This is a genomic window from Streptomyces sp. NPDC037013, from assembly GCF_055607265.1.
In genome coordinates this window covers 1-56840 of sequence record NZ_JBVJRV010000003.1, presented here as the reverse complement: position 1 = coordinate 56840, position 56840 = coordinate 1, and the positions used below count along the sequence as shown (strand labels likewise).

Sequence of the window (56840 nt, the reverse complement as noted above, 5' to 3'; positions counted from 1 at the left end):
GTGACGCGGGCACCGTGCCGGGTGGCGAGGTGGGCGGCGTTGTGGCCGGGGCCGCAGCCGAGTTCGAGCATCCGCCTCCCGTGTAGGTCGGGGCCGAGGATCTCTGCACTTGGGCCGTTGCCGGGCCTGGTGGTCCATTCCATGCGGGCTCGTACAGGTAGCGCTGTGGCGGGCCCGGCGGTGGTGCGTTGGAGTGCGTGTGCGTGCCAGGGGGATGCCTGAGCGAGCGGCATCTATACCTCCAGGAGGCGGAGGGCATCGGTGAGGTGGCGACGGACGACCTTGATGTACGCGGGGTCGGTGGCCGGGGCGTTGATCCATCGGATGGCCTGCTCCATGAACCACTCCACCGCCCACATCCGGTGCCAGCCCAGCGCCCACTGCTCGGCGGCGAGACCGCCCCGCACGGCGAGGGCGTCGGGGGTGCCGCCCTCGGTGACGTACTGCTCGAGGAAGACCCGAAGTCGGTACGGTTCCGGCTCGTCGAGGGTGCCGTGCCAGCTGGCGAGGTCGAGCAGGCCGGGGCCCGTGAAGGCACGGGCGAAGTCCAGTAGGCGCCAGCCGCGTTGGCCGATGTGCAGGCTGGTGGGGTGGAACTCGGAGTGCACCCAGCCGAACGGCGCCATCGTCGTTCCGGCCGAGCGTGCTTCGGCGGCCTGGGCGAGCCGGTCGAGTGCGGTCCCGATGTCGTCAGCATCCTGCCATCGCTCGGCCTTGCGAAGCTGATCGAGGTGATCCAGTGCCCGGCCGGGCAAGGAGCGCAGGGCTTCTCTGTCGAGGACGGGCAGAGCGGCGGCGGTGCGCATGTGGTGCAGGACCACCGCTGCGGCAGCACCGTCGAGGTCATCGGCATCCCGGGTAGGGGTGCCGAGATCCTCCAGCAGCATTCCGAGCCAGCCGTCGAGTACTGCAGAGGCCCGGACCTTGGGGACCGGGACGCCGAGGGTGTGAGCCAGGCGGAGGGCCTGATCTTCGCTGTCGAAGGGCTTCTTGGCGTACTTGAAGATGGTGGTGGCGCCGTCGGGGAACGTCAGGCGTTCGACGCCGGACATGGACCAGACGCGTACCTCCGCGCGCTTCGCGGCGGCAGGCTGCCCGGCGGCGGTCAGTACGTTGTCCAAGAGTTCGGCGTTGAGGGCCGCATCCATGGGGGGACTCCTGTGGTTGAGGGCGTCCGGGGCGGGCGAAGGTGCCGGCCCGCCCCGGAGCCAAGTCGGGTGCGGGCTATGCGGCGGTGATCACGCGATGGGCGTAGACCTGCTCGATCCATCCGGCCTTGAACTGAGCAAGGTCGTCACGGAAGTTGGCCATCGACGCACCGTAGGGGGCGACCACCCCACCGGACTGGTCCGGCACGGACTGGCAGCCGTGCACCAGCCGCCCGCCGAGCGCGGCGTGGGCCTTGATGGACTCGATGCGACGGTGTTCGTTGAACCAGCCACCGTGGTAGACCTCGTCGTGCATGCCGCCGGTCTCGTCGTCCAGGTCGAAGACGACGGAGGTGGCGGCGGGGAAGAACCAGCACGGGCCGACGTTCGAGATGTGCCCGTCCAGCTCGACCTTGTTCAGCGCCATCAGCGTGGCCGCCTCGCGGAGCATCCGCAGGTGTGCCGGGGTGATCTGCGGAAGGCCGAGGCCGGCGAGGTGCTCCTCGCGGAACAGGTACGCATACACCTCGTACGCGGTGGCCAACACGCGGGCCGCGTCCGAAGTGGACTGGCTGTGCTGCTTGATGAAGCCAAGCGCGAGCTGCTCGACCGCACTCTCGGTCGTCTCGTTCACGTTCAGGAGCTGCTCCTTGACCAGCTCCCAGTCGGCGACGAGCCAGGTGCTGGACTCGAATCGGAAGAAGTAGTCGGCCGGATCGATGGTGATGTGTCGGCCGTCGACCTGGATGCCGGGCAGGCGGCTCCAGCGCGCGTCGAACGCCTCAGGCAGCTCGACCGTGATGGCCGCGGTATCGATGGTGGTCACTGTGTCGCCGTCTCTCTTCGGCCGGGTTCGGGCATAGGAATGCCCGAACCTGAAGTAGCTGTACGGAACTTGGGGCCGCCCGGCCAAGTGGGGAGCCTGGATTCACGGTTGGTCCTGGAACCGTTCCGGGCGGCTGATGATTAGTGAACCGGTCGTCACGCTCAGTGGGTACGGTGAGAGCGGGGCGAAGCGGTATACGCGGTTTACAGGCCCGGAGCGGAGGCGGTCGTGGCAGTCCAACGAGCACCCAACTCCCGCCTGCGCGAAGCCATCGACGCGACCGGTTGCACGTACGAGGCGCTTGCGAAGGACGTACGGCGCATCGCCGCCGAGAACGGCGAGATCATCCAGACCAACAAGTCGGCTATCTCCCACTGGGTCAACGGCACCCGGCGGCCCAGCGGCCGGGCCGCCCAGTACCTCGCCGAAGCGCTGTCCCGCCGATCACGCCGCATCATCACCAGGGCTGAAATTGGCTTGGGCACACGTGACAACAGTGACCAGGACGAAGCCGATCCGGTCCTGGCGGTGACCAATCTGGGCCGCGCCGACGTCGAGCACCACCATTTCCTCGCGATCGCCGCCTTCACCACCGCCGGTGTCGCCATGCCGCTCGCCCACGACCACGAGGCCACCGCCCGCATGCTCCGCGCCCGCACCGGCACCATGCTGGTCGGCGAGGAGGACGTGGACGTCGTACGCCAGATCACCGCCGCGTTCAGCGCCGCCGATGAACGCCTCGGCGGCGGCCACGGGCTGACCACCGTCACCGCCTACCTCGCCGACACCGCAGCCCCGATGCTCCGCGGACGGTTCACCACCGAGCCCTTACGTCGAGCGGCTTTCGGCGCGGTTGCCGAACTCGCCTATCTCGCAGGCTGGAAGCACCACGACCTCGGCCAGGAAGGCGCAGCCCAGCGCTACTACCAAGTCGGCTACCAACTCGCCTGCGAGGCCGACCCGCACGGACACGCTGCCTGGATGATGCGCACCCTCGCCCACCAGGCGCTCAGCCTCAAGCAGCCCCACCACTGCATCGACCTCGCCGAAGCGGCCCTCGCCCAGGGCGTCGGCCGTATCGGCGGCCAGACCGAGGCTCTGCTCCACATCACTCACGCTCGCGCCTACGCAGCCACAGGCGAGAAGCCCGCCGCGGCGCGTGCCCTACTCGCCGCCGAGGACGCCCTCCTGCGCGAGGACGGCCCGCAGCCCAGCTACTCCCGCGTCAGCGGCCCAGCTGCCGGCACCGTGGCCAGCCACACCGCCCGCACACTCACGGACCTCGCTGACCACACCGGCACGGAACAACAGCACCGCGATGCCCTGGTCCGCTGGGACCCCGTGAAGTACAAGCGCGTCCACGCCCTCACCTACGCCGACCTGGGCGATAGCCTCGCTGCTCAGGCCCGAGCCGACGAGGCGGTCGCTGCCTGGTCGCAGGCTCTGACGCTCATGGAGGGCATGACCTCCGACCGTACTCGTAAAGCGATCACGTCGCTGCGGTCCACCCTCGCGGTCTATCAGCGGCGCAAAGTACCCGGCGCCGCCGAACTCGCACGCCGCGCACGTGAAGTGCTCGCCTAACATGCCCACCAACCGGCCGACGAAGGGACGCACAGTGGCTCAACAGACCACCGACGACCAGCCCAAAGCCCTCAAGCCCGCACTCGAATCCATGACCCTGCTGGTCGCTGCCGTCATCGTCCACGACCAGGCCACCAACCGCGTCGTCCTCCTGCAGCGCAGCGAGAACGCCAAGTTCGCCCAGGGCATGTGGGACCTGCCTGTCGGCAAGAGCGAGCCCGGCGAGCCGATCACCGACACTGCCGTGCGTGAGCTCTACGAAGAGACCGGCCTGACGGTGAAGCCGGAGTCCCTCAAGGTCGCCCACATCATCCACGGGGCGTGGGGAGTTGAAGCGCCCAATGGCTTCCTGACCGTCGTCTTCGCAGCCCACGATTGGATCGGCGAGCCCGAGAACCGCGAGCCACGTAAGCACGCCCAGGTCCGCTGGGTCGACACCGATGCCATCCCGGAAGAGTTCGTCGACACCACTGCTAGCGCGCTGCGGCGGTACCTTGCCGACGGGCCCCAGGTGTCCTTGGACGGGTGGCGCTGAGAGCCTTCCTCCGGCCACGGCAGCAAAGCCGAAGACCCGCGTGATTGCGCCTACTCAGAACCCACTACGGCAAGCGCAGCTGATCATCCAGTGGCACGGTCGCTGGAGGAAGTGTTGTGATCAACAATTCCTCGGCAGAACGCTTTCCAGAACGTCCAGCTGCGGAGTAGCGCGTAGCGACCAGTCGTTTGGTGATTCGCCACTGTCGCACGCCTAGAGTCTCGCGATCGATTTCTGACGGAGTCATTCTGGCTTGCGCATAAAGCCACTTGCTCTGCAAGAGCATGGGGTGGTTGTCGTAGCTGAGTAGCCAGCGGAACTGTGCTCTTGTTCGCAGGTAGCTTGCGAGGCTGAGATGAAGTGGATCGGCGGACGTATCGGCGGATGAACTGCGACCGTCACCACCGTAGCCCCCACGGGGATCGAATGATGTTCGATACAGGAGGGATGACTTTTCAATGTACGGAGGGTCGAGATAGGCGACTACGCGGGAGGGCAAGAGCTGCGGGTATTGTTCGGGCACGTCATCAAGAGTTCGACGCCAGTCCTTGCACCATACGTCTACTAGCCGTCCGATATCGTAGAGATGGCCCACATACCTAAGTCGTTCGGCGAGTGCATCGGGATTCCAGCGGCAGCCAATAGGGTAATTGCTGGATTGGGTGCGGCCGCCAATGGGTCCAGCCTTTCCGTGCAAAATTCCGGAAAAGGTAGTTCGGTTAAGGAACAGACATTGTGTCGCCATGCCCAAACGGCGGTCGCGCGATGACATCTCGGGACGCGGGGTCCATGCACGCCAGTAATCCCATCGATCTACTGCCGAGATGCCGCCAGCGCGAACATAATTCTTCCATTCCTCATGCATTCGGTCGATAAGCTGCTCGGTGTCGGCGGCGGCCGCCTGCCAAAATGCTGTGACAAGTGGGTCGGCGTCTGCGAGGAGGATGCGATCTGCGATTCCCTCACCGATAGAGCGCAGTGAGGCAGACGCGCCGCCGGCGAAGGGCTCGACTAGAAGGTTTACCTCGGGAACCTCTCGAGACTGCTTCGCTGATGTAATCACTCGTGAAATTACGGGAGCTAGTGAGGACTTGGCTCCTGGGTAGCGCAAGGGGGACTGGTAACGCCCGTGAGAGAGGGCATGGGAGATTGGCTCAAGCTGCTGGGGTAGCGCGCGTGTCTGGGTATGGATCGCCTCGTCGGCGCCAAGGGGGGCGGCAACCCGGACAAGGCCGCTTGCGGCGGTGGTAGTCGCTGGCGAGGTCACAGAGGTCACTCGCCCATCTTGCCGGACGTGCGGGTGATCCGGAACACGATCGGGCCTACCTCTTGAAGTACGTGGGTGGTTGGACCGCCTGGAGATGGGGTGTCAGTCCGGGGATGTTCTGCTGCGCCATCATCGTCAAGACTGAGCGCCCCACGCCGAGAGGCAGTGCCGCTGCCGAGTGCGCTAGGGCGATGGGCACGACGGCATGCCTGTACATGCGGGTCCTCAAGGAGTCGAGAACCTCGCATATCAGACGGAGCGTCGGATATGCCTCCCAGCCTTCGACCTCGGGGCTGTCGCCATTGTATGGCGACAGCCCTCCTCTAGGTAGAACCGTGATGACTAGGGGGTCACCAGTCCGAGTCCGGTATATGAAACGGCGTCCATAGAATTCGTCCACGCCGTACTCGTTATCTTCGGGGCGCCCCGAAATCCTATTGATATATGCATTGGTGAGCCGCATGACGTGGCCTGGTGGAATTAGATCCTTGATCAATTCGGCATGCTCAACAAAAGCACCCGATTTCTCAATTCCGACAACAAGCGGTGCGACGAGGCCCTGCTTTGTGCACCAGTTACTCAAATTGCCCAGGTGTTCCTCGAACCTTCGCTTGAGCGGCGCAAGCGGTCCGAACAATGCCAGAGGACCATCGGTGATGAAGAGGGTGTGCCGGAGAACTTCTGGTGCAGTGTCGGCGAAGAAGTTCAGGTAGCACACCGACATCAATCGCTCGGCAACGGTCATGACACGCCCGAGCGGAGTGAAATTGGAACCCTCTACGTTGTATTCCTCGTGGGTCCGCAGAACGTCTGCGAGGTAGAGATGCGCGTTACACGAGGGGCAGGACCCGCCCTTCTTTCCGGCTATTAGTGCGAGGCTGCTGTCCGCCTTCTTGCCGCACCCGGGGCAGACGCGTAGACCGATAGTGGTTGCCGGTTTGCCGCGAGTGCCATGCAGAGCGAGAAGTCCATCTGCGAGGGTCATCTCAGTATTAGAGTCGAAACGCGAACTGTTAAGAAAGTCCTCGAGCTCTATGCGCCAGGTCTCCACGCCGCTCATGCCTGGCCGGGTCAATTGAGATCCAGGCAGAGCGACGTCGAAGGCATATTCAGAATGAGACTTGCGAACCTCGCGCGGATCGATGTGCCTTACTCGTGAAAGGCTGCGAAAGACATCGAGTCTAACCACGGACCCGGCGACTCGGAGATAGCCAACTTTCACCGTTGGATGGTCGCGAGTTGTGTCCACCTCTGTGTCCGAGCCGTCCACGGTGATGGAGAAATCTACTTCATCAAGCTTGCCGACGAGAGGCAAATCTTCGAGAGCTGAACAGAGTTCAGCGATGCCCCCCTCCCCATCGGGGCGAGCGCTGGTGATGGTCCAGCGTTGGAGTGCCGCCTTGACCGCTTCGTTCCTGACCGTTTCTACATGGCCAAGCCTAGAAGCCTTCTCGCCGTCGTAGGGCACGAGCTACTCGCTTTCAATCGAGACGTCGATGCTTGCCAAGCCGGCCGCATTGCGGGCGGCATTTACCATGGCATGGTCGAACTTGGAGACCTGTATTGGAACGATGTATTTTCCCGAGTAGGTCTTCATTCGAACAAATCCGACGTCCTCTGCTCGGATGATGCTCGGCGCCCAAACCTTGAAATCGTAGTAGTGCGCCAACTCGCGTGTCTCGTGGTCAGAGTTGAGATGGGCTATCAGCCAATTTGACGTATTCGACAGCATGCGCTTGTCGACGGATGTGACTTCTTGCGTGGCGTAGATCAGGCCCATCCGGTACTTTGCTGCCTCTTTCGACAGGCGAACCCAGGGGTCATCCGCTACGTCTCGCCCGCTGCGTTCAAAGAGATTGTGCGCTTCTTCGACGATGATCTGCATTTCTACGGGATCGTGGTCAGCGCGGAATCGTTCGCCTGCTCGGTTCAACAGGTGGGTGACGATACGCTCGGACATGACTTTGGCGACCTGATCGTTTCCGCTGGAGAGATCGACAATAGCAAGTCGGCCTGCCTGCATGTCTTGCCACAAGTGCTCTCCGACGTCGCCTGCCGATTGTGGACCATGAAATGGTCGAATGGTTCGAATGGCGGAGGTCACGCCGGTGTACTTATAGACGCCCCAAATTGCACTGAAGTGACAATCCTGAGTATCGTGCCACTTGGGGAATTCGCTTTCCCGTTCGCCAACCCATTCGGCGAGCGCCAACGCTCCTGCGGGGTTGGACACTCGGTAGAACCCCGCTCGACGAGCCTGCACAACGGCGTCAGGATGGGCGGCTACGAAGTCCTGCATCGGAGTCGATGGAGCGACAACCACGAGGTCTTGAGGTAGTTGTGCTGCCTCGAAGCCGCACTTGGCCAAGAGCCCGTAGAAGGCAACCATGGCCCACCCCCAGCGGGCGTGCTTGCTGCGATCATTTTGATCGGGCTCGGATAGGACTGCTGATCGGAAGCTTTTTCCGTAGTTGGTGTTGACCGGCATAGTTGCTTCGCTTACCAGGCTCCAAGCTGCTTCCAGAACCTCGCGGTCATAGAAGTTGATACGCAGGGGCTTTTCTCGGCCGTCCGCGGAGCTCGGGTGCACCTTGTAGATCCGCACCGTGCTCTCGTCGTCACCGAGGAGGCGAAGGCCCGTTTGGTCTTGCTTGTTGACGTTCGCGTACTCGCCTTGAGGGTCGAAGATCAGCTGACCGATTGAGCGCTTATGTTCCGACCCGTACCGGTGGACAGCGGTGACTAGCGTCTTGATGGTGTTGGATTTCCCGGTTCGCGTCATGCCGAACACGGCCGTCTTTCGTCCCACGAAGTCGGAGACGTTGATGCGAGCTTCTGCCCTATCGGTGCCGGCGATCAGAGCCTTGCGCCGCGTAGCAGCGAAGCGGACTCTTCCGAGGGCGAGGGCGTCTTTCTTGTCGGCAGGCTCAGGGTAGGACGCCAGCCACGACAATACTTGGGTCGAGGGTAGGAAGACTTGGTAGCGTGCGGAGACGACTACGTTGTCGATGTCGGCCCCGAACTCGATCGCCGCTTCGCGGCCCTCGGTCTCGGTGTAGAAGGTGCCCAGAACTTCGCAGTCGAAGGCCGACTGCTGGAGTTCGTTGCGTGTCAGCACATCGGTGACATCGTCGAAACCGACTCCCGATGCGCCTGCGTCGCGGACAACCGCCAGCCGAGTCTGAATCAGCTCAGACTCGTTGGGTAGTGGCGCAGTCCCGCGGACACGAAGCAAGATGATCTCTTGATCTTCGAGTATGAACCCGGATTCTGTGTTGTCCCCCGCGACGGCGAGAAGGAAGCCGCCCCTCGGAACTCCCCCGGCCTTCTCCTTCTTGAAGTCATCGGTCAGTACCACAGCCGAGTCGTAGTCGAGACGGTAGATGCCGCCGACGGGTACGCAGCCCCCGTTGATCAGTGCGGTCAGTGGCTTCTTGAGTTCGACGGACTGGGACAGCCCCTGAGTGATGCTCAACTCGTCTCGCTCCTCTGCCAGTCGGGCCAGGCAAGGCGCGACCGCTGTGTGGTTGTGGTCCAGAGTCGTTCTGGACGGTACACGCGGGCACTGACAAAAGTGTGCCGTACGAAGGATGCTGAGGGTAAGTCAGTCAGACACCTGTGAGTGCTTGGCTTCGCTGCGACGCACCGCCTGGCGGCGGCACTCGTTCGGGCTCGACAGGTTGCTGCGACAGTGCGGCGTTATGGAGCCGCGATCTGCTTGCTGGGCGGCACGGCCAGAACCTCAGGCGGGAGGACGGGCGTGAATGCCACCTTGATGCGCGAGCGAGTGGGTTCGGCACCCGCTCGTATGGAACGTCACGCCGCCGAGTCCGACAAGCTTCTGATCAGGGATAACGGACGGGGTGGTGATCGTGAAACGCTACTCGTCACGGTTTTGCGGATGCGGGGGTCCTGGAGGGTGTGTATATGCGAGTGAGGCCGTTACCCCCGCGGGGGCAACGGCCTCACTGTTACTGACGTTACGTCAGTGAATCGACCAGGCGGTGCACACGCGGTGCACAAGAGGGTGGAAAACAAGCGGCAACAGCGAGCACTGCCGAGCAGTGTCTTCGCAGGTCAACGCATATTTCCAGGAACCCTCCCAGGTCACCCGGACCTGATCTTTAGATGTCGAAGTACAGCTCGAACTCGTGCGGGTGCGGGCGGAGTTGGATCGGGGCGATTTCGTTCGTGCGCTTGTAGTCGATCCACGTCTCGATCAGGTCGGACGTGAAGACGCCGCCCGCCTGCAGGTACTCGTTGTCCGCCTCCAGGGCGTCGAGGACCGCGGGGAGGGAGGTCGGGACCTGGGGGACGCTCGCGTGCTCCTCGGGGGCGAGCTCGTAGAGGTCCTTGTCGATCGGCTCGGCCGGCTCGATCTTGTTCTTCACGCCGTCGAGGCCCGCGAGGAGGAGCGCGGAGAAGGCGAGGTACGGGTTCGAGGACGGGTCCGGCGCGCGGAACTCGACGCGCTTGGCCTTCGGGTTCGAGCCCGTGATCGGGATACGCATGGCCGCGGAGCGGTTGCGCTGCGAGTAGACCAGGTTGACCGGGGCCTCGAAGCCGGGGACCAGGCGGTGGTAGGAGTTCACCGTCGGGTTGGTGAACGCCAGCAGCGACGGGGCGTGCTTGAGGATGCCGCCGATGTAGTAGCGGGCGGTGTCCGAGAGGCCCGCGTAACCCTGCTCGTCGTAGAAGAGCGGGTTGCCGCCGGACCACAGCGACTGGTGCACGTGCATGCCCGAGCCGTTGTCGCCGAAGATCGGCTTCGGCATGAAGGTCGCGGTCTTCTCGTTGCGCCAGGCGACGTTCTTCACGATGTACTTGAAGAGCATCAGGTCGTCGGCCGCGGCGAGCAGCGTGTTGAACTTGTAGTTGATCTCGGCCTGGCCGGCCGTGCCGACCTCGTGGTGCTGGCGCTCGACCTGGAGGCCGTTCTTGTCCAGCTCCAGGGAGATCTCGGCGCGCAGGTCGGCGAAGTGGTCGACCGGCGGGGCCGGGAAGTAACCGCCCTTGTAGCGGACCTTGTAGCCGCGGTTGTTCTCGACCGCACCGGTGTTCCAGGCGCCGGCCTCGGAGTCGATGTGGTAGAAGCTCTCGTTCGCCGACGTCTGGAAGCGGACGTTGTCGAAGACGTAGAACTCGGCCTCGGGGCCGAAGTACGCGGTGTCGGCGATGCCGGTCGAGGCGAGGTAGGCCTCGGCCTTCTTCGCCACGTTCCGCGGGTCACGGCTGTACTGCTCGCCCGTGATCGGGTCGTGGATGAAGAAGTTGATGTTGACGGTCTTGTCGCGGCGGAACGGGTCGACCCGCGCGGTCGACAGGTCCGCGCGCAGCGCCATGTCGGACTCGTGGATGGCCTGGAACCCGCGGATCGACGAACCGTCGAAGGCCAGCTCCTCCTCCGGGTCGAACGCCGCCGCCGGGATCGTGAAGTGCTGCATGACACCGGGCAGGTCGCAGAATCGGACGTCGATGAACTTGACGTCCTCGTCCGCGATGAACTTCTTCGCGTCGTCGGCGTTCTGGAACAACATCCAACTCCTCCTACTCCCGTCCGGGGCGGGACGGGGTTACGGCTCGTTGTGCGGCCAGTGCGGTGGCACACGCTGGGACCCGACCATAGGGACGGGGGATTTCTCAAGCGTGACCCATTTGTTTCGCTGAAGTTAACCGCCCCGGCCGCGCCGAGGGCCACGACGCGGCTGCCGAGCACCCCGCCCGCCCGGGTGGGGCGGGCGGCGCAGTACCTTTGACGGGTGGACAAGAGGCAAGCAATCGGATCGTGGCTGTCCGGCCCGCGCGCGGCCGCGGAGGACGCCGGCGTCGACTTCGGGTACCGGGGCGAGCAGCTCGGCCTGCCGGAGGAGGGGCCCGGATCGATCGCCCGCCCCGGCCGCCGGATCGGCGCCATCGCCGTGGACTGGGGCCTGTGCATGCTGATTGCATACGGCCTGTTCGCGCGCGGTGACCAGCAGGCGATGGGCAACTGGGCCCTCGCGATCTTCTTCGTCATGAGCGTGCTGACCGTCGGCACGGTCGGCTGCACCCCGGGCAAGGCCCTCTTCCGGCTGCGCGTCATCTCCGAGAGCGGCGGCCGTCTCGCCCCCGTATGGGCCTTCCTCCGCGGTGTGCTGCTCTGCCTCGTCATCCCGGCCCTCATCTGGGACCGCGACGGGCGCGGCCTGCACGACCGCCTCTCCCGCGCGGTGCAGGTCCGGATCTAGGTGTATTGACCTGAAGCGGCTGCCGTGCCGTGATGGGGCCGGCAGCCGCCCGTCATCGCCTGGGGCCGCAGGTCACCTGGGGGTGCCCACGGCCTGGCTGCCGCACCAGGCCCACTCGACCATGCCGTTGCCGTTGTCGTCGTGGTAGTTCCAGTTGTCGTACGCCTCCGGGGGTATCCAGCCGTAGGTCTCCTGGCCGTCCACGCGCCCGTACATCCAGGTCTCGCCCCACCCGGTCGAGTAGAAGCACGAGGCCCAGACCTTCGTTCCCGCGGTCAGGGACTTGACGGTGCCGCAGGTGGCGGACGGCCCGGTCTTCATGTCGGCGTTCTTGGTGAGCAGGATGTAATCCTCACCGTCTCTGACTTCGACCACCGGGCATGATTTTGTGCCGGCGGCCGGTGCGGTGGCTGATGCGCCGGCCGATGCGGTGGCCGTGTTCATGAATCCGATGCCGGTGAGAAGCAGCGTGGCGGCGGCAGCGGTCGCGATTTTCCCGCGAATTGCCATGGGGGCGTCCTCCTTCTTGAGGGGCGGCAAGCGAAATCGGGCGCGCGTTTGCCCTGTTCATGCCGGTGAGGAAGCTAGCCCGCACGTTCGAGAACCGTCCAGAAGACATAAGTGCCCTTGCAGCCGAATTCCAGTGGACTTCCACCGGCCCGGCACCCGACTGAATGCCGGGGCAGGGGCAGGGCTCTCCTGCCCGCAGCAACAAGGAGTACGACCATGGGCATCTCAGAGGCCGCCGACCGCGCCGACAGTTTCGTCCCGCACCGGTTCACCGAGAAGCTGGTGGATCTGGGCGAGATCCGCATGAACTCCGTCGTCGAGGGCGCCCCGAGCTCCCGGCGCTGCTACTCGTTCCCGCGCAGGGCGAATCCTGGTGGGGCAGGGCCGTTCCACCTGGACGCCGGGGCATTACACAACCTCGGCACGTGGGGCGCGGACGTGGAGCGGTTCATCGACCTCGGTCCCGGCATGATGCAGACCCTCGGGCCGATGGGCGACCGGACCGGTACGGTCGAGGCGGCCCCAGTGAGCTGCTACTGCGGTCGGCGGGCTACCAGAACGCCCCCGCAGGCGCCTTGTCAAGGCGTCTGCGGGGGCGTTCCAGTGACTCCGCCGGTGAGGTCCGGGCTCAGCCTCGCGGCATCTTGGGCGGGCGGCCGCCCTTCACGCCCTTCGGCATCGGTCCCTTGGGCAGCGGCATGTTCGACATGAGGTCGCCCATCGCGCGCAGCCGGTCGTTGGTCGCGGTGACCTGCGGGCCGGTGAGGACGCGGGGGAGCTTGAGGAGCGTCGTGCGCAGCTTCTTCAGCGACACCGTGTCGTCGGTCGTTCCGACGATGACGTCGTGCACCGGGACGTCCGCCACGATGCGCGCCATCTTCCGCTTCTCGGCGGCCAGCAGGCCCTTCACGCGGTTCGGGTTGCCCTCGGCGACCAGGACGATGCCGGCCTTGCCGACGGTGCGGTGCACCACGTCCTGGTTGCGGTTCATCGCGACCGCGGGGGTCGTCGTCCAGCCGCGGCCGATCTTGTCGAGCACCGCGGCCGCCGCTCCGGGCTGGCCCTCCATCTGCCCGAAGGCGGCGCGCTCGGCCCTGCGTCCGAAGACGATCGCCATCGCGAGGAAGGCGAGCAGGAAGCCGAGAATGCCCAGGTAGATCGGGTGGCCGATCAAGAAGCCGAACGCGAGGAGGACGCCAAAGGTGACGATTCCCACAGCCGCGATGATCAGGCCGATCTTGGAGTCGGCCCGACGGGTCATCTTGTAGGTCAGAGCGATCTGCTTGAGTCGCCCTGGCTCCGCGGCCGCATCCGCCACGGTGGATTCCTTCCTCGCCATGTCGTGAAGTCTACGTGCCCCGAGGGGCGACTACGACGTGCGGGTCGTCGTCACGGCCTCTTCGAGTACGCGCAGTGCTTCGACCCTGTCCTTGGCGCGGCGGCGGTCCTCGAGGACGGAGGTCCACGCGTTGCGCCGTGCGGTGCGCTGACCGCCGCTCATCAGCAGCGACTCGACGGCGCGCAGGGCGTCGGCGACGGACGGGATGGCGGTGGCGCGAACGGGCGCGGCCTGCATGATGGGGCCCTCCTGGAGAGCGGCTCGGGTGGGGGGAGCGGCTATGGGTAAGGCTGCACGTGCGGTAGTACCAGGGTCACTGATTGGTGTTACCAGGGCGTGACCGGCCGGTCAAACGCCGATGAAACCTTGATACGGGGGCCCAAAACGTTGACGCGGCCCATACGATCCCCTTCACCTGCGGGGATCGTATGGGCCGCGTCAGCACGGCCGGTACCGGGCGGTAGGCGCTTGTGCGCCGATTCACACAGTCGTCGCGCGCCCGGCACGTGCCGGTGTCACACCGCCTGCGAGGCGACGTACGCGCCGCGCTTCTCGATCGCCATCTGGTACAGCCGGCCGGCGCGGTACGAGGAGCGGACCAGCGGGCCCGACATGACGCCGGAGAAGCCGATCTGCTCGGCCTCGTCCTTCAGCTCCACGAACTCGGCCGGCTTCACCCAGCGCTCCACGGGGTGGTGGCGCGGCGTCGGGCGCAGGTACTGGGTGATCGTGATGAGCTCCGTGCCCGCCTCGTGCAGCTGGCGCAGCGCCTCGCTGACCTCTTCGCGGGTCTCGCCCATGCCCAGGATCAGGTTGGACTTGGTGACCAGGCCGGCCTCGCGGGCCTTGGTGATGACCTCGAGGGAGCGCTCGTAACGGAAGCCGGGGCGGATGCGCTTGAAGATGCGCGGCACCGTCTCCACGTTGTGCCCGAGGACCTCGGGGCGGGAGGAGAAGACCTCGGCGAGCTGGTCCGGGTCGGCGTTGAAGTCGGGGATGAGCAGCTCGACCTTGGTGTAGCCCTCGGCGCGCTCCGCCGTCATGGCGTGGATCTGGCGCACGGTCTCGGCGTACAGCCAGGCGCCGCCGTCCTCCAGGTCGTCGCGGGCGACGCCGGTGATGGTGGCGTAGTTGAGGTCCATCGTGACGACGGACTCGCCGACGCGGCGCGGCTCGTCGCGGTCGAGGGCCTGCGGCTTGCCGGTGTCGATCTGGCAGAAGTCACAGCGCCGCGTGCACTGGTCACCGCCGATGAGGAACGTGGCCTCGCGGTCTTCCCAGCACTCGTAGATGTTCGGACAGCCCGCCTCCTGGCAGACCGTGTGCAGTCCCTCGCTCTTCACGAGTTTCTGGAGGGCGTTGTACTCGGGGCCCATCTTCGCCCGGGTCTTGATCCACTCGGGCTTGCGCTCGATGGGGGTCTGGGCGTTCCGGACCTCCAGGCGCAGCATCTTGCGTCCGTCGGGTGCGACTGCGGACACATCGGCTCCCTGTAGCTTCGATTCTTCGGCGTCCACCAGGGTACGCCCGTGATGTCATGGGGCTTACTTCCGGCCAACCTCTGGCCAACGGGGTGCATTCCCCGCGCCCGGGGTCTCCCTATGCGGGGGCGGAGGCGGTCTCCACGACGCGCGGCTTGAGCTCCGCGTTCTCCAGGACGTCGCGCAGGTGCCGCTCGGCGACGGGCAGCACGTCGGCGATGGTGACCTCGCGGCCCAGTTCGTACGAGAGGGACGTCACGCCCGCGTCGCGGATGCCGCAGGGGATGATCCGGTCGAACCAGGTGTTGTCCGGGTTCACGTTGAGCGCGAAGCCGTGCATCGTCACGCCCTTGGCGACCCGGATGCCGATCGCGGCGATCTTGCGGTCCTCGCGGCGCTGGCCCGCGTTGGACGGGGCGTACTCCGGACCGTTGAAGCGGGCGTCGAACTCGTCGTCCCGCAGGCGCGGGTCGAAGTCCAGGGAGAGTCCGCCGAGCGCGGGGCGCTGCTCCACCGGGTCGCCGAGGACCCATACGCCGCTGCGGCCCTCGACCCGGGTGGTCTCCAGACCGAACTCCGCGCACGTACGGATAAGTGCCTCTTCCAGGCGGCGTACGTGTGCTACGACGTCCACCGGGCGGGGCAGCTTCTGGATCGGGTAGCCCACCAGCTGACCGGGCCCGTGCCAGGTGATCTTGCCGCCGCGGTCCACGTCGACGACGGGGGTGCCGTCCAGCGGGCGCTCGCTGTCCTCGGTGCGGCGGCCCGCCGTGTAGACCGGCGGGTGCTCCAGGAGGAGGCAGGTGTCCGGGACCTCGTCGGCGAAGCGGGCGGCGTGCACGCGGCGCTGCTCGTCCCACGCTTCCTGGTACTCGACGGCGTCCGGGCCGAAGCCCAGCCGGACGAACCGAAACTCACTCACGGCAGGTGCCTCCCTGAACGTTCACCGTGCACATATCGCGCCCCTGCCACTGTACGGGCCCCCTCCGTCGGCAACCTCGGCCCGGGTTCCTCACACGATCGGATGAATGCGGCGGGAAGGTGCATCCACAGGCTGTGATGGCCGTTACATTCACGCCGTTCACGAGGCCATAAGGGCTGCTCAAGGCAGGCCCGGAAGGCAGGAGACCGCACAGCCGATGACGGAACGACCCCCGCAGCGAACCCCCAACCGCCAGCTAGCCGCGCTCATCTCGGAAGCCGGGTTCTCCAATGCGGGCCTTGCGCGCCGCGTCGACCAGCTGGGCCTCGAGCACGGCCTGGACCTGCGCTACGACAAGACATCCGTGACCCGGTGGCTGCGCGGTCAACAGCCCAGAGGCACCACACCCGCGCTCATCGCCGAGGTCTTCACCAGAAGGCTCGGCCGGCGCCTGTCCGCACAGGACCTCGGACTCGACGCCTGCGCGCCGGTCTACGCGGGCCTGGAGTTCGCGGCCACCCCCGAGGAGGCCGTCGACATCGTCGGCGGCCTGTGGCGCAAGGACTCCGGCAGCCACGCCGAGCTGCGGAAGATCGCCTTCACCCCGGCCGGGCTCGTGGTGCCGAGCCGCGACTGGCTGATCGGCCGCGCCGACGAACGCGTGGGGCGCGGCGAGATCGACCCCACCCACGCCCGCGTGCCGGCCCAGGGGCGCCCCGCCGTGCCCCGGCAGCGGCAGGGCCCCGAGCGCGGCCCCGGCCAGCGGGTCAGCAACGGGGACATCGCGGCGCTGCGCTCCGTGGGCGAGCTGTTCCGCGCGCTCGACCACGCGTACGGCGGCGGCCACGCGCGCCAGGCGCTGGTCCGCTATCTGGAGCACGAGGCCGAGCCGATGCTCCGCGGCGTCTACGGCGAGCAGGCCGGCCGGCGGCTCTTCGCGGCCGTCGCCGACCTCACCCGCCTCGCGGGCTGGACGTCGTACGACATCGCGGCGCACGGCCTCGCCCAGCGGTACTACGTCCAGGCGCTGCGCCTCTCACAGGCGGCGGGCGACCGGGCGTACGGCTCGTACGTCCTGGTCACGATGAGCCGGCAGGCCGTCTACCTGGGGCACGGACGCGAGGCCGTGCAGCTCGCGCGCGTCGCCCAGCAGGGCGTCGGCTCCGCCGCGCCGCACATCGTGCAGTCCCTGCTGTACGCCGCCGAGGCGCGCGGCCACGGAGTGCTCGGCGAGGTGCGGGCCTGCACGGCGGCCCTGGTGCGCGCCGAGCGCTCGCTGGAGGCGGCGCGGCCCGGCGACGACGTGCCCCACTGGGCGCGGTTCTTCGACGAGGCGCAGCTCGCGGACGAGTTCGGGCACAGCTACCGCGACCTGCAGCAGTACCGCGCCGCCGCGCAGTACGCGGAGCGCTCGCTCCAGCTGCGTGCCCCCGCATTCGCCCGCTCCCGCCTCTTCTGCCGGGTGGTCCTCGCCACCGCGCGGCTGGGCCTCGGCGAGCTGGAGCAGGCGTGCCAGCTGGGCGCGGAGGCCGCGCAGGCGGCGGGGGAGATGAGATCGGCACGGGCCCACGAGTACGTGCGCGACTTCGAGCGGCGCCTGGAGCCCTACCGGGACGCGGGACCGGTGCGCACCTACCGCGACAAGGTCGCGGCGCTCTGAGGACCGTCCGCCGGGCGAAGCCCCCGCGTGGGGGGCGCGGGGGCTTCGGGGGGGAGCGGGACGGAAGGCCGAAGGGGTCAGGCCGCGGCGGGCAGTGACTCCCGGGTGTACGAGGAGGAGATGCCGAAGTCCGCGAGGACGGCGTGGGCGGCGCGCCGGCCCGAGTGCAGGGCGCCCTGGACCGTGCTGGTGTCCCGGTGGTCCCCGCAGACGTAGAGCCCCGCGAGCAGCCGCACCGGCCGTCGCGCGTCGTGCGGCGGCGGCATCGCGGGCACGGCCTCGCGGGTGTGGTGGACGGCGAGCAGCTCCCAGCGCTGGGTCGGGACGCCGTACAGCGCCGCCAGGTGGGCGCGGACGTCGAGCTCGTCGGGCGGCGGGCCGAGGACCGTGGAGGAGACGAGGACGCGGCCGGCGGGCGCGCGGGACGGGTCGACCTGGCTGATGACCGCGGTGTGGGCGACCGGCCCCGCCCGGTCGGCGTCCAGGAGCAGCGCGGGCCCGTCGAGCGGCGGCTCGGGCACGGCGTGGTGCACCACGGTGACCTCGTGGAACGGCGGCACGCGCAGCCCCGGGAGCAGTTCGGCGGCGGCGCGCGCGTCGGTGGCGAGCAGGACGGCGCGGCAGGTGAACTCCCCGTGCTCGGCGGTCCCGACCGTACGCGTGGAGACCGAGGTGACGCGGACGCCGGTGCGGACCGTGCCGGGCGGCAGCGCGGCGGCGAGGAGTTCGGGCAGGGCGTCGGCGCCGCCCTCGGGCACGCAGAGGCGGCCGCGCGCGAAGGCGTGCAGGGCGAGGTCGGCGCACCGGCTCGACGTGGTCAGGCCCGGGTCGCAGAGCAGCGCGGAGAGCAGCGGCCGCAGGAAGCCGTCGATGGTGCGGGAGGGCAGCCCGCGGGCGAAGAGGGCGTCGCGGGCCGGGAGTTCGGGCCGGGCGAGGAGGCGTTCGACGGGCGTGGCGGCGAGCCGGGCCAGGGCGGCGCCGAGCCGGGCCTGGTCCAGGGGGCCGCCGAGGGGCGCGGGGCGGGGCGCCTTCGGGGCGGTCCTCGCGGGGGTCAGCGCTGCCCGCGCCGGCCCGAGGGGGGCGCTCGCGAGGGCGCGCGCCGTGGTGAGTGCGCCCCTTGCGCTCCGTCCGGGCTGCGGCTCGGCGGCGCGATGGTGCCGGCCGTCGCTGTGGACCAGCAGGCCGGGGGCGAAGGGGCGCAGCACGAGGGAGTCGAGCCCCGGGGTGCGGCGCAGCTCCGGGTACGAGGTGGTCAGGAGCTGCCCGATCCGGTCGAGCCGGAATCCGTCGACCTTCTCGGTCGACATCCGGCCGCCGACACAGGGCGCCGCTTCCAGGACCAGGGTCGTGACACCGGCACTGGTCAGCCGATGCGCTGCCGAGAGGCCCGCGGCCCCGGCTCCCACGATGACGACATCCGCATGGTGCGCAGGCTCTGGCACGTGCCCCTCCCGAGGTCGCGCGGCTTGTGGGGTGCTCATGCCCCCAACAGGGCTCTGGAATACCGGAGTTCGGCACGAGGGTAGGAGCGGTTCCGGTCGGCGGCAGTCGCGCATGGACCGGGCACGGTCGCACACGGGTCGCACGGGGCGACGGGCGGCGGAAGAGGAGAGGCCGCTTCCCGCCGGGGGCGTACGCCGGGGTCTTCCCCGTCAGACCCGCCCGGCGCGGCCCGTCCCACGCCGCCCGCACCCCACCCGGGCCCCGGACACGCGCCCCCGCCCCCGTGCCCGCCCCGCGGCGGGCCGGAAGTCCACGCGGCCGGTCACCGCAGCGCCGCCCGGATCGCCTCCTCGATGCCGGGGAACGCGAACGTGAAACCGGACTCCAGGAGCCGGGCCGGCCGCACCCGCTGGCTGCCGAGGACGTCCCCGGCCATCTCGCCGAGCACCAGCCGCAGCGCGGGCGCGGGCGCCGGGAAGAGGGTCGGGCGGCGCAGCACCCGGCCCATCGCGGCGGTCACCTCGCGGTTGGTGACCGGCTCGGGCGCCGTGAGGTTGACCGGCCCCGACAGCGTCGGCGTGTCGATCAGATGGCGCAGCGCGGCCACCGCGTCGTGCAGGGCGATGTGGCTCCAGTACTGCCTGCCGTCGCCGAGGCGGCCGCCGAGCCCCGCCCTGAAGAGCGGGAAGAGGCGGCCCCAGGCCCCGCCCTCGCGGCCGACGACCAGGCCGTTGCGGGCGAGGACCGTGCGGATCCCCGCGTCCTGCGCGGGCGCCGCGGCCGCCTCCCACTCCCGGCACAGCGACGGCAGGAACCCCCGGCCCGCGGGGGCGCTCTCGTCCACCGCCCGCGAACCGGTGTCCCCGTAGTAGCCGATCGCACTGGCGTTCACGAAGACCCGCGGCGGTTCGTCCAGGGCGGTCATGGCGGTGACGAGCGCGGCCGTGCCAAGCACCCTGCTGTCCCGCAGCTCCCGCTTGTACGCGGCCGTCCAGCGGTGGTCACCGATGCCCGCGCCCGCGAGGTTGACGACCGCGGAGCAGCCGGCGAGCCCCGCCCGGTCGACGTACCCCGACCCGGGATCCCAGCGCACCTCGTCCGCGGCCCGGGGCGTCCTGCGCACCAGGCGCACCACGTCGTGCCCATCGGCCGTGAGGGAGCGCGTGAGCGCCGTGCCGATGAGGCCGGAGGAGCCCGCCACGGCGACGCGTGACTGTGTGGTTTCCATGGGGTCCATCCTGCCCCGGAGAAGCGCCGCGCCGCCCGCCGGACGAAGCCCCGCCGGGCACCCGCCCCGCCGCCGTACAGTGGCGCCATGTCGGACATGCACATACGCACCGCGCGGCCCGAGGACGACGACGAGCTCGCCCGGCTCGACCGGGCCGCCTGGTCGACCCTGCACGCGGTCCAGCCCCGCCCGGAGCCGCCCTACGAGCCCTTCTTCGACGACCGCTTCGGGCCCCACGACCACCTGGTCGCCGAGGTGGCCGGGCGGATCGTCGGCTATGTGAAGCTCGGCTTCCCCACCCCGCTCCTGGTCAACGCGCACGTGCGTCAGATCCAGGGCTTCGTCGTCGCCCAGGAGGCGCGCGGCCGGGGCGTCGGCAAGCGGCTGATGCGGGCGGCGATGGACGAGGCCCGCCGCCAGGGAGCCGTACGCATCACCCTGCGGGTCCTGGGGCACAACACACCTGCCCGAAAACTGTACGAATCGGAGGGATTCGTCGTCGAGGGCGTGCTGCCGGGCGAATTCCTGCTGGACGGCGTGTACGTCGACGACGTCCTCATGGGGCGTTCCCTGTGACCGGGGCCCGCCCCTGACCCTCCACGACCTCGACCTCCCTCGGGTGCGCACGTTCTCCCGGCGTTCCGCACCCGACGGACCGGCCCGGAGTGCGGGGTTCCCGTGAGCGTAGGAGCGTGAAGAGATGATCAGGGCTGCGGCCAGACGGCGCGACGCGGACCAGCGCGACTGGCTGCTGCGCGGGACGCCACCCCCGCCCTGGGTGCGCTGGCCCCCGCCCCTGCTCCTGCTCGCGATCTTCCTCCTCCAGCTGGTCACCCCGAAGACGATGGACCTCAGCTTCCTCGTCGCCGCCGTCCCGCCGCTGGCCGCCCTCTCGTACGGGCCCGCCGCCACCGCGCTGCTCGGCGGCGGCGTGGTCATGCTGCTCTCCCTGCCGACGTTCGGCCTCGGCCACCCGGGCAACAGCGACGAGCTGACGATCGGCTTCGTCTCCGTGCTCAGCGTCCTCTTCGCCTGGGTGCGCAGCCGGCGCGAGGCCCAGCTCGTGACGGTCCGCACGGTCGCGGAGGCGGCCCAGTTCGCGGTCCTTCCGCCGCTCCAGGAGTGGGTCGGCCGGGTGCGGTGCGCGGGCCTGTACGAGGCGGCGCAGCACGAGTCGCTGGTCGGCGGCGACTTCTTCGACGTACGCAGAGGACCGCACGGGGTCCGCGCCCTCATCGGCGACGTGCAGGGCCACGGCCTCGCGGCGGTCGGCACGGTCGCCGCGCTGCTCGGCGCGTTCCGCGAGGCGGTCCTCGACAAGCCGGACCTGGTGGGCGTCGCCGGGCAGCTCGACCGCAGGCTCGTCGTCGACTCGGCGGGGCAGGAGCACGCGGAGCTGTTCGCCACGGCGGTGCTCCTGGAGTTCCCGGACGACGCGTGCGTCGTCCGCGTGGTCTCCTGCGGCCACCCGCCCCCACTCCTGCTGCGCGGAGCCGAGGTCACCGAGCTCGACGTGACGGCCGGCGCGCCGCTCGGCCTCGGCATCGCCGGTCTCGCCCCGCCCGAGGAGCTGACGGTGCCGCTGCTCACCGGGGACCTGCTGCTCGGCCTGACGGACGGGGTGAGCGAGGCGCGGGACGCGTCCGGCGCCTTCTACCCCCTGGTCGACCGGCTCACCGAGATGCTCAAGGCGGGCGTGATCTTCCCGGAGAACCCGGGCGGCCTGGCCGAACGCGTGTGGACGGACGTCGTCGGCTACGCGGGCCGCATACGCGACGACGTCACCCTCATGGTGTTCGCCCCCGGCCCGGACAGGCCCCCCAAGCCCCTCGGCGGGCCGGGAGCCGACGGGGATCCGGAGCCCGCGTAGCCGGAGCCCGCCTAGGACGGGGGAGGCCCCTCACTCCCCGCCCGCCCGGGTCAGCGGCCCCATCCCGCCCGTAAGTGCCCGCAGGCACCGCACCGCAAGCTCCGCGGGGGAGTCCGGGCCCGAGACCGTCGCCTCCGTCGTCGCGATGCTCGCCTGTGACGACGGCCGCTTCATCACCGGCACCGAGATACGCGTCGACGGCGGCACCCACTCCTGAGGCGCGGGCTCACTCCGCCATGAAGCGGTCCCACAGCTTCGGGTAGAGCCGCGCGAGGACCGCCTCGTCCTCGAAGTCGACCGGAGTGCCCACCGGCTCGGCCGGGGCCGGCGGAATGCCGAGGTCCGGGGCGACGTCGCCGGTGAGCTGCTCGTACGCCTCGTCCGCGGCGTAACCGAGCTCCTCGCCGTCCCCGTCGAGCTCCTCGTCGAAGTCGTCCAGGAGCTCGGCGAGCGCGTCCGGGTCGTGCACCGCGCCCTCGAAGACCTCCCGGCCCTGGCCGATCAGCCAGCACCGGAAGTAGTCGAATGCGTCGTCGCTCGCGCCGCCCAGGAGCACCCAGGCCGCGCCCCACAGGTCCCAGCGGTAGGCGCGGTTGTAGCGGGCCTCGAAGTGACGGGCGAAGTCGAGGACGGCTTCCGGATCCAACTGCAGCAGTCTCTCGACGAGCAGCTCCGCGTGGTCCTCGGGGTCGCCGTCGGCGGCCTCGCGGGTGCTGTCCACGATCTCCCAGAACTCCGTCTCGTCCATCACGGGTCCAGCATCGGTCCTGGAGGGTGGGGGCGCACGCGGAGTGCGCCGGAAAGCGGCTGTCTCGTTATCCGTGCACATGCCCTTGGAAAAACCGACAGGAGGTGTCGGCTTTTCCTGGCAGCGTCGAGGACATGGAAAAGAACCAGCCCCTGCTCGGAAAGATCGCCCTCGTCGCCGGCGCCACCCGCGGCGCCGGCCGCGCCATGGCCGTGGAGCTCGGCCGCGCCGGAGCCACCGTCCACGTGACGGGCCGGACCACCCGCGACCACATCAGCGAGACCGGCCGCCACACCGAGACCATCGAGGAGACCGCCGAACTGGTCGACGCGGCGGGCGGCAGGGGCGTCGCCGTCCCCACCGACCACCTGGACCCCGACCAGGTCCGCGCCCTCGTCGAACGGATCGACCGGGACCACGGCCGGCTGGACATCCTCGTCAACGACATCTGGGGCGGCGACCTCCACGTCGAGTGGGACAAGAAGATGTGGGAGCACGACCTCGACAAGGGGCTGCGCATCCTGCGCCTCGGCGTCGAGACCCACATCGTCACCAGCCGGTACGCGCTGCCGCTGCTCGTCAGGAACCCCGGCGGCCTGGTCGTCGAGGTCACCGACGGCACCGCGGAGTACAACGGCGCCAACTACCGCAGGCCCTTCTACTACGACCTCGCCAAGGCGGCCCCGCTGCGCATGGCGCGCGGACTCGCCGAGGAGGTCGCGGAGTACGGCTGCACGGCGCTCTGCCTCACCCCCGGCTGGCTGCGCTCGGAGGCCATGCTCGACACGCACTTCAAGGTGAGCGAGGAGAACTGGCGCGCGGGGTGCGAGCAGAACCCGCACTTCGCGATCTCCGAGACGCCGGCGTTCGTGGGCCGCGCGCTCGTCGCCCTCGCCGCCGACCCCGACGTGGCCCGCCACAACGGCGCCTCGCTCTCCAGCGGCGGCCTCGCGAAGGAGTACGGCTTCACCGACGTGGACGGCTCGGCACCGGACGCCTGGCGCTACCTCACCGAGGTCGACCAGGAGAGCGCCACCGCGGACGTCACCGGTTACCGGTAGCCGCGGGGGCCCGCCCGGCCGTCCCCGGCGCGCGGCATCATGGGCGCATGCGCGCTGCACGCCTCATCAAGATGGTGCTTCTGCTCCAGGCCCGCCCCTCCATGACCGCCGCCGAACTCGCCGGTGAGCTGGAGGTGTCCGAGCGGACCATCACGCGGGACGCCCAGGCGCTCTCGGAGGCGGGCGTCCCGGTCTACGCGGACCGGGGGCGGGCCGGCGGCTACCGGCTCATCGGCGGCTACCGCACCCGCCTCACCGGGCTCGGCCGCAGCGAGGCGGAGGCGCTGTTCCTCTCCGGAGTGCCGGGCGCACTGCGGGAGATGGGCCTGGAGGACGCGGCGTCGGCGGCCCGCCTGAAGGTGTCGGCGGCGCTGATGCCCTCCCTGCGCGACGCCCCGCAGAACGCCTCGCAGCGTTTCCACCTGGACGCGCCGGGGTGGTTCAAGGAGATCCCCGCCCCCGAGCTGCTGCCCCCGCTGGCGGACGCCGTCTGGGACGACCGGCGCGTCACCGCCCGCTACCGGCGCGAGGACACCGAGGTGGAGCGGGAGTTGGAGCCCTACGGCCTCGTGCTCAAGGCGGGCGTCTGGTACGTGTGCGCGCGGGTGCCCGAGACGGACTCGTTCCGCGTGTACCGCATCGACCGCTTCACCGCGATCGAGGGCGGCGGGGAACGCTTCGTACGCGACGAGGAGTTCGACCTGCCGGGCTTCTGGGAGGAGCGGGCCGCGCAGTTCGCGCGGGCGATCCTGCGGACCGAGGTCGTGGTGCGGCTCACCGAGGCGGGCGTACGGCAGCTCCCGTACGCCGTCGACGCCGTGTCCGTGCGCGAGGCGCTGGAGGAGGCGGGCGCCCCGGACGCGGCGGGCCGGGTGACGCTGACGCTGCCCGTGGAGAACGAGACGGTGGCGTTCACCCAGCTCATGGCGCTCGGCCCGGAGGCCGAGATCCTGGCCCCACCGGCCCTGCGGGACCGCTTCGCGGAGGCGGCCCGCCGCATGTCCGGCCTCTACGAGTGAAGCGGGCCCCCGCCCGGCCCCCAGGACGGGGGACGGATGAGGGCCCGCTTCAGGCCGAAGGCCGACGGCCGGCTACAGGCCGTACTTCGCCCGCGCCTCCTTCACCGCCGAGGCCGGCACCTCGCCGCGGCGGGCGAGCTGTGCCAGCGCCGCGACGACGATCGACTCCGCGTCGACGCCGAAGTGACGGCGGGCGGCGTCACGCGTGTCGGAGAGGCCGAAGCCGTCCGCGCCGAGCGAGGAGTAGTCCTGCTCGACCCACTGCGCGATCTGGTCGGGCACCTGGCGCATGTAGTCGGAGACGGCGAGCACGGGGCCCTGCGCGCCCTCCAGCGCCTGGCGGACGTAGGGCACCCGCTCCTCGCCGCGGAGGAGGGCCTCGTCGGCCTCCAGCGCGTCGCGGCGCAGCTCGGTCCAGGAGGTCGCGGACCACACGTCGGCGGCCACGCCCCACTCCTCGGCGAGCATCTTCTGGGCCGCGAGGGTCCAGTGGATGGCCGTACCCGAACCGATCAGCTGGATGCGCGAGGCGTTGGCGGCGGGCGAGAGCCCGGCCGACTCGGCCGTGTTGAAGCGGTACAGGCCCTTGACGATGCCCTCGTCGACACCCGCGGGCTTCGCGGGCTGCGGCATCGGCTCGTTGTAGACGGTGAGGTAGTAGAAGACGTTCTGGTCCTCGCCCTCGTGGGCCTCGCCGTACATGCGGCGCAGACCCTCCTTGACGATCGCGGCGATCTCGTACGCGAACGCCGGGTCGTAGGAGAGCGCGGCCGGGTTGGTCGCGGCGATCACCGGCGAGTGGCCGTCCGCGTGCTGCAGACCCTCACCCGTCAGCGTCGTGCGGCCCGCGGTGGCGCCGACGAGGAAGCCGCGGCCGAGCTGGTCGCCGAGCTGCCACATCTGGTCGGCCGTGCGCTGCCAGCCGAACATCGAGTAGAAGATGTAGAAGGGGATCATCGCTTCGCCGTGCGTCGCGTACGACGTGGACGCGGCGATGAAGTCCGCCATGGAACCGGCCTCGGTGATCCCCTCGTTGAGGATCTGGCCGTCCTTGGCCTCCTTGTAGTACATCAGCTGGTCGCGGTCGACCGGCTCGTACGTCTGGCCCTTCGGCGAGTAGATGCCGAGCGACGGGAAGAGCGACTCCATGCCGAAGGTGCGCGCCTCGTCGGGGACGATCGGCACCCAGCGCTTGCCGGTCTCCTTGTCGCGTACCAGGTCCTTGACCAGGCGTACGAACGCCATGGTCGTCGCCACCGACTGCGAGCCGGAGCCCTTGTCGAAGGAGGCGAAGGTCTTGTCCGCGGCGGCCGGCAGCGGCGCGAGCGGCTGCGTGCGGCGGGCCGGGGCCGGGCCGCCGAGCGCCGCGCGGCGCTCCTGGAGGTAGCGGACCTCGGGGGAGTCGGCGCCGGGGTGGCCGTAGGGCACCTGGCCGTCGACGAAGGCGCTGTCCGAAATCGGCAGCTCAAGCAGGTCGCGCATGTCCTTGAACTCGTCCACCGTGAGCTTCTTCATCTGGTGGTTGGCGTTCTTGGACTCGAAGCCCTTGCCGAGGGTGAAGCCCTTGACCGTCTGCGCGAGGATCACGGTCGGCGCGCCCTTGTGGGTGAGCGCCGCACGGTAGGCCGCGTAGACCTTGCGGGCCTCGTGGCCGCCGCGCGAGAGGTGGAAGCACTCGCTGATCTTGTCGTCGCTGAGCAGCTTGCCCAGCTCGACGAGGGCGGGCTCGGCACCGAAGAAGTGCTCGCGGATGTAGGCGGCGTCGCGCGTCGCGTACGTCTGGAACTGCGCGTCCGGCACCTCGCGGAGGCGGCGGACCAGGGCGCCGGTGGTGTCGAGCTGGAACAGCTCGTCCCAGGCGTTGCCCCACAGGACCTTGATGACGTTCCAGCCGGCACCGCGGAACTGGGCCTCCAGCTCCTGCACCACGCGGAAGTTGGCGCGGACCGGGCCGTCGAGGCGCTGCAGGTTGCAGTTGATGACGTACGTGAGGTTGTCGAGACCCTCGCGCGCGGCCAGGGCGAGGGCCGCCGTCGACTCGGGCTCGTCCATCTCGCCGTCACCGAGGAACGCCCACACGTGCGAGGCGGAGACGTCCTTGATGCCGCGGTTGGTGAGGTACCGGTTGAAGCGCGCCTGGTAGATGGCGGAGAGCGGGCCCAGACCCATCGAGACGGTCGGGAACTCCCACAGCCAGGGCAGGCGGCGCGGGTGCGGGTAGGAGGGCAGGCCGTTGCCGCCGGCCTCCTGGCGGAAGTTGTCGAGCTGCGCCTCGTTCAGGCGGCCGTCGAGGAAGGCGCGGGCGTAGATGCCGGGGGAGGCGTGGCCCTGGATGTACAGCTGGTCGCCGGAACCGTCGCCCTCCTTGCCCTTGAAGAAGTGGTTGAAGCCCGTCTCGTACAGCCAGGCCGCGGACGCGAAGGTCGCGATGTGGCCGCCGACGCCGTGCTTCGAACCGCGGGTGACCATCGCGGCCGCGTTCCAGCGGTTCCACGCGGTGATCTTCCGCTCCATCTCCTCGTCACCGTCGACGGACGGCTCGGCGGAGGTGGGGATGGTGTTGACGTAGTCCGTCTCGAGGAGCTTGGGCAGCGCGAGGCCCGCGCCCTCGGCACGCTCCAGGGTGCGGCGCATCAGGTACGCGGCACGGTGCGGCCCGGCCGCCTGAGTAACGGCGTCCAGGGAGGCCTGCCATTCGGCGGTCTCCTCGGGGTCGCGGTCCGGGAGCTGGTCGAGCTCGCTCGGCTGGATTGCGGAGGGGTCGGTCATTGCGCCGCCTTCCTGAGTCGGAGGGGGTCCCCTGTTCGGTAAGGGGTGGGGGTGCCCGGTGTCTTGGCAGGACAGGGCAGGCGGCTCTGGTGCGGAATCGTTTGTGTGACTGCGCCACAGGGCCGTCGACGACTGTAAGCCCGTGATCGATGATCGATCAAAGCGTTGAGGGAAAAACTTCTCCAGATCGCGAAAGTCGGCATCCGGTGCCAGGAAAATGGGCACGCGGTGCCTTCGATTTGAAGGGTTTCCGCAGGTGGGGACCGGTCCGAGGGCACTTCTGCGAGCCCCGCGGCACGGATGAGCGCGGTGTCAGGCGCGCGGCGCACACCCGAGGACGTGCGCCTTGACCAGCTCCGCGATGGCCGGATCGCGGCGGCGGAAGGCGGAGACGAGCTCCTCGTGCTCCTCCGCGTACGACTGCTGGACCGTGCCCAGCCAGCGGATCGAGAGCGCCGTGAACACCTCGATGCCGAGTCCCTCCCAGGTGTGCAGCAGCACGGAGTTGTCCGCGGCCCGCACCAGCTCCCGGTGGAAGCCGACGGTGTGCCGCACCTGGGCGGTGCCGTCCGCGGCCCGGTCCGCCTCGTAGAGGGCCGCCACATGGGGCTCAAGGGCCGAACAGTCCTCGGCGAGCCGCTCCGACGCCAGTTCGGCCGCGATCGCCTCCAGGCCCGCCCGCACCGGGTAGCTCTCCTCCAGGTCGGCGGCGGTCAGGTTGCGAACGCGTACGCCCTTGTTGGGCGCCGACTCGATCAGCCGCAGCGTCTCCAGCTCGCGCAGCGCCTCGCGCACGGGGGTCTGCGAGACCTCGAGCTCCACGGCGATCCGGCGCTCCACGATCCGCTCGCCCGGCTTCCAGCGCCCGCTGACGATCCCCTCCACGATGTGCTCGCGGATCTGTTCGCGCAGCGAGTGAACGACGGGCGCGGTCATGTGGGCTCCTCAGGCAGGGGCGGGCAGGCGCCCCAGGGCGTAGTGACCCCTAGACAATACGGCGACGCCCCCGTCCGGAAACCTCCGGACGGGGGCGTACGCGCTGATGAGACGAGTGTTACAACGCCTCCTCGGTGACCTACAGGCCGAGCTCGACCTCGAACTCGCCGGCCTCCAGGATCGCCTTGACCGCGGTCAGGTAACGGGCGGCGTCCGCGCCGTCCACCAGACGGTGGTCGTAGGAGAGCGACAGGTACGTCATGTCACGGACGGCGATGGTCTCGCCGAGGTCCGGGTGGTTGATGACGACCGGGCGCTTCACCGTGGCACCGATGCCGAGGATGGCGGCCTGGTTCGGCGGCACGATGACCGTGTCGAACAGGGCGCCGCGCGAACCGGTGTTGGAGATCGTGAACGTGGCGCCGGACATGTCGTCCGGGGTGAGGCCACCGCCACGGGCCTTGCCCGCGAGCTCGGCGGTCTTCTTCGAGATGCCGGCGATGTTCAGGTCGCCCGCGCCCTTGATGACCGGCGTCATCAGACCCTTCTCGGCGTCCACGGCGATGCCGATGTTCTCCGAGTCGAAGTACGTGATGGTGCCTTCGTCGTCGTTGATCCGGGCGTTGATGACCGGGTGGGCCTTCAGCGCCTGGGCGGCGGCCTTGACGAAGAACGGCATCGGCGAGAGCTTGACGCCCTCGCGGGCCGCGAAGGAGTCCTTCGCCTTGGCGCGCAGCTTCATCAGCTTGGTGATGTCGACCTCGACGACCGAGGTCAGCTGGGCCTGCGAGTGCAGGGCCTTCATCATGTTGTCGCCGATGACCTTGCGCATGCGGGTCATCTTGACCGTCTGGCCGCGCAGGGGAGAGGCCTCCAGGGCCGGGGCCTTCGGCGCGGCGGCCGGAGCGGCGGCGGGTGCCGGGGCCGACTTCTTGGCCTCGGCGGCGGCGATGACGTCCTGCTTGCGGATGCGGCCGCCGACGCCGGAGCCCTTGACCTCGGAGAGGTTCACGCCGTTCTCCGACGCGAGCTTACGGACCAGCGGGGTCACGTAGGCGCCGTCGTCGGCCGGGGTGGCCTGCGCCGGGGCGGCGGGCGCGGCCGGAGCCGGCTGCGCCGGGGCGGGCTGCGCGGGGGCCGGAGCGGCGGCAGCGGGCTTGGCCGGGGCGGCCGGAGCCTGCGCCGGGGCGGCGGGCTGCGCCGGAGCCGGAGCGGCCTCCTGCTGCGGGGCCTCCTGCTTGGGGGCCTCCTGCTGCGCGGGGGCGGCCGGGGCCTCCTCCTTGGCCGGGGCCGGGGCGGCACCGGGCGCACCGATGACGGCGAGCTTGGCGCCGACCTCGGCGGTCTCGTCCTCGCCCACGACGATCTCGAGCAGCACGCCCGCGACCGGCGAGGGGATCTCGGTGTCGACCTTGTCCGTCGAGACCTCCAGGAGGGGCTCGTCGGCCGCGACCTCCTCGCCGACCTCCTTCAGCCAGCGGGTGACGGTGCCCTCGGTGACCGACTCACCGAGCGCGGGCAGGGTGACCTCGGTGCCCTCGGCGGCGCCGCCGGACTGCGCCGGGGCGGCGGGCGCCTCGGCCTGGGCGGGGGCCTCCTGCTGCGGGGCCTCCTGCTGCGGGGCCTCCTCCTGGGCGGGGGCGGCCGGGGCCTCCTCCTGCGCCGGGGCGGCCGAGCCGCCCGCGTCGCCCGAGCCGTCGTCGATGACGGCCAGCTCGGCGCCGACCTCGACGGTCTCGTCCTCGGCGACCTTGATGGAGGCCAGGATGCCGGCGGCGGGGGAGGGGATCTCGGTGTCGACCTTGTCGGTCGACACCTCGAGCAGCGGCTCGTCGGCCTCGACGCGCTCGCCTTCGGCCTTCAGCCAACGGGTGACAGTGCCCTCGGTGACGCTCTCGCCGAGCGCCGGAAGGGATACGGAAACCGCCATGGTTTCGGTTGCTCCTTACAAAATTGCGGAAGTCTGGTCGTCGCGCCCGATGACTGGGTCAGTCGTGGGAGTGCAGCGGCTTGCCGGCCAGGGCCAGGTGGGCCTCGCCGAGCGCCTCGTTCTGCGTCGGGTGGGCGTGGATGAGCTGGGCGACCTCGGCCGGCAGCGCTTCCCAGTTGTAGATCAGCTGGGCCTCACCGACCTGCTCGCCCATGCGGTCGCCCACCATGTGGACGCCCACGACGGCGCCGTCCTTGACCTGGACGAGCTTGATCTCGCCCGCGGTCTTCAGGATCTTGCTCTTGCCGTTGCCCGCCAGGTTGTACTTGAGGGCGACGACCTTGTCCGCGCCGTAGATCTCCTTGGCCTTGGCCTCGGTGATGCCCACGGAGGCGACCTCGGGGTGGCAGTACGTCACCCGGGGCACGCCGTCGTAGTCGACCGGGACGGGCTTGAGACCGGCCAGGCGCTCCGCCACCAGCATGCCCTCGGCGAAGCCGACGTGCGCGAGCTGGAGGGTCGGCACCAGGTCGCCCACGGCCGAGATGGTCGGGACGTTGGTCTGCATGTACTCGTCGACGAGGACGTAGCCGCGGTCCATCGCGACGCCCTGCTCCTCGTAGCCGAGGCCCTGCGAGACCGGGCCGCGGCCGATGGCGACCAGGAGGACCTCGGCCTCGAAGGTCTTGCCGTCGGCGAGGGTCACGCGGACGCCGTCCTGCGTGTACTCGGCCTTCTCGAAGAACGTGCCGAGGTTGAACTTGATGCCGCGCTTGCGGAACGCGCGCTCAAGAAGCTTGGAGCTGTTCTCGTCCTCGACGGGCACGAGGTGCTTGAGCCCCTCGATGACCGTGACGTCGGCGCCGAACGACTTCCACGCCGAGGCGAACTCGACGCCGATGACGCCGCCGCCCAGGATGATCGCGGACTTCGGCACACGGTCCAGGGTCAGGCCGTGGTCCGAGGAGATGATGCGGTTGCCGTCGATCTCCAGGCCCGGCAGCGACTTCGGCACGGAACCGGTCGCGAGCAGGACGTGGCGGCCCTGGACACGCTGGCCGTTCACGTCGACCGAGGTCGGCGACGAGAGCTTGCCCTCGCCCTCGATGTACGTCACCTTGCGGGAGGCCACGAGGCCCTGCAGGCCCTTGTAGAGGCCCGAGATCACGTCGTCCTTGTACTTGTGGACGGCGGCCATGTCGATGCCCTCGAAGGTGGCCTTCACGCCGAACTGGTCGGCCTCGCGCGCCTGGTCGGCGATCTCGCCGGCGTGCAGCAGCGCCTTCGTGGGGATGCAGCCGTTGTGCAGGCAGGTGCCGCCGAGCTTGTTCTTCTCGATCAGGGCGACGTCCAGGCCCAGCTGCGCTCCGCGCAGCGCCGCGGCGTAACCGCCGCTACCGCCGCCGAGGATCACTAGGTCGAAAACAGTGCTGGCGTCGTTCGCCACGTCACGTCCTCCATGCATGTGCGCCGTACGCCGGACCCCTGTTCTCGAGGGGACGACCGGTCGGTCGGCTGGTATTCGGCCGCTCTTTTTTCGGCCCTGTGGTGGGGGCCCTGTCCTGCCGAGAACCCATCTTCGCACTTGTCGGCGGGAGACGGGACGCCGGGCCAGGCAGTGAGACGTCGGATCGACCGTCTCGGGGCCCTTCCGGTGCGTACGAACGTACGGATTTCGTCGAGGGCGAAACCGGGCGGGGCCCCGGACGCGGGGAGCGTCCGGGGCCCCGCCCCGACCTGCTCGGATCAGCCCAGGTCGCCCGATGCGGTGTGCTCGGCGAGCCGGACCAGGGTGCGGACGGCGGAGCCGGTGCCGCCCTTGGGCGTGTAACCGAAGGGCGCGCCCTCGTGGTAGGCCGGTCCCGCGATGTCCAGGTGGGCCCAGGTGATGCCCTCGCCGACGAACTCCTTCAGGAAGAGTCCGGCGACCAGGCCGCCGCCCATCCGCTCGCCCATGTTGGCGATGTCGGCGGTGGGGGAGTCCATGCCCTTGCGCAGGTCCGCGGGGAGCGGCATCGGCCAGGACGGCTCGCCGACCTCTTCCGCGATCTCGTGGACCGAGGCGCGGAAGGCGTCGTCGTTGGCCATGATGCCGAAGGTGCGGTTGCCCAGGGCCATCATCATGGCGCCGGTCAGCGTCGCCACGTCGACGATGGCGTCGGGGGCGTCCTCGGAGGCCTTGGCGATGGCGTCGGCCAGGACGAGGCGGCCCTCGGCGTCGGTGTTGAGGACCTCGACGGTCTTGCCGCTGTACATCCGCAGGACGTCGCCGGGGCGGGTCGCGGAGCCGGACGGCATGTTCTCGGCGAGCGCCAGCCAGCCGGTGACGTTCACCTCCAGGCCCAGGCGCGCGGCGGCGACGACGGCGGCGAAGACGGCCGCGGCGCCGGCCATGTCGCACTTCATGGTCTCGTTGTGACCGGCCGGCTTCAGCGAGATGCCGCCCGAGTCGTACGTGATGCCCTTGCCGACGAAGGCGAGGTGCTTCTTCGCCTTGGAGCTCGTGTACGAGAGCTTCACCAGGCGCGGCGGGGCCTCGGAGCCGGCGCCGACGCCGAGGATGCCGCCGTAGCCGCCCTTGGTGAGCGCCTTCTCGTCGAGGACCTGCACCTTGATGCCGTGCTCCTTGGCCGCGGCCTGGGCGATGGCGGCGAAGGCCTCGGGGTTGAGGTCGTTCGGCGGGGTGTTGATCAGGTCGCGGGCGCGGTTGAGCTCCTCGGCGACGGCGGTGGCGCGCTCGATCGCGGCCTTGTGCGCCTTGTCGCGGGGCTTGCCGCCGAGCACGGCGATCTCGGCCAGCGGCGCCTTGGCGTCCTTGCCCTTCTTCGCCGCCTTGGCGTCGCCCTGGTCCTTGTAGGCGTCGAAGGAGTACGCGCCGAGCAGCGCGCCCTCCGCGACGGCACCGAGGTCCTCGGCGTCCTCGACGGGCAGCGCGAAGCCGGCCTTCTTCGAGCCGGTCAGGGCGCGGGCGGCGACGCCCGCGGCACGGCGCAGGGTCTCCGTGCCGTACGTCTCGTCCTTCTCCGGGACCTCGCCGAGACCGATCGCGACGACGACCGGTGCCTTGAAACCGGACGGCGCGGGAAGCTTCGTCACCTCACCCTCACCGCCCGAGGCGCCGAGGGTCTCCAGGACGGACGCGAGCTTGCCGTCGTACGCCTTGTCCACGGCCTCGGCGCCGGCGGCGACGACCAGGTTCCCCTTGGAGCCAGCGCCCTTCGCGACACCGACGACGATCGCGTCGGCGCGCAGGCCGGTCGCGGCGGCGGTGCTGAGAGTCAGAGCAGTCACGGTGGTGAGGTCCTCTTTCAGTGAGTTTCGACGGGCTGTCGGGGTGGTGAGCCCGTCGCGAGCCTACGCCCGTGAGCGCTGCGGTGCGCCTCACTGTGTGTGTTCGGCGTGCTGGAGGGTATGCCGGGGTTCCGCCGGACATGGGCGTCAGCCCACGGCGAGCACCACGAGCGAGGCGGTCGCGGCCGTCTCCGCGAGCCCGCCGAAGACGTCTCCGGTGACCCCGCCGAACCGCCGTACGCAGTGCCGGAGCAGCAACTCCGCGGCGCCCAGGGCGAGGACGACGGCCGCCGCGCCCCGCACGGCACCGGCAGGTCCGAGGAGCAGACCGGTGGCCGCGGCGGCGGCCGCGACGAGGACGGCGGCCCCTGCCGCACGCCCGCGCGGGACGACCCCGGCGACGGCGGCGCCGAGCCCCTCGGGGCGGGCGGGCGGCACTCCGTCGCGGGCCGCCAGGGTGAGGGCGAGGCGCGCCGCGGTCGCCGAGACGGCGGCGGCCACGGCGCCGCGGGCCCACGAGTCCTCGTAGAGGCGGAAGAGGACGGCGATCTGGGCCAGCAGTACGAAGAGCAGGGTGATGACGCCGAAGGGGCCGATGTCGGACTGCTTCATGATGCGCAGGGCGTCGTCGGCGGGCCTGGCGCTGCCGAGGCCGTCGGCGGTGTCGGCGAGGCCGTCGAGGTGGAGCCCGCGGGTCAGGGCGGCCGGTGTCGCGGCGGTCGCGACGGCGGCGAGGAGCGGGCCCGTGCCGAGGGCCGTCAGGGCGCCGCCGACGGCCGCGGCGAGGAGCCCGACGGTGAGGCCGGCCAGCGGCGCCCACTGCATGCCCGCGCGGGCCGCCCCGCGGTCCCACCTGGTGACACGGACGGGCAGCGCGGTCAGCGTGCCGAAGGCGAAACGTATGCCGTCGGCGGGGGAGGTTCTGGACACCGCGGAAGGCTACCCCGCGGGAACGCCCCGCCCTGCGGATCACTCTTCGGGGACGGAGGATGGGCGCATGGACGGCTGGTGGGCGGCATGAACGACTGGTGGTACCGGAACATCGTCGAGCCGGGGAAACTGCCGCTGCTGCTCGCGCTGCTCTCCTTCGTCGTGTCGTTCGCCGTGACCCGGACCATCACGCGGCTGATCCGGGCGGGCAAGGGGCCCTTCCGCAACATCAGCACCGGTGAGGTGCACGTCCACCACGTCGTGCCGGGGATCTTCCTGATGCTGGTCGGCGGGTTCTGGGCGGTGGCCGCGGGGCGGCACGGCGCGGGGCCGCTGTACGCCGCCGTCATCTTCGGCGTCGGCGCGGGCCTGGTGCTCGACGAGTTCGCGCTGATCCTCCACCTCGACGACGTCTACTGGAGCGAGCAGGGCCGCAAGAGCGTCGAGGTCGTGATGCTCACCGCCGCCCTTGTGGTGCTCGTGCTCACCGGTTTCACGCCGTTCGGGGTGAACGACCTGACCCCGATGGAGCGCCAGAACCGCGCCGTGCTCGCTCTGAACGTCGGCGTGAACTGCGGCTTCGCCGTGGTCGCGCTGGTCAAGGGCAAGCTGCGCACCGCCCTGATCGGCATGGTGGTCCCCTTCGTCGCGCTGGTCGGCGCGATCCGGCTGGCCCGGCCGGGGTCGGCGTGGGCGCGGCGGTTCTACCGCAACCGGCCGCGGGCACGCGCGCGTGCGGGCCTGCGCGCCTTCCGGCACGACCGCCGCTGGTCGGGCCCGCGCCGCAAGCTTCAGGACTGGATCGGCGGCTTCGTGCCCGACCCGAAACCGGTGTCGTCCGGCCCCGGCCCCTCGGACGCGGGACCGTCCGGGTCGTCGGAGGCCGGTCCTTCCGGCTCGTCGGCGGCGGGCTCCGAGCGGGTGCCGCCGCGCCGGTGACGCGGCCTCTGGACCACGCAGAGCACGAGGACGACCACGATGGCGGCCAGGTGTTCCCAGCCCGCGAGGTTGTCCTTGACGAGCACCTCGACGACCATCAGGGCGCTGACCAGGGCCGCGGTGACGTACGCCCGGTAGCGCCAGCAGACGTATACGGCGAGGCCGACGACGGCCGCCGAGGGGCCGGTGTCGACGACCTGCGCGTCGGACGCGGGCAGGCCGAGAGGGCTGCCGGGGCCCAGTTCGATGCCCACGCGTGCGTAGAGCGTGCCGGCGAGCGTCGCCGCGTATCCGATGAGCAGCGTGCGCCACCAGCCGAGGCAGATCTCCGCGATCCCGAAGATGATCAGGATCTGCGCGAGCGCTCCCCACACGGGCAGGTCGAGGGCGGGTACGAAGAGGGAGAGGGGGGTGCGCAGCAGCGCCAGCCAGAGCGGGTCCTCGGCGCGCACACAGCCGATGTTCTGGACGAAGCGGTAGCCCCAGGGCTGGTTCTGCACGTACTGGAAGAGGGCGGTGAGGCAGACGGCCGCAAGCGTCATGGGAACGGCCCGCCACCGCCGGGCGGCCAGGGCGCGGCGCACCGTGGAGAAGAGCGCTCCCCACTCGGCGCGGGCGCGGCGGGCCAGGGTGCTCATCGTCTCGACTCCAGATGTTTGCGGTGCAGCCACTTCGGCAGGCCCGGCGCCTCCAGGAAGCCCTCCGCGCGAGCGGCGGCGATCCCGATGCGGGGCAGGTCGACGCTCTTCTCGAAGAGGAGGAAGCGGGGCTCCCAGATCGGCCGGTACTTGGCGTTGGCCCGGTACAGGGACTCGATCTGCCACCACCGCGAGAAGAAGCTGAGCAGCGACCGCCACAGGCGGAGGACCGGGCCCGCGCCGAGCCGGGAGCCGCGTTCGAAGACCGACCGGAACATCGCGAAGTTGAGCGAGACCTGAGTGATCTTGATCTCGGGGGCGCGCTGCAGGAGTTCGATGACCATGAACTCCATCAGGCCGTTCTCGGAGTCGCGGTCACGCCGCATCAGGTCGAGGGAGAGCCCGTGCGGCCCCCACGGCACGAAGGAGAGCACCGCCCGCAACACGCCGTCCCCGTCGGTGCATTCGAGCATCACGCACTGCCCGTCGGCCGGGTCCCCGAGCCGTCCGAGGGCCATCGAGAAGCCGCGCTCGGTCGCCCCGTCGCGCCAGTCGTCGGCGCGCCGCAGAAGCTCGGCCATCTCCTCGGGCGGGATGTCCTCGTGGCGGCGGATGCGGACCGTGTAACCGGCGCGCTTCACCCGGTTGTACGCCTGCCGGACGGTGCGCATGGCCCGCCCCTCCAGGGTGAACTCGGCCGTCTCCACCAGGGCTTCGTCGCCCAGCTCCAGGGCGTCGAGGCCGTGCCGGGCGTAGATCGTGCCCGCCTCCTCGCTCGCGCCCATCACCGCGGGGATCCAGCCGTGCTCGCGCGCCTCGGCGAGCCAGGGCCCGATCGCGCCCGGCCAGGCCTCCGGGTCACCGATGGGGTCGCCGGAGGCCAGCGAGACGCCGCCGACGACGCGGTAGGCGACGGCCGCCTTGCCGGTGGGCGACCACACGACGCTCTTCTCGCGGCGCAGCGAGAAGTAGCCGAGCGAGTCGCGGTCGCCGTGCTGGTCGAGCAGGGCGCGCAGCCGCTCCTCGTCCTCCTCGGTGAGGGGGTCGACGGCCCGGCGGGAGCGGAACGCCGCGTACAGGACGGCGCAGAGCAGCAGCGCGCTCAGGACGTTGATGGCGACGTTGACCCAGCCCGGCGTGGTGATGCCCTCGAACCGCTTGTCGTCGGCGGCGAGGGAGACCAGCCGCATGGTGCCGTAGCGCCAGCGGTCCAGGAAGGTCGAGCGGTAGTCGTCGTGGGCGCGGTTGGTGACGGTGACGAGCAACGTGGCGAGCAGGGAGGTCACCAGGAGCCCGCCGGCCGCGACGGCCGACGCCAGCTTCGGGTTGGAGCGGTCGCCCTTGGCGTAGAACTCCCTGCGCCCGACGACCAGCGACGCGAAGAAGGCGGCGGTCAGGAAGAGCGAGACCCAGTTCTGCGCGTACCCGCGGATCTCCGGGAAGACCATCGCGAAGGCGAAGAGCAGCAGGAAGAGCCCGCTGAGCACGGAGTTGAGGATCCACGCGGCGCGCTTGCGGCGCCGCATGGTGATCGCCAGGAAGAGCGTGAACGCCCCCGAGGCGAAGCCCGCGGTCAGCAGGTACGGGGTGAAGTAGTTCTCCGTGTTGTGCTGGCGCAGGTCCTGCCCCAGGGAGACCCAGACCGCGCTCAGGAAGTTGATGAACGTGACGGCCCGGAGGTACCAGACGGCGAACCCCGCTGCGCGGCGCTGTATGACGGTGGGTGTCTTCTGTCGCCCGGCGACGACCTGCTCATCTCCCATGAAAAGGGATCATATGGGCAACCGGGGCAGCCCTGTTGTGGGGCGGCGCTCCGCGCGGCGACGGCGCCCCGCCCGGCGGAGCCGGGAGCCAGGGTCAGGACGGGGTCCGCGCGTGCGGGATGCCGTCTCCGGGGCGCCCGTCGGCGCCCCGGTACGGGAGTTTACTCGGCGGGCGGAACCGAAGTCTCCGCCTCCACAGCCGCGGGCTCCTGCTCCTGCTCCTGCTCCGGCTCTCGCTCTCGCTCGGGCAGCTCCGCCCACAGCGCGCCAGCCGCCTGCACCATCGGCAGCGCGAGCAGCGCCCCGACGCCCTCGCCGATCTTCACGCCGTGCGAGAGCAGCGGGTCGAGAGCCATCCGGTCCAGCGCCTTGGCCTGCGCCGGCTCCCCGCTGTCATGGCCCGCGAGCCACCAGTCCGGCGCCCGGAAGGCGATCCGCTGGGCGACCAGCGCCGCCGCCGACGCCACGACGCCGTCGAGGATCACCGGCGTGCGCCGCACCGCACACTGCAGCAGGAACCCGGTCATCGCCGCCAGATCGGCGCCGCCGACCGCCGCGAGCAGCTCCAGCTGGTCGCCGAGGACCGGCCGGGCCCGCCGCAGGGCGTCCCGCACCGCCGCGCACTTGCGCATCCACGCCAGGTCGTCGATGGCCTCGCCGCCCCGCCCGGTCACCACCGACGCGTCGGTGCCGCACAACGCGGCGACCAGCGTCGCGGCCGGCGTCGTACCGCCCACGCTCACATCGCCGAGCACGACCAGATCCGTGCCGGAGTCCGCCTCCGCGTCGGCGACGGCCATGCCCGCGCGCACCGCCCGCTCGGCCTCCTCGGTGGTCAGCGCGTCCTCGATGTCGATGCGCCCCGAGCCGCGCCGCACCCGGTACCCCGCGACCTCGGCGGGCAGCGCGTCCGGGTCGCAGTCGAGGGCCATGTCGACGACGCGTACGGGCACGTCGAGACGGCGGGCGAGGACGGCGACCGGGCTCTCGCCGGCCAGCACGGCACGGACGAGATCGGCGGCACCGCCCGCGGGCCGCGCCGAGACCCCGAGCTCCGCGACCCCGTGGTCGCCCGCGAACAGCACCACGCGCGGCCGCTCGACGGGGCGCACCGGCACGGCGGAACGGGCCGCCGAGAGCCACTCGCCGAGTTCGTCGAGCCGGCCGAGGGATCCGGGCGGCACGGTCTGCCGCTCCCTGCGTTCCTCGGCGTCGCGGCGCACCCCGCCGTCGGGGCGCTCGATCAGGTCGGTGAAGTCGTCGAGATTCAGCGAGCTCATTCGGCGAACAGTACCGGGCGCGGGGGCGGTGCCGCTCGAACGGGCCTGCGGACCATGGGCCCGCACCGTGACGGGGCGTCAGTCCGCGCCATCCCCCGGTTGCCTCGTGTGAGGCGGTGCATGCATGACGTGACCGTCTGGGCGGGAATGATCCCTTACGTTCCGTTTGAAGTGACTTGTCGTACCGGGACCTCCACAGACCCTCCGGGAGTACGCCCATGACCACGGATGCCGCCCAGCAGGTCGCCGCACGGCGTCCCGCCTACCTCGCCGAACTCGCCCGGGGCACCGAGCGGTTCCACGAGCCCCGCCGCACCGAATGCCCCTGGTGCGGCTCCGAGCGGCTGCGGCCGAGACTGCGCACCGCCGACCTGATCCAGTACAAGCCGGGCCGCTTCACGCTCGACCGGTGCGGCAACTGCGCCCACGTCTTCCAGAACCCCCGCCTGACCCCCGAAGGCCGGGACTTCTACCGCCGGGACTTCCGCGGCGGAGCGGGCGGCGCGCGCGCCACGAAACTCTTCGGCGCCGCCGTCGGCCCCCGACGGCGCCTCGCCGCCGTCCGCGCGCTGGCCGCCTTCGACGAGCCGGAGTGCTGGCTCGACGTCCACACCGGCGCCGCCCACTTCCCCGCCCTGGCCAAGCGGGTGCTGCCCTACACCTCCTTCGACGGCCTCGACCCCGGCCGGGGCGTCGCGGAGGGGGTGCGGCGCGGCCGGATCGAGGAGGGCCACCGGGGCCTGCTCACGGAGCTGGCGGGACAGCTCGCCGGCCGCTACGACGCGATGAGCATGTTCCACACCCTGCAGTGCGGACCCGACCCGCGCGCCGAACTCAGGGCCGCATGGACCGTGCTGCGCCCCGGCGGCCACCTCCTGATCGAGGCCCCCGACCCCGAGTGCCGCTGGGCGCGCCTGCTCGGCAAGTGGTGGATGCCGTACTTCCAGCCACGCCACCTGCACTTCGTGCCGCTCGCCAACCTCCGCGACGAGCTGACCGGACTCGGCTTCACGGTCGTCGCCGTCGAACGCCGCGCCTCGCACATCCCCGTCGACCTGAGCGCGGCCCTCACCCTCTTCCTCGACCGCCGCATGCCGGGGCCCGACGTGCCGTGGCGCGCCAGACCCGCGCCCCCGCTCCAGCTGAAACTGCGCGGCGCCGCGCGCTGGGCCTCCGTCCCGCTGGTGGCCCTCGCCCGCGCCCTGGACACCGTCCTGGCCCCCCTGCTCACCCGCGTGGGCTTCTCCAACACCTACCGGATCATCGCCCGACGGGGCGAGGACGCGCCGGACCGGGAGACCCCCTAGCCGCCCCGCGTCCGGCGACCGGCCCGCCGGCCGCTCAGCCGCGCAACGTCAGGGCCTGCCCCGCCACGACGAGCAGCACGTGCTCGCACCGGGTGGCGAACGCCGTGTTCAGGCGGCCCAGTTCGTCGCGGTAGCGGCGGCCCGACGCGGTCGCGGGCACGATCCCCGAGCCGACCTCGTTCGAGACGGCGACGACGGTACGGCGGGTGGCGCGCACGGCGTCCGCCAGCTCGGTGACCCGCTCGCGCAGCGCGCGCTCCCCGCCGCCGGCCCACTCGGCGTCGTCCCACGCCCGCACCTCGTCCATGACGTGGGTCAGCCACAGCGACAGGCAGTCGATGAGCAGCGGCGACCCGTCCTGCGCGAGCAGCGGCACCAGATCGCAGGTCTCCGCGGTCCGCCAGGAGCCGGGCCGCCGCTCGCGGTGCACGCTCACCCGCCGGGCCCACTCCGTGTCGCCGCTCCGGGTCCCGCCCGTCGCCACGTACAGCACGTCGGGGAAGGCCTCGAGGCGCCGCTCGGCCTCCACCGACTTGCCCGAACGGGCCCCGCCGAGGACCAGGGTGCGGCGCGGCACGTCCGGTACGTCCTCGTAGGCGCCGACCACCAGCGTCGACCCGTCCGGCACGGCCCGCGCCCCCGCGGCGGCGAGACGGCGCGTCAGCTCACCGCCCGGCGGCGCCTCGTGGCCGATGTGCACCGCGACGACGTCGGTGGTGGGCCCCACCGCCCCCGCGGCACGCAGCCGGGCGAGCCCGTCGGGACGCCCGACGACATCGGCGACGACCATCTCGTACGGGGGCCGCGTGCCGTTGCCCGGACCGGCGCCGTTCCCCTCGGTGATGCCCGCGGGCGCCGCGCCCGGCGGCAGGTAGAGGAGCCGCTCGCCGTCGGGCCCGGTCACCTCGTACCCGGAGCCGGGCGCGTCGAGGGCGACCGCGCGCACCCGGTGCCCGGTGAGCAGTGCCAGCTCGCGCCCGTCGGCGACCCGGCCGGGCTGCGGCAGCCCCGCGGGGACCTCGACGGCGGGCCCGTCGTGCGGATGGGAGAGCAGCACCTGGCGCACTCCGCCGAGCGAGTGCCCGGCGCGGGCCGCCGCGAACGCCGCCCCGGGGGTGAGGTCGAGCAGCAGGACGCCGTCGACCAAGAGAGCGGTCGCGGCCCGTGCCGCGTCGCCGAGGGCGGTGGCGCAGGCCGCGCAGGGACAGTCGGGGAGGGGCAGTCCACCGGGGGCGCCGGTGCCGAGCAGAGTCAGTTCCACACGAAGATCCTCCCGCGTCGCATCCCGCGCCGCGCGCCCGGCTAGGCTTCAAGCGGATTCAGGCGGTTCTCACACCGCTACGGACCTTCGGGAGGCTGGCATGGCGGCATGGACGTGGCGGTTCGAGAAGGCGGACGGGACAGAGGTCCGGCCCGCGGTTCAGCCCGAGGAGTTCACCACCCAGGGCGACGCGGAGTCCTGGATCGGTGAGTACTGGAAGGAGCTGTCCGAGGGCGGCGCCGACCAGGTGACCCTCTTCGAGGACACGAACAAGATCTACGGCCCGATGAGCCTGCACGCGGACGACGCGCAGGACACGGAGGACGCCTCGGCGTAAGCGGCGGGCCCCGCACCACGCACCGCACGGGAGGCGGCGCCCGGACCCCGGGCCGCCGCCTCCCGCACGCGGGGCCGCGCTCCCGGCGCCCGCCCCGTCCGGCTACATCTCGCCGAGGGTGGCCTCCGCCGTCTTCTCGGCCCCCTCGCGCACGTACGTGACCTTCACCTTCTGGCCCGGCTTGTCTCCGGCGAGCGCCTCGGAGAGGGAGTCGATGGTGGTGATCTCGTCGTCGCCGAGCCGGGTGATGATGTCGCCGGCCCGCAGCCCCGCCCCGGCCGCGGCGCCGCCCTGCCGGGCCTCGACCACGGCCACCCCCGCCGGGCGGTAGTCGTCGCCGAGCACGGTGCGGGCGGTGATGCCGAGCGCGGCGCGGCCCGAGTCCGTGACCCGGCCCTTCTCGATGATCTGGTCGGCGACCGTCTTGACCATCGAGGACGGGATGGCGAAGCCGATGCCCGGCGCGGCGCTGTCCCCCATCTGGGGGTCGCTCGCGGCGAGCGTCGGGATACCGATCACCTTCCCGTCGAGATCGACGAGCGCGCCGCCGCTGTTGCCGGGGTTGATAGCCGCCGACGTCTGCACCATGTTGGCGATGGTGGCGCCTGTCCCGCCGCCCGTGCGGCCCTCGCTGACGGTGCGTCCGGTGGCGGACACGATGCCCTGGGTGACGCTGGACGACAGGCCGAGCGGGGAGCCCATGGCCAGCACGATCTGGCCGACCTCGGCCTTGGTGGAGTCACCGAACCGGGCCGCCTTCAGCCCGTCGGGCACCTCGCTCAGCTTGATCACGGCGAGGTCCTGCTCGGGGTAGGCGGCGACCAGCTCCGCGGTCAGGGCCTGCTCGCCGGTGGCGGTGGTGACCTTGAACCGCTTCTCCTTGCCCACCACATGGGCGTTGGTGACGATGTGCCCCTTGCCGTCGTAGACGACACCGGAGCCGAGGCTGTCGCCCGCGTCGACCTGGACGACCGAGGGCAGGACGTCCTTGATCACCTTCTGGTAGTCGTCCTGCAGATCACTGGCGGCGGCGGGCGCGGCCTGCGTGGTCGCCCGGTCCGAGTCACCGGACCCGGACGAGGAACAGCCGCCGACGAGTGCGGCGGCGGTGAGTGCGGCGGCGAGGGGTACGAGGACGGAGCGGGTACGGGAGGAGACATCCATGCGCCGAGTGTGCTTTTTGTCCGCCTCGTACGCCTGTGGTGCGAGGTAAACGGGTGGGGCGGGGGGCGCGGTCACGAGGGGGCGTGGCCCCCGGCCCCCTCCCGCGCTCCGCGCACCCGCGGACGTCAGTCCCGTACCCCGCACAGGTGCAGCAGCGCGGCGACCCGCCGGTAGGGATCGGTCCGCCCCGCGCGCTCCTCGGCGGCGAGCAGCGCCTCGAACTCCCACTCCGGGGGCGGCGGCGTCCCGTCGGCCGCCGTGTCCGTGAAGATCCGCACCCCGTACCAGGCCTGCAGCGGAGCCGCGATCCCCGCCAGCGTCGAGGTCAGGACGTCGAGCCGGTCCGCGCGGGCGTCGATGCCGAGGCGGTTGCGGTACGTGACGGAGTCGAAGGCGGCGAGCGCCCCCGCCCAGTCCCCGGCGAGACCGGGCCGCATCGCCAGCGCCTCCGCGTTGCGCACGAGCAGCGAGAGCAGCCCGCCGGGCGCCAGCATCCGGGCGAGCCCGGCGAGGAGCGCGTCGGGCTCCTCGACGTACATCAGTACGCCGTGGCAGAGCACCACGTCGAAGCTGCCGGGCAGGAAGTGCACGCCGGTCTGGTGCCCGTCGCCCTGGATGATCCGCACCCGCCCCTGGATGCCCTCGGGCTCCCCGGCGAACGCCGCGCGCGCGGCGTCGATCATGACGGGGTCCTGTTCGAGGCCCGTCACCTTGTGCCCGGCGCGGGCGAGCCGCAGCGCCTGCGTGCCCTGGCCCATGCCGACGTCGAGTACCCGCAGCCGCTGCCCCACGGGGAAGCGCGCGACTATCTGCTCGTCGAGCTGGCGGGCCACCAGCTCCTGCCGGACGGCGTCGCGCAGGCCGCCCAGCTTGTCCAGCCAGGCGCCGGCCCCGCCGCTGAATCCGCTCAGGGCCGTTCCCCGCGCTTGACCTGCGGCTTGGGCAGCCGCAGCCGGCGCATCTGGAGCGTACGCATCAGGGCGTACGCGACAGCGCCCTTCCGGTTGTCGTTCGGGAAGCGCTCGGCCAGCCGCTTCTTCAGACGGAACGCGGTGACGACCGAGTCGACGATGATCAGGACGATCACGAAGAGCCAGAGCAGCAGCGCGATGTTCTGCAGCTGGGGCACGCGGACGATGCTCAGGACGAGGATGATCACCGCGAGCGGCAGGAAGTACTCGGCGATGCAGAAGCGCGAGTCCACGAAGTCGCGCGCGAACTTGCGCACGGGACCCTTGTCACGGGCGGGCAGGAACCGCTCGTCACCGCTGGCCATGGCCTCGCGCTGCTTCGCCATCTGCGTGCGGCGCTCGTCGCGCTGCCGCTTGGCGGCCTCCTTGCGCGACGCCGGAGCGTTGGTCACGCTGCGGCGCTGCGACTGGGCCATGGCGCGCTTGGGGGTGGGGCGGCCCTTGGGGGCCTGCGGGTCACGGGGCTGCTTGGAGTCGGTCACCGGCGCCTGCGCGGCCGGGGCCTTCTCTTCCTTGGATCGGCTACGGAACACAAAATCCAAGGGTACGGGGTGCGGACGCATGGGCGGCAGCCAGGCGGGGAACGATCCCGCAACGCCGGGCGTCTTGATTTATGTGCCTAAGGGGACGTAGCGGGCGGTAATCGGCCGGGCAGCGGCCGCTTCGCCCTGCCCCCCCGACGGCCTCGGGGCCGGCTCACAGGGGTGCACCTACTCCTTACGCCGGAGCGGCGCCGGACGCAGTCGTCCTTGGGGATGAGCGCATCCGCCCGCGAACAGTGCGGTAATGGATGCAGGGCCCGTACTGTGGGTTCTGAGCAGTACCTGGAGCTGGAAGTCCGTCAGAAGGGGGCGCGCGAAGCCCATGAGCGGTGTCATGAAGCGTATGGGGATGATCTTCCGCGCGAAGGCGAACAAGGCCCTTGACCGGGCCGAGGACCCGCGCGAAACCCTCGATTACTCCTACCAGAAACAGCTGGAGCTGCTGCAGAAGGTCCGCCGTGGCGTCGCCGACGTGGCGACCTCCCGCAAGCGCCTGGAACTGCAGCTGACCCAGCTCCAGAAGCAGTCCTCGACCCTGGAGGACCAGGGCCGCAAGGCGCTCGCCCTCGGCCGCGAGGACCTGGCCCGCGAGGCCCTGTCCCGCCGTGCCGCGCTCCAGCAGCAGGTGACGGACCTGGAGACGCAGCACCAGACCCTCCAGGGCGAGGAGGAGAAGCTCACCCTCGCGGCGCAGCGCCTCCAGGCCAAGGTCGACGCCTTCCGCACCAAGAAGGAGACGATCAAGGCGACGTACACCGCCGCCCAGGCGCAGACCCGGATCGGCGAGGCCTTCTCCGGCATCTCCGAGGAGATGGGCGACGTCGGCATGGCGATCCAGCGCGCCGAGGACAAGACCGCGCAGCTCCAGGCGCGGGCCGGCGCGATCGACGAACTGCTCGCCTCCGGTGCCCTCGACGACTCCTCCGGACTGGCCAAGGACGACATCCAGACCGAGCTGGACCGGCTCTCCGGTGGTACTGATGTAGAGCTGGAACTGCAGCGCATGAAGGCGGAGCTCGCGGGAGGCTCCGGCAACCAGCAGGCGATCGAGGGCGGCCAGGGCCGGCCCCAGTCCCAGCAGCCGCAGGACACCCCGCGCTTCGACAAGCAGTAGCCCTACGCAGATACGCGGTACCGCTCACGTCCGAGGAGGGCGACATGATCGTACGGATCATGGGGGAGGGGCAGGTGGAGCTGGCCGACAGCCACTTCGCCGAACTGAACAAGCTGGACGACGAGCTGCTCGAGGAGATGGAGGGCGGCGACGAGCCCGGCTTCCGCCGCACGCTCCACGCCCTCCTGGACAAGGTCCGGGAACTCGGCACCCCTTTGCCGGACGACGCCCTGGAACCCTCCGAACTGATCCTTCCGTCCCCGGACGCCACCCTCACAGAGGTCCGCGCCATGCTCAGCGACGACGGCTTGATCCCCGGCTGACCTGACCCCCCCCCAAGGACGAGCCCCAGGTACGCCCCCTCAGGGGCGCGGGGAACTGCGCGAGCAACCCCCACAAACCCGCACCCAACCCCCCACCCCCACCCCACCCCCCAACCCCCCCATCGCCCAGAACCCAGGTATCCGCTCAGGCCGCCGCCCAGGCCCCGTACCGTTTAGCCCGTGACCACACTCGTGCGAGGCCGCGGCTGGGCCAGAACGCATCCGCTCGCGGTCGACGCCGCACTCGCCACCGCCGTCCTCGTCTGCATGGTCGTCGGCTCCTTCGCCGAGCCCTACGGCGAGCACGGCCCGACCTGGGGCACCCGCACCCCCGACGGCCCGAGCCTGCTCCTGATGGCGCTCGGCGCGCTCGCCCTGGTCTTCCGGCGCCGCGCCCCGTGGTCCGTCCTCGCCGCCACCTGCGCGGCCTCCCTCGTCGAACTGCTGACCGGCGAGCCGCGCGCCCCCGTCGTGATGTGCGCCGTCGTCGCCCTCTTCACCGTCGCCGCCCACACCGACCGCTCCACCACCTGGCGGATCGGCCTCGTCACGATGGCCGGCCTCACCGGCGTCGCGATGCTCTCAGGACCGCTGCCCTGGTACGCCCAGGAAAACCTCGGCATCTTCGCCTGGACCGGCATGGCCGCCGCCGCGGGCGACGCGGTGCGCAGCCGCCGTGCCTTCGTTGACGCCATACGGGAGCGCGCCGAGCGGGCGGAGCGCACGCGGGAGGAGGAGGCCCGGCGCCGCGTCGCCGAGGAGCGGCTGCGGATCGCCCGCGACCTGCACGACGTGGTCGCCCACCACATCGCCCTGGTCAACGTGCAGGCGGGCGTCGCGGCCCACGTCATGGACAAGCGGCCCGACCAGGCCAAGGAGGCCCTGTCGCACGTGCGGGACGCCAGCCGCTCCGCGCTCAACGAACTCCGCGCCACCGTCGGCCTGTTGCGGCAGACCGGCGACCCCGAGGCCCCCACCGAACCGGCGCCTGGCCTGCACCGCCTCGACGAACTCGTCGAGACGTTCCGCAACGCGGGCCTGCCGGTGGAGGTGGCCATGGGGCAGGTCGGCCTCGACCTGGCCGCCGCCGTCGACCTCGCCGCGTTCCGGATCATCCAGGAGGCGCTGACCAACGTGCAGAAGCACGCGGGCCAGGACGCCAAGGCCGAGGTGAGCGTCGTCCGTGTGGGCCCGAACGTGGAGGTCACCGTCATAGACGACGGCCCCGGCCACGAGGGCGATGAGGGCAACACCGACGGCGGCGGCCACGGCCTCCTCGGCATGCGCGAACGCGTCACCGCACTCGGCGGCAGCTGCACGGCGGGGCCCCGCTACGGCGGCGGTTTCCGCGTCCATGCGATCCTTCCCGTCACCACGGCAAAGGGAGGGACCGCGTGACGATCCGCGTACTGCTCGCCGACGACCAGGCGTTGCTGCGCAGCGCGTTCAAGGTGCTCGTCGACTCCGAGCCCGACATGGAGGTGGTCGGCGAGGCGTCCGACGGGGCGGAGGCGGTCGGGCTCGCCAAGTCTGAGCGCGCCGACGTGGTCCTGATGGACATCCGCATGCCGGGCACGGACGGTCTCGCCGCCACCCGCATGATCAGCGCGGATCCGGCCCTGGCCCATGTGCGCGTGGTGATGCTGACGACCTTCGAGGTCGACGAGTACGTGGTGCAGTCGCTGCGCGCGGGTGCCTCCGGGTTCCTCGGCAAGGGCGCGGAGCCCGACGAGCTGCTGGGCGCCATCCGTATCGCGGCGGCCGGCGAGGCGCTGCTCTCCCCGGTGGCCACCAAGGGGCTCATCGCCAAGTTCCTCGCGCAGGGCGAGGGGCTCGACGGGGACTCGCCGGTGCGCGGCGAGCGGCTCGACGCGCTCACCGGCCGCGAACGCGAGGTCCTCGTCCAGGTCGCGGGCGGCCACTCGAACGACGAGATCGCCGAGCGCCTGGAAGTCAGCCCGCTCACCGTGAAGACCCATGTGAACCGGGCGATGGCGAAGCTCGGCGCCCGCGACCGTGCCCAACTCGTCGTCATCGCCTACGAGTCGGGCCTGGTGCGCCCGCGCGTGGAGTAGCGGAGCCGTGAACGCGGTAAGGGGCGCCCGCTAATGGCGGGCGCCCCTTACGCATGCCTCCACGCGGTGACGCGTGCGCCGGTCCGGGCCACGAGAGCGCGGGTCCGGGCTACGAAGCGCCGGTCCGGGCTACGGAAGCGCCAGCATCCGCTCCAGCGCCAGCTTGGCGAACTGCTCGGTCTCCCGGTCGACCTCGATCTGGTTGACGAGGTTGCCCTCGGCGAGGGATTCCAGGGTCCAGACCAGGTGCGGCAGGTCGATCCGGTTCATGGTGGAGCAGAAGCAGACCGTCTTGTCGAGGAAGACGATCTCCTTGTCCTCGGCGGCGAAACGGTTCGCCAGACGGCGTACGAGGTTCAGCTCGGTGCCGATCGCCCACTTGGAGCCGGCCGGCGCCGCCTCCAGGGTCTTGATGATGTGCTCGGTGGAGCCCACATGGTCGGCCGCGGCGACGACCTCGTGCTTGCACTCGGGGTGCACCAGGACGTTCACGCCCGGAATGCGCGCCCGTACGTCCTCCACGCTCTCCAGCGAGAAGCGCCCGTGCACCGAGCAGTGGCCGCGCCACAGGATCATCTTGGCGTCGCGCAGCTGCTCGACGGTGAGGCCGCCGTTCGGCCTGTGCGGGTTGTAGACCACGCAGTCGTCGAGCGAGAAGCCCATGTCGCGCACGGCGGTGTTGCGGCCCAGGTGCTGGTCGGGCAGGAAGAGCACCTTGTCGCCCTGGTCGAAGGCCCACTCCAGGGCGCGCTTGGCGTTCGAGGAGGTGCAGATCGTGCCGCCGTGCTTGCCGGTGAAGGCCTTGATGTCGGCGGAGGAATTCATGTACGAGACGGGCACGACCTGCTCGGCTATGCCGGCCTCGGTCAGCACGTCCCAGCACTCGGCGACCTGCTCGGCGGTGGCCATGTCGGCCATGGAGCAGCCGGCCGCCAGGTCGGGCAGCACGACCTTCTGGTCGTCCGTCGTCAGGATGTCCGCGGACTCGGCCATGAAGTGCACGCCGCAGAAGACGATGTACTCGGCGTCCGGCCGCGCGGCCGCGTCACGGGCCAGCTTGAAGGAGTCGCCGGTGACGTCCGCGAACTGGATGACCTCGTCGCGCTGGTAGTGGTGGCCCAGCACGAACACCTTCTCGCCGAGCTTCTCCTTGGCGGCGCGGGCGCGCTCGACCAGGTCCGGGTCGGAGGGGGACGGCAGATCGCCGGGGCACTCCACGCCGCGCTCGCTCTTGGGGTCGGCCTCGCGGCCGAGCAGCAGGAGAGCGAGGGGCGTGGGCTGGACATCGAGGTCCACGGGGGACTGGGCGGTGGTCACGACACGCACCCTTTCTGATCTGTGTATGCGCGGCGGAGCCGCTCCGGTGGAGCGAGGGGCTGGCACCGGGGATCCTTTTCGTCGAATTGACGTTATCTATCATAACCGCTTCACGTCAGTTTGACGATGGCCATAGTGTCGATGTGACGCATTCGCCGTTCCCGGGGCCGCTGTCCCGCCGGGCGCCATGTGCGAGCATGAAGGGGTAAGGACGTAAGCGCTCGGCCCGGAATGAATCCGCGGCCCCGCCGGTTGCAACCGTCGGCAAGCAGTCTCCGTACAACCCGGGAGAGAAGCAGATGTCCGTATCGGACGAGACCACCACCGTGAGCGACGGCATCCTCCTGTCGGACGCCGCCGCGGCCAAGGTGAAGGGCCTCCTTGAGCAGGAGGGCCGGGACGACCTGGCGCTGCGCGTCGCCGTTCAGCCCGGTGGCTGCTCGGGCCTGCGCTACCAGCTGTTCTTCGACGAGCGCTCGCTCGACGGCGACGTCGTCAAGGACTTCGACGGCGTCAAGGTCGTCACCGACCGGATGAGCGCTCCCTACCTGGGCGGCGCCTCCATCGACTTCGTGGACACCATCGAGAAGCAGGGCTTCACGATCGACAACCCGAACGCCACGGGCTCCTGCGCCTGCGGCGACTCCTTCAGCTGAGCCGGCCCCGGCCACAGGTGCCGGGCCCGTCGTGACGTACGAAGGCGGCGGCCCCCTGGGAAATCAGGGGGCCGCCGCCTTCATGCGTGGCGCAGGAATCGGGTCGGCGCGCTTGTGCCGCGGCCTTACTTCTGCCGCACCGTCTTGCCCGTGGAATCCACGACCTCGCGGTCACCGAGCGGCTTGTCCAGGGTGACGGTCCTGGAGAGCTTCTTGGCGATCTTGACGCAGACCTTGTCCTTCTCCCGCGTCTCGGTGACCGTCACCGTCACCCGGTCGCCGTCCTCCCGCGCGGACGCGGCGTACTCACTGCACACGCCGCCCCAGAAGTGCACGGTCAGCGCCTTCCCGTCGGCGCTGTAGGACTCCACCGGCGCCGTGTTCCGCTCGTCGCCCGGGTCGGCGGGGTTCGCGGTGGGCGTGGGCGTGCCCGGGGCGTCGGGCGAGGCCAGGTAGGCGGGGTCGACCGCCGGGTGCGTCACGGTGAAGGCGTCCCGCGCGCCCTGCGGCTTCACCTCGAAGAGCCAGGACGGCACGAGGGTCCGCTTGCCGCCCACGTAATGCGTGGCGAGCCCGAACGTGGCGCCGGTGACCGCGATCGGCTGCGGCTTCGGCTGCTCCGGCGACGGCTCGCACGGTGCCTGCCGTGATCCGCCGCCGCCCTCCGTCTTCGTGCTGTCGTCGACGTGCGGCACGGGCGTCGCGCAACCGCCGATCGCCACCCGGCCGTTGCCGCCGCCGGACTTGTTGAGCAGGTCCAGGGTCTCCCGGGCGCCGATCACCGGATACGTCGCACCCTTGTCCGGCGCCTTCAACTGGCCGCTGCCGCCGACCACTTCACCGCCCGAGCCGACCTGGATGCCGGTCGACCAGCCGTAGGTCGGCAGGCCGTCGATCTTCGGGTCGGCGTTCACCACCCGTACGGCACCCATCAGCTGGCGCGCGTCCAGCTTGGCGTCGTCCTGGCCGAGCGCCTTCAGGATGGGGGCGGCGGCCTCTTTCGCGGCCCGCTCGCTCACCGCGTCGCCCAGCTCGCCGTTGGGCGCGGTGGACGTGCCGGAACAGGGCTTGTTCCTGGGGCAGTTGTCGGTGCGGCTCAGGCCGTGCCCGGAGTAGGTCCAGGTGCCGGGTGCCTGCTTGTCGACCTGGAGGACGGGTCCGGTGCCGTCATGGTCCGAGCCGACCTGCCAGGCGCCGTCCCGCGACGTCGGCGTACCGCTCACGCCGAGCGCCTCCGCCAGCTTCACCACCTCGTCCCGGCCGACCTGCCCGCGCGCGTGGTAGACGGCGGCCGACTTCGGGCCCGTGGGCAGCTTCCCCGTCACCCGGTACACGGCACCGTGGGGGTCGGGCTCACCCGGCGCGATGCCGGGTGAGGAGCCGCCGCCCTCGCCCTGCCGCTCATCGCCCGGATAGCCGTCCAGCGCGAGCGGCGGCGGAGTGCCGCCGCCCCCCGAGGGTGTTCCGTCGCTGCCATCGGTGCCGCCACCGGACGCGGTCGCCGCGAAATACGCGCCACCGCCGCCGACCAGCAGCACGGTGGCCGCGACCGAGACGACGGCCAGACGGGAACGCCGCCGGCGCGGCTCGGCCGCCTCATGATCGGATCGCTCGGTGCTCACCGCATCGCTCCTTCGACTGCACTGCTGTCCCTGACATCCCACCGGGTGGGTTTCGTCGTACCCCGGTTCCCCCTGACGGGGGACGGCGATGGGACGCAGCGGGGGAGCGCGCGGTTCCACCGGGCGCGCGCCGGGCCCCGGAACCAGTCTCTCTCAGCCTCCGTACGACGACATCAGTCGCCGTACTCGGACATTTTGTCGATCAGGCGCGCGGAGGCGGGCGGCACGTCGATCCCGTGGATCAGCGAGGGCGGCACGGGTGCGGCGGCGGCCACGGCGGGCACCGCCCAGTGCGGCGCCATGCGCGCGCAGTCCCCGCGCAGGGTCTCCATGGTCTCCGGGGCCTCGGCGGTGAGCGCGCCACGGCGCTGCGGAACGACATCCTTCGGGATAACGGTCATAACGGCACCGTATGCATTCCGCCACCCCTGAAAAAAGACCTACTATTGGGTAGTTTTGGCACTTCAGAGAGGGTGCGTCGACCCGGTAGCGTGAACTGTCAATCCCGCCTCTCCGCCACAGGAGCACCCAGCCGTGCGTATTGCAGTCACCGGCTCCATCGCCACCGACCACCTGATGACCTTCCCCGGCCGCTTCGCCGACCAGCTGGTCGCCGATCAGCTGCACACGGTCTCCCTCTCCTTCCTGGTCGACGCGCTCGACGTGCGCAGGGGAGGCGTGGCCGCCAACATCACCTTCGGCATGGGGCAGCTCGGCACCCACCCCATCCTGGTCGGCGCCGCCGGCTCCGACTTCGACGAGTACCGCGCCTGGCTCGACCGGCACGGCGTGGACACCGCCTCGGTCCGCATCTCCGAGACCCTGCACACCGCGCGGTTCGTCTGCACCACGGACGCCGACCACAACCAGATCGGCTCCTTCTACACCGGCGCCATGAGCGAGGCCCGCCTCATCGAGCTGAAGACGGTGGCCGACCGCGTCGGCGGCCTCGACCTCGTCCTGATCGGCGCCGACGACCCCGAGGCGATGCTCCGGCACACCGAGGAGTGCCGCACCCGCGCGATCCCCTTCGCCGCCGACTTCTCGCAGCAGATCGCGCGCATGGAGGGCGAGGAGATCCGCACGCTCCTCGACGGCGCGACGTACCTCTTCTCCAACGAGTACGAGAAGGGGCTCATCGAGTCCAAGACGGGCTGGACCGACGCCGAGATCCTCTCCCGCGTCGGCCACCGCGTGACCACCCTCGGCGCCAACGGCGTACGCATCGAGGCCGCGGACCAGGACCCGATCGAGGTCGGCGTCCCGCAGGAAGAGGCGAAGGTCGAGCCGACCGGCGTCGGCGACGCGTTCCGCGCGGGCTTCCTCTCCGGCCTCGCCTGGGGCGTCTCCCACGAGCGCGCCGCGCAGCTCGGCTGCATGCTCGCCACCCTGGTCATCGAGACCGTCGGCACCCAGGAGTACGAGCTGCGCCGCAGCAACTTCATGGACCGCTTCACCAAGGCCTACGGCCACGAGGCCGCCGCCGAGGTCCAGCCGCACCTGGGCTAGCCGGTCACGAGCTCCGGCGGACCACATAGGCCACGCCCTGGTCCGCCGGCCGCTCACCCACGTACTCCTGCTGCCGCGTCCAGCACCACGCCGGGATGTCCACCGCGGCCACTTCGTCGTCGGCGAGCACGGTGACGGTGCCGCCCACCCGTACCCGGCCGATCGCCCTGGCCAGTTCGATGACCGGCTGCGGGCAGCTCATCCCCAGCGCGTCGACGGTCACCGCGTCGGCCTCCCCGTCCCCCTCCGCCACCGGCGCGCCCAGCGTCTCCCGCACGCCCCGCACCACCCCCGGCAGCACCTCGAGGAACCGGTCGACCTCCGCGGCCTCGGTGCCGACCGGCAGCGAGACCCGTACGTTCCCCTCGCTCAGCACGCCCATCGCCCTGAGCACATGGCTCGGCGTCAGCGTCGAGCTGGTGCAGGAGGAACCGGACGACACGGAGAAACCCGCCCGGTCCAGCTCGTGCAGCAGGGTCTCCCCGTCGACATAGAGACAGGAGAAGGTGACCAGGTGCGGCAGGCGCCGGACCGGATCGCCCACCACCTCCACGTCCGGCACGAGCGAGGGCACCCGCGAGCGGATCCGCTCGGTCAGCTCCCGCAGCCGCGCCGCCTCGGCCGCCGCCTCGGCCCGCACCGCGCGCAGCGAGGCGGCAGCCGCCACCACCGCCGGGATGTTCTCGAACCCGGCTGCCCGCCCCGACTCGCGCTCGTCGGCGGGGCCTTGCGGGGCGAACCGCACCCCCTTGCGGACGACGAGAAGTCCGACACCTGCCGGACCGCCCCATTTATGGGCGCTCCCGGTCAGCAGCGACCAGGCCCCGGAGACCGGCCCCCAGGGCAGCGACTGCGCGGCGTCCACGAGCAGCGGCACCCCGGCGTCGCGGCAGGCCTCCGCGACCTCGGCGACCGGCTGCTCCGTGCCCACCTCGTGGTTGGCGGACTGCAGACAGGCGAGCGCGGTGTCCTCGCGCAGCGCGGCGGCGTACTCCTCGGGGTCCACCGCGCCGCCCCGGTCCACCGGCACCTCGGTCACCGTCCCGTCGCCCCGCGCGTGGGCCTCGGCCGAATGGAGTACCGACGAATGTTCGACGGCAGACACGATCAGGTGGTGTCCGACGCGCCGACGCGCCGCGAGCGCGCCCGCGATGCCGGAGTGCACGGCACGGGTGCCCGATGAGGTGAAGACGAGCTCGTCCGGGCGGCAGCCCACCGCGTCCGCGGCCGCCTCCCGCGCGGCGTCGAGCAGCAGCCGGGCCCGCCGCCCCTCGCGGTAGAGCCGGGCCGGATCGGCCCACCCCTCGTCGAGCGAGGCCGTCAGGGCCTGCCGGGCGACGGGATGAAGGGGAGCGGAGGAGGCGACATCGAAGTAGGACACGCGCCCACGCTAAGACGTCCCCGAGCTCCACCGGCTCATAGGGCAGCCCCGAAGGGGCACCCCCTCAGGGGCGCGGGGAACTGCGCGCTCGGCCACGAGCCGCCCGCACCCGCGGACGAGCAGATTCCGCCGAGCTCGCAGGCGTTCCTAGGCCCCGTCAGAAACCCGGCGAGGGGCGGGCGTCCCACCCTTCGGAGTGACCCGCGGCGCGTTAGGCACCCTCCCCGCGCGACCCCAAATAGCGTCCAGTAGGGTTTGGTCCGCATAAACATCCAAACCCCTGCCCGACGCAGGGCGGCGACCTACCAGCGTGAAGGCCGCAGCCGATCGCGCGGGCGAGACTCTCGGGAAGGCGCTACGTGAGTCCCAACGGCTCCGACCGCTCGTCGCGGCGCCCGATGCGGCGGAAGCTGCCGCAGGTGCTGACTGCGGGCCTGATCCTGGCGACCGCCACCGGTTGCACATACAAGGATTTCCCCCGCCTTGGAATGCCCACCCCGGTAACGGAAGAGGCTCCGCGGATTCTCTCCCTCTGGCAGGGCTCGTGGGCGGCAGCGCTCGCCACGGGCGTCCTCGTCTGGGGTCTGATCCTGTGGAGCGTCATCTTCCACCGGCGCAGCCGCACCAAGGTGGAAGTACCGGCGCAGACGCGTTACAACATGCCCATCGAGGCGCTGTACACGGTGGTGCCCCTCATCATCGTGTCGGTGCTCTTCTACTTCACGGCACGTGACGAGTCCAAGCTCCTCAAGCTCGACGACAAGCCGGCCCACACCGTCAACGTGGTCGGCTACCAGTGGAGCTGGGGCTTCAACTACGTCGAGAACGTTCCGGGCGCCGGCAAGGACAACGCCAAGACCTCCAAGGACCTGGAGGCCATCCCGGACAAGTTCCGCAAGGACTTCCCGGCCAAGGCCAACGGTGTCTACGAAGTCGGCACGCCCGGCGAGCGGAACCCCCAGAACGGCAACCCCGGCCCGACCCTCTGGCTCCCCAAGGGCGAGACGGTCCGCTTCGTGCTCACCTCGCGTGACGTCATCCACTCCTTCTGGGTGGTGCCGTTCCTCATGAAGCAGGACGTCATCCCGGGCCACACCAACGCCTTCGAGGTGACTCCGAACAAGGAGGGCACCTTCATGGGCAAGTGCGCCGAGCTCTGCGGCGTCGACCACTCCCGGATGCTCTTCAACGTCAAGGTCGTCTCTCCCGAGCGCTACAAGAAGCACCTCGAGGACCTCGCGAAGAAGAACCAGACCGGTTACATCCCGGCCGGCATCGAGCAGACGCCCCACGAGAAGAACCGGGAGACGAACAACCTGTGAGCATCCTCAACGAACCCCAGGGTGCCGCGGCAGCAGAAGACTCGTACGAGAACGAGCTGCCGGTCAGGCGCAAGCAGCCGGGAAACGTCGTCATCAAGTGGCTGACCACCACTGACCACAAGACGATCGGCACGCTGTATCTGGTCACGTCGTTCGCGTTCTTCTGCATCGGTGGCGTGATGGCGCTCTTCATGCGCGCCGAGCTCGCCCGTCCGGGTACGCAGATCATGTCGAACGAGCAGTTCAACCAGGCGTTCACGATGCACGGCACGATCATGCTGCTGATGTTCGCGACGCCGTTGTTCGCCGGTTTCGCGAACTGGATCATGCCGCTGCAGATCGGTGCGCCCGATGTGGCCTTCCCGCGGCTGAACATGTTCGCCTACTGGCTGTACCTGTTCGGCTCGCTGATCGCGGTGGGTGGCTTCCTCACCCCGCAGGGCGCGGCCGACTTCGGCTGGTTCGCCTACAGCCCGCTCTCCGACGCGGTGCGCTCGCCGGGTATCGGCGCGGACATGTGGATCATGGGTCTGGCCTTCTCCGGCTTCGGCACGATCCTGGGCTCGGTCAACTTCATCACCACCATCATCTGCAT

At 70.6% G+C, this 56840-nt stretch carries 50 protein-coding genes and 2 pseudogenes (1 of these 52 running past the window's edge); 20 read left to right on the top strand and 32 right to left on the bottom strand.

What is annotated here, in order from left to right; genetic code table 11:
• The 3 genes from ACZ7DY_RS10190 to ACZ7DY_RS10180 all read right to left on the bottom strand — a co-directional run.
• Positions 1–233, bottom strand: partial view of a class I SAM-dependent methyltransferase gene (locus ACZ7DY_RS10190; RefSeq protein WP_471132570.1) — the 5' portion only. The gene continues 463 nt to the left of window position 1, outside the view; the window shows 233 of its 696 coding nt (coding positions 1–233); the start codon lies at positions 231–233; its stop codon lies off the left edge, out of view.
• Entirely contained in the window at positions 234–1148 is a 915-nt protein-coding gene (locus tag ACZ7DY_RS10185; protein ID WP_471132567.1) for a phosphotransferase family protein, read from the bottom strand. It abuts the gene before it with no gap.
• A 76-nt stretch (positions 1149–1224) separates the two neighbouring features.
• Positions 1225–1974: a hypothetical protein gene (locus ACZ7DY_RS10180; RefSeq protein WP_471132565.1), complete on the bottom strand. Its 750-nt coding sequence runs from the start codon at positions 1972–1974 to the stop codon at positions 1225–1227.
• 228 nt (positions 1975–2202) lie between these two features.
• Here ACZ7DY_RS10180 and ACZ7DY_RS10175 point away from each other — a divergent pair, with 228 nt between their 5' ends.
• A complete protein-coding gene (locus ACZ7DY_RS10175; protein WP_471132563.1) occupies positions 2203–3558 on the top strand; it encodes a helix-turn-helix domain-containing protein in 1356 nt (451 codons plus the stop codon).
• A gap of 1 nt (position 3559) precedes the next feature.
• A complete protein-coding gene (locus ACZ7DY_RS10170; RefSeq protein WP_471132560.1) occupies positions 3560–4093 on the top strand; it encodes an NUDIX domain-containing protein in 534 nt (177 codons plus the stop codon).
• 64 nt (positions 4094–4157) lie between these two features.
• Here ACZ7DY_RS10170 and ACZ7DY_RS10165 read toward each other — a convergent pair whose 3' ends face one another.
• The 4 genes from ACZ7DY_RS10165 to glnA form a co-directional block, all read right to left on the bottom strand.
• Positions 4158–5360 carry a DNA adenine methylase gene (locus tag ACZ7DY_RS10165; RefSeq protein WP_471134458.1) on the bottom strand — a complete coding sequence of 401 codons (1203 nt, stop codon included), beginning with the start codon at positions 5358–5360 and terminating at the stop codon, positions 4158–4160.
• Between the two features lie 55 nt (positions 5361–5415).
• Positions 5416–6828 (bottom strand): hypothetical protein, encoded by a 1413-nt coding sequence (locus ACZ7DY_RS10160; RefSeq protein WP_471132557.1) that lies wholly within the window; start codon positions 6826–6828, stop codon positions 5416–5418.
• A gap of 3 nt (positions 6829–6831) precedes the next feature.
• The gene (locus tag ACZ7DY_RS10155; protein WP_471132554.1) at positions 6832–8835 is read right to left on the bottom strand and encodes an ATP-binding protein; all 2004 of its coding nucleotides are present in this window, start codon (positions 8833–8835) and stop codon (positions 6832–6834) included.
• A 649-nt stretch (positions 8836–9484) separates the two neighbouring features.
• Entirely contained in the window at positions 9485–10894 is a 1410-nt protein-coding gene (glnA, locus tag ACZ7DY_RS10150; RefSeq protein ID WP_471134456.1) for a type I glutamate--ammonia ligase, read from the bottom strand.
• Positions 10895–11119: 225 nt separating this feature from the next.
• On the opposite strand from glnA, the gene ACZ7DY_RS10145 reads away from it, so the two are divergent.
• Positions 11120–11587, top strand: a complete 468-nt coding sequence (locus ACZ7DY_RS10145; RefSeq protein ID WP_471132551.1) for an RDD family protein — start codon at positions 11120–11122, stop codon at positions 11585–11587.
• A 72-nt stretch (positions 11588–11659) separates the two neighbouring features.
• Here ACZ7DY_RS10145 and ACZ7DY_RS10140 read toward each other — a convergent pair whose 3' ends face one another.
• The 5 genes from ACZ7DY_RS10140 to lipB all read right to left on the bottom strand — a co-directional run bounded on the left by ACZ7DY_RS10140 (position 11660) and on the right by lipB (position 15839).
• Entirely contained in the window at positions 11660–11962 is a 303-nt protein-coding gene (locus ACZ7DY_RS10140; protein WP_471132549.1) for a hypothetical protein, read from the bottom strand.
• 763 nt (positions 11963–12725) lie between these two features.
• Positions 12726–13436: a DUF4191 domain-containing protein gene (locus ACZ7DY_RS10135; protein WP_471132548.1), complete on the bottom strand. Its 711-nt coding sequence runs from the start codon at positions 13434–13436 to the stop codon at positions 12726–12728.
• A gap of 30 nt (positions 13437–13466) precedes the next feature.
• Positions 13467–13673, bottom strand: coding sequence for an SCO2195 family GlnR-regulated protein (locus tag ACZ7DY_RS10130; RefSeq protein WP_055567209.1), 207 nt, complete (start codon positions 13671–13673; stop codon positions 13467–13469).
• 278 nt (positions 13674–13951) lie between these two features.
• Positions 13952–14917, bottom strand: coding sequence for a lipoyl synthase (locus ACZ7DY_RS10125; protein ID WP_402000580.1), 966 nt, complete (start codon positions 14915–14917; stop codon positions 13952–13954).
• Between the two features lie 118 nt (positions 14918–15035).
• Positions 15036–15839 carry a lipoyl(octanoyl) transferase LipB gene (lipB, locus tag ACZ7DY_RS10120; protein ID WP_471132545.1) on the bottom strand — a complete coding sequence of 268 codons (804 nt, stop codon included), beginning with the start codon at positions 15837–15839 and terminating at the stop codon, positions 15036–15038.
• Positions 15840–16056: 217 nt separating this feature from the next.
• On the opposite strand from lipB, the gene ACZ7DY_RS10115 reads away from it, so the two are divergent.
• Positions 16057–17499 (top strand): regulator, encoded by a 1443-nt coding sequence (locus ACZ7DY_RS10115; protein WP_471132543.1) that lies wholly within the window; start codon positions 16057–16059, stop codon positions 17497–17499.
• Between the two features lie 77 nt (positions 17500–17576).
• Here the strand turns inward: ACZ7DY_RS10115 and ACZ7DY_RS10110 are convergent, their stop codons facing one another.
• Positions 17577–18941: an NAD(P)/FAD-dependent oxidoreductase gene (locus ACZ7DY_RS10110; protein WP_471132541.1), complete on the bottom strand. Its 1365-nt coding sequence runs from the start codon at positions 18939–18941 to the stop codon at positions 17577–17579.
• 323 nt (positions 18942–19264) lie between these two features.
• Complete coding sequence (locus ACZ7DY_RS10105; protein ID WP_471132540.1) at positions 19265–20179, bottom strand: TIGR01777 family oxidoreductase; 915 nt, start codon at positions 20177–20179, stop codon at positions 19265–19267.
• A 78-nt stretch (positions 20180–20257) separates the two neighbouring features.
• On the opposite strand from ACZ7DY_RS10105, the gene ACZ7DY_RS10100 reads away from it, so the two are divergent.
• From ACZ7DY_RS10100 to ACZ7DY_RS10090, 3 genes and pseudogenes are all read left to right on the top strand, one after another.
• The gene (locus tag ACZ7DY_RS10100; protein ID WP_471132537.1) at positions 20258–20746 is read left to right on the top strand and encodes a GNAT family N-acetyltransferase; all 489 of its coding nucleotides are present in this window, start codon (positions 20258–20260) and stop codon (positions 20744–20746) included.
• Positions 20747–20870: 124 nt separating this feature from the next.
• Positions 20871–22040, top strand: coding sequence for a PP2C family protein-serine/threonine phosphatase (locus ACZ7DY_RS10095; RefSeq protein WP_471132534.1), 1170 nt, complete (start codon positions 20871–20873; stop codon positions 22038–22040).
• Positions 22041–22146: 106 nt separating this feature from the next.
• Positions 22147–22257, top strand: a pseudogene (locus ACZ7DY_RS10090) (SDR family oxidoreductase); the annotation flags it as partial.
• A 9-nt stretch (positions 22258–22266) separates the two neighbouring features.
• On the opposite strand, the gene ACZ7DY_RS10085 reads toward ACZ7DY_RS10090, so the two are convergent.
• Positions 22267–22788 carry a DUF4240 domain-containing protein gene (locus ACZ7DY_RS10085; protein ID WP_471134453.1) on the bottom strand — a complete coding sequence of 174 codons (522 nt, stop codon included), beginning with the start codon at positions 22786–22788 and terminating at the stop codon, positions 22267–22269.
• A 134-nt stretch (positions 22789–22922) separates the two neighbouring features.
• Here ACZ7DY_RS10085 and ACZ7DY_RS10080 point away from each other — a divergent pair, with 134 nt between their 5' ends.
• Both ACZ7DY_RS10080 and ACZ7DY_RS10075 read left to right on the top strand, forming a co-directional pair.
• Positions 22923–23849 carry an SDR family oxidoreductase gene (locus ACZ7DY_RS10080; protein WP_471132533.1) on the top strand — a complete coding sequence of 309 codons (927 nt, stop codon included), beginning with the start codon at positions 22923–22925 and terminating at the stop codon, positions 23847–23849.
• 47 nt (positions 23850–23896) lie between these two features.
• The gene (locus tag ACZ7DY_RS10075; protein ID WP_471132531.1) at positions 23897–24868 is read left to right on the top strand and encodes a helix-turn-helix transcriptional regulator; all 972 of its coding nucleotides are present in this window, start codon (positions 23897–23899) and stop codon (positions 24866–24868) included.
• 72 nt (positions 24869–24940) lie between these two features.
• Here the strand turns inward: ACZ7DY_RS10075 and aceE are convergent, their stop codons facing one another.
• The 6 genes from aceE to ACZ7DY_RS10045 all read right to left on the bottom strand — a co-directional run bounded on the left by aceE (position 24941) and on the right by ACZ7DY_RS10045 (position 34724).
• On the bottom strand, positions 24941–27637 hold the full coding sequence (gene aceE / locus ACZ7DY_RS10070) for a pyruvate dehydrogenase (acetyl-transferring), homodimeric type (protein ID WP_471132530.1): 2697 nt from the start codon (positions 27635–27637) through the stop codon (positions 24941–24943).
• 312 nt (positions 27638–27949) lie between these two features.
• Complete coding sequence (locus ACZ7DY_RS10065) at positions 27950–28573, bottom strand: GntR family transcriptional regulator (RefSeq protein WP_471132527.1); 624 nt, start codon at positions 28571–28573, stop codon at positions 27950–27952.
• 139 nt (positions 28574–28712) lie between these two features.
• Positions 28713–30503 (bottom strand): 2-oxoglutarate dehydrogenase, E2 component, dihydrolipoamide succinyltransferase, encoded by a 1791-nt coding sequence (gene sucB / locus ACZ7DY_RS10060; protein ID WP_471132525.1) that lies wholly within the window; start codon positions 30501–30503, stop codon positions 28713–28715.
• Positions 30504–30561: 58 nt separating this feature from the next.
• Positions 30562–31950 carry a dihydrolipoyl dehydrogenase gene (gene lpdA / locus ACZ7DY_RS10055; protein WP_055528395.1) on the bottom strand — a complete coding sequence of 463 codons (1389 nt, stop codon included), beginning with the start codon at positions 31948–31950 and terminating at the stop codon, positions 30562–30564.
• Between the two features lie 299 nt (positions 31951–32249).
• Positions 32250–33794, bottom strand: a complete 1545-nt coding sequence (locus ACZ7DY_RS10050) for a leucyl aminopeptidase (RefSeq protein WP_471132522.1) — start codon at positions 33792–33794, stop codon at positions 32250–32252.
• A 147-nt stretch (positions 33795–33941) separates the two neighbouring features.
• Entirely contained in the window at positions 33942–34724 is a 783-nt protein-coding gene (locus ACZ7DY_RS10045; RefSeq protein ID WP_471132520.1) for an adenosylcobinamide-GDP ribazoletransferase, read from the bottom strand.
• A gap of 87 nt (positions 34725–34811) precedes the next feature.
• On the opposite strand from ACZ7DY_RS10045, the gene ACZ7DY_RS10040 reads away from it, so the two are divergent.
• The gene (locus ACZ7DY_RS10040) at positions 34812–35663 is read left to right on the top strand and encodes a hypothetical protein (RefSeq protein ID WP_471132518.1); all 852 of its coding nucleotides are present in this window, start codon (positions 34812–34814) and stop codon (positions 35661–35663) included.
• On the opposite strand, the pseudogene ACZ7DY_RS10035 reads toward ACZ7DY_RS10040, so the two are convergent.
• From ACZ7DY_RS10035 to cobT, 3 genes and pseudogenes are all read right to left on the bottom strand, one after another.
• Positions 35639–36301: pseudogene (locus ACZ7DY_RS10035) on the bottom strand (hypothetical protein); the annotation flags it as partial. The gene ACZ7DY_RS10040 and the pseudogene ACZ7DY_RS10035 sit on opposite strands and share 25 nt — an antisense overlap.
• Positions 36298–38064, bottom strand: a complete 1767-nt coding sequence (locus tag ACZ7DY_RS10030; RefSeq protein ID WP_471132517.1) for a phosphatidylglycerol lysyltransferase domain-containing protein — start codon at positions 38062–38064, stop codon at positions 36298–36300. The gene ACZ7DY_RS10030 and the pseudogene ACZ7DY_RS10035, both read right to left, overlap by 4 nt.
• A 161-nt stretch (positions 38065–38225) precedes the next feature.
• Positions 38226–39344 carry a nicotinate-nucleotide--dimethylbenzimidazole phosphoribosyltransferase gene (gene cobT / locus ACZ7DY_RS10025; RefSeq protein ID WP_471132516.1) on the bottom strand — a complete coding sequence of 373 codons (1119 nt, stop codon included), beginning with the start codon at positions 39342–39344 and terminating at the stop codon, positions 38226–38228.
• A gap of 218 nt (positions 39345–39562) precedes the next feature.
• Between cobT and ACZ7DY_RS10020 the strand changes: the two genes are divergently transcribed.
• The gene (locus ACZ7DY_RS10020; RefSeq protein ID WP_471132515.1) at positions 39563–40651 is read left to right on the top strand and encodes a class I SAM-dependent methyltransferase; all 1089 of its coding nucleotides are present in this window, start codon (positions 39563–39565) and stop codon (positions 40649–40651) included.
• 34 nt (positions 40652–40685) lie between these two features.
• Here the strand turns inward: ACZ7DY_RS10020 and ACZ7DY_RS10015 are convergent, their stop codons facing one another.
• On the bottom strand, positions 40686–41912 hold the full coding sequence (locus tag ACZ7DY_RS10015) for a bifunctional adenosylcobinamide kinase/adenosylcobinamide-phosphate guanylyltransferase (RefSeq protein WP_471132512.1): 1227 nt from the start codon (positions 41910–41912) through the stop codon (positions 40686–40688).
• 100 nt (positions 41913–42012) lie between these two features.
• Between ACZ7DY_RS10015 and ACZ7DY_RS10010 the strand changes: the two genes are divergently transcribed.
• On the top strand, positions 42013–42249 hold the full coding sequence (locus ACZ7DY_RS10010; RefSeq protein WP_471132510.1) for a hypothetical protein: 237 nt from the start codon (positions 42013–42015) through the stop codon (positions 42247–42249).
• 102 nt (positions 42250–42351) lie between these two features.
• Here ACZ7DY_RS10010 and ACZ7DY_RS10005 read toward each other — a convergent pair whose 3' ends face one another.
• The 3 genes from ACZ7DY_RS10005 to ACZ7DY_RS09995 all read right to left on the bottom strand — a co-directional run bounded on the left by ACZ7DY_RS10005 (position 42352) and on the right by ACZ7DY_RS09995 (position 44947).
• Positions 42352–43413 carry a S1C family serine protease gene (locus ACZ7DY_RS10005; protein WP_471132507.1) on the bottom strand — a complete coding sequence of 354 codons (1062 nt, stop codon included), beginning with the start codon at positions 43411–43413 and terminating at the stop codon, positions 42352–42354.
• Positions 43414–43538: 125 nt separating this feature from the next.
• On the bottom strand, positions 43539–44246 hold the full coding sequence (locus tag ACZ7DY_RS10000; protein WP_471132505.1) for a class I SAM-dependent methyltransferase: 708 nt from the start codon (positions 44244–44246) through the stop codon (positions 43539–43541).
• Positions 44247–44320: 74 nt separating this feature from the next.
• Positions 44321–44947 (bottom strand): DUF3043 domain-containing protein, encoded by a 627-nt coding sequence (locus ACZ7DY_RS09995; protein ID WP_471132503.1) that lies wholly within the window; start codon positions 44945–44947, stop codon positions 44321–44323.
• 301 nt (positions 44948–45248) lie between these two features.
• Here ACZ7DY_RS09995 and ACZ7DY_RS09990 point away from each other — a divergent pair, with 301 nt between their 5' ends.
• From ACZ7DY_RS09990 to ACZ7DY_RS09975, 4 genes are all read left to right on the top strand, one after another.
• Positions 45249–46040, top strand: coding sequence for a PspA/IM30 family protein (locus ACZ7DY_RS09990; protein WP_471132501.1), 792 nt, complete (start codon positions 45249–45251; stop codon positions 46038–46040).
• A 44-nt stretch (positions 46041–46084) separates the two neighbouring features.
• Entirely contained in the window at positions 46085–46363 is a 279-nt protein-coding gene (pspAA, locus tag ACZ7DY_RS09985) for a PspA-associated protein PspAA (protein ID WP_471132499.1), read from the top strand.
• A gap of 180 nt (positions 46364–46543) precedes the next feature.
• Positions 46544–47761, top strand: a complete 1218-nt coding sequence (locus ACZ7DY_RS09980) for a sensor histidine kinase (RefSeq protein ID WP_471132497.1) — start codon at positions 46544–46546, stop codon at positions 47759–47761.
• The gene (locus ACZ7DY_RS09975) at positions 47758–48438 is read left to right on the top strand and encodes a response regulator (RefSeq protein WP_471132496.1); all 681 of its coding nucleotides are present in this window, start codon (positions 47758–47760) and stop codon (positions 48436–48438) included. The genes ACZ7DY_RS09980 and ACZ7DY_RS09975 overlap by 4 nt, the downstream gene beginning before the upstream one ends.
• Positions 48439–48567: 129 nt before the next feature.
• Here the strand turns inward: ACZ7DY_RS09975 and nadA are convergent, their stop codons facing one another.
• Complete coding sequence (nadA, locus tag ACZ7DY_RS09970) at positions 48568–49764, bottom strand: quinolinate synthase NadA (RefSeq protein ID WP_471132493.1); 1197 nt, start codon at positions 49762–49764, stop codon at positions 48568–48570.
• Between the two features lie 290 nt (positions 49765–50054).
• On the opposite strand from nadA, the gene ACZ7DY_RS09965 reads away from it, so the two are divergent.
• On the top strand, positions 50055–50411 hold the full coding sequence (locus tag ACZ7DY_RS09965) for a HesB/IscA family protein (protein ID WP_030933606.1): 357 nt from the start codon (positions 50055–50057) through the stop codon (positions 50409–50411).
• Between the two features lie 125 nt (positions 50412–50536).
• On the opposite strand, the gene ACZ7DY_RS09960 is transcribed toward ACZ7DY_RS09965, so the two are convergent.
• Positions 50537–52033: a hypothetical protein gene (locus ACZ7DY_RS09960; protein WP_471132492.1), complete on the bottom strand. Its 1497-nt coding sequence runs from the start codon at positions 52031–52033 to the stop codon at positions 50537–50539.
• 173 nt (positions 52034–52206) lie between these two features.
• The gene (locus tag ACZ7DY_RS09955) at positions 52207–52434 is read right to left on the bottom strand and encodes a hypothetical protein (RefSeq protein ID WP_471134594.1); all 228 of its coding nucleotides are present in this window, start codon (positions 52432–52434) and stop codon (positions 52207–52209) included.
• 133 nt (positions 52435–52567) lie between these two features.
• On the opposite strand from ACZ7DY_RS09955, the gene ACZ7DY_RS09950 reads away from it, so the two are divergent.
• On the top strand, positions 52568–53542 hold the full coding sequence (locus tag ACZ7DY_RS09950) for a carbohydrate kinase family protein (protein WP_471132490.1): 975 nt from the start codon (positions 52568–52570) through the stop codon (positions 53540–53542).
• A gap of 4 nt (positions 53543–53546) precedes the next feature.
• Here ACZ7DY_RS09950 and ACZ7DY_RS09945 read toward each other — a convergent pair whose 3' ends face one another.
• Positions 53547–54923, bottom strand: coding sequence for an aminotransferase class V-fold PLP-dependent enzyme (locus tag ACZ7DY_RS09945; RefSeq protein WP_471132488.1), 1377 nt, complete (start codon positions 54921–54923; stop codon positions 53547–53549).
• 359 nt (positions 54924–55282) lie between these two features.
• Here ACZ7DY_RS09945 and ctaC point away from each other — a divergent pair, with 359 nt between their 5' ends.
• Together ctaC and ACZ7DY_RS09935 are read left to right on the top strand one after the other, a co-directional pair.
• Positions 55283–56245 (top strand): aa3-type cytochrome oxidase subunit II, encoded by a 963-nt coding sequence (gene ctaC / locus ACZ7DY_RS09940; protein ID WP_471132485.1) that lies wholly within the window; start codon positions 55283–55285, stop codon positions 56243–56245.
• On the top strand, positions 56242–56840 hold a 599-nt coding region (locus ACZ7DY_RS09935; RefSeq protein ID WP_471132483.1), incomplete at its 3' end, for a cbb3-type cytochrome c oxidase subunit I. The genes ctaC and ACZ7DY_RS09935, both read left to right, overlap by 4 nt.

What these genes read in the sequence shown, in the direction of transcription:
- ACZ7DY_RS10185 (WP_471132567.1), bottom strand. Translation starts at nt 1,148, where the DNA reads ATGGATGCGGCCCTCAACGCCGAACTCTTGGACAACGTACTGACCGCC.
- ACZ7DY_RS10170 (WP_471132560.1), top strand. Translation starts at nt 3,560, where the DNA reads ATGCCCACCAACCGGCCGACGAAGGGACGCACAGTGGCTCAACAGACC.
- ACZ7DY_RS10135 (WP_471132548.1), bottom strand. Translation starts at nt 13,436, where the DNA reads ATGGCGAGGAAGGAATCCACCGTGGCGGATGCGGCCGCGGAGCCAGGG.
- ACZ7DY_RS10130 (WP_055567209.1), bottom strand. Translation starts at nt 13,673, where the DNA reads ATGCAGGCCGCGCCCGTTCGCGCCACCGCCATCCCGTCCGTCGCCGAC.
- ACZ7DY_RS10115 (WP_471132543.1), top strand. Translation starts at nt 16,057, where the DNA reads ATGACGGAACGACCCCCGCAGCGAACCCCCAACCGCCAGCTAGCCGCG.
- ACZ7DY_RS10105 (WP_471132540.1), bottom strand. Translation starts at nt 20,179, where the DNA reads ATGGACCCCATGGAAACCACACAGTCACGCGTCGCCGTGGCGGGCTCC.
- ACZ7DY_RS10100 (WP_471132537.1), top strand. Translation starts at nt 20,258, where the DNA reads ATGTCGGACATGCACATACGCACCGCGCGGCCCGAGGACGACGACGAG.
- ACZ7DY_RS10095 (WP_471132534.1), top strand. Translation starts at nt 20,871, where the DNA reads ATGATCAGGGCTGCGGCCAGACGGCGCGACGCGGACCAGCGCGACTGG.
- ACZ7DY_RS10085 (WP_471134453.1), bottom strand. Translation starts at nt 22,788, where the DNA reads ATGGACGAGACGGAGTTCTGGGAGATCGTGGACAGCACCCGCGAGGCC.
- ACZ7DY_RS10080 (WP_471132533.1), top strand. Translation starts at nt 22,923, where the DNA reads ATGGAAAAGAACCAGCCCCTGCTCGGAAAGATCGCCCTCGTCGCCGGC.
- ACZ7DY_RS10075 (WP_471132531.1), top strand. Translation starts at nt 23,897, where the DNA reads ATGCGCGCTGCACGCCTCATCAAGATGGTGCTTCTGCTCCAGGCCCGC.
- aceE (WP_471132530.1), bottom strand. Translation starts at nt 27,637, where the DNA reads ATGACCGACCCCTCCGCAATCCAGCCGAGCGAGCTCGACCAGCTCCCG.
- ACZ7DY_RS10065 (WP_471132527.1), bottom strand. Translation starts at nt 28,573, where the DNA reads ATGACCGCGCCCGTCGTTCACTCGCTGCGCGAACAGATCCGCGAGCAC.
- sucB (WP_471132525.1), bottom strand. Translation starts at nt 30,503, where the DNA reads ATGGCGGTTTCCGTATCCCTTCCGGCGCTCGGCGAGAGCGTCACCGAG.
- ACZ7DY_RS10040 (WP_471132518.1), top strand. Translation starts at nt 34,812, where the DNA reads ATGAACGACTGGTGGTACCGGAACATCGTCGAGCCGGGGAAACTGCCG.
- ACZ7DY_RS10030 (WP_471132517.1), bottom strand. Translation starts at nt 38,064, where the DNA reads ATGGGAGATGAGCAGGTCGTCGCCGGGCGACAGAAGACACCCACCGTC.
- cobT (WP_471132516.1), bottom strand. Translation starts at nt 39,344, where the DNA reads ATGAGCTCGCTGAATCTCGACGACTTCACCGACCTGATCGAGCGCCCC.
- ACZ7DY_RS10020 (WP_471132515.1), top strand. Translation starts at nt 39,563, where the DNA reads ATGACCACGGATGCCGCCCAGCAGGTCGCCGCACGGCGTCCCGCCTAC.
- ACZ7DY_RS10010 (WP_471132510.1), top strand. Translation starts at nt 42,013, where the DNA reads ATGGCGGCATGGACGTGGCGGTTCGAGAAGGCGGACGGGACAGAGGTC.
- ACZ7DY_RS10005 (WP_471132507.1), bottom strand. Translation starts at nt 43,413, where the DNA reads ATGGATGTCTCCTCCCGTACCCGCTCCGTCCTCGTACCCCTCGCCGCC.
- ACZ7DY_RS09995 (WP_471132503.1), bottom strand. Translation starts at nt 44,947, where the DNA reads ATGCGTCCGCACCCCGTACCCTTGGATTTTGTGTTCCGTAGCCGATCC.
- ACZ7DY_RS09990 (WP_471132501.1), top strand. Translation starts at nt 45,249, where the DNA reads ATGAGCGGTGTCATGAAGCGTATGGGGATGATCTTCCGCGCGAAGGCG.
- pspAA (WP_471132499.1), top strand. Translation starts at nt 46,085, where the DNA reads ATGATCGTACGGATCATGGGGGAGGGGCAGGTGGAGCTGGCCGACAGC.
- ACZ7DY_RS09965 (WP_030933606.1), top strand. Translation starts at nt 50,055, where the DNA reads ATGTCCGTATCGGACGAGACCACCACCGTGAGCGACGGCATCCTCCTG.
- ACZ7DY_RS09955 (WP_471134594.1), bottom strand. Translation starts at nt 52,434, where the DNA reads ATGACCGTTATCCCGAAGGATGTCGTTCCGCAGCGCCGTGGCGCGCTC.